Source organism: Winogradskyella sp. (genome assembly GCF_003712105.1).
Lineage (GTDB): Bacteria > Bacteroidota > Bacteroidia > Flavobacteriales > Flavobacteriaceae > Winogradskyella.
On sequence record NZ_RHLG01000003.1, the window covers coordinates 288,357 to 346,027 of the forward strand.

General features: G+C 33.4%; 62 protein-coding genes and 3 tRNA genes (2 of these 65 cut by a window edge). 44 read left to right on the forward strand and 21 right to left on the reverse strand.

The features are described from left to right. Nucleotides 1-550 carry the 3' portion of a cation transporter gene (locus ED556_RS09205; protein WP_296322553.1) on the forward strand. It extends 245 nt beyond the left edge of the window, so only the last 550 of its 795 coding nucleotides appear in the window; its start codon lies off the left edge, out of view; it ends in the stop codon at nucleotides 548-550. 261 nt (nucleotides 551-811) lie between these two features. Here the strand turns inward: ED556_RS09205 and ED556_RS09210 are convergent. Beyond that, a tRNA-Ser gene (locus tag ED556_RS09210) sits at nucleotides 812-896 on the reverse strand. Between the two features lie 171 nt (nucleotides 897-1,067). On the opposite strand from ED556_RS09210, the gene ED556_RS09215 reads away from it, so the two are divergent. The 4 genes from ED556_RS09215 to ED556_RS09230 are packed head-to-tail and all read left to right on the forward strand — an operon-like array spanning nucleotide 1,068 to nucleotide 4,889. Continuing rightward, nucleotides 1,068-1,847 (forward strand): DUF3108 domain-containing protein, encoded by a 780-nt coding sequence (locus ED556_RS09215; protein ID WP_296322556.1) that lies wholly within the window; start codon nucleotides 1,068-1,070, stop codon nucleotides 1,845-1,847. A gap of 4 nt (nucleotides 1,848-1,851) precedes the next feature. Next, nucleotides 1,852-2,178, forward strand: coding sequence for an FUSC family protein (locus ED556_RS09220; RefSeq protein ID WP_296322557.1), 327 nt, complete (start codon nucleotides 1,852-1,854; stop codon nucleotides 2,176-2,178). 56 nt (nucleotides 2,179-2,234) lie between these two features. Next, on the forward strand, nucleotides 2,235-3,266 hold the full coding sequence (locus tag ED556_RS09225) for a M28 family metallopeptidase (protein ID WP_296322559.1): 1,032 nt from the start codon (nucleotides 2,235-2,237) through the stop codon (nucleotides 3,264-3,266). 54 nt (nucleotides 3,267-3,320) lie between these two features. Next, the gene (locus ED556_RS09230; protein ID WP_296322562.1) at nucleotides 3,321-4,889 is read left to right on the forward strand and encodes a M28 family peptidase; all 1,569 of its coding nucleotides are present in this window, start codon (nucleotides 3,321-3,323) and stop codon (nucleotides 4,887-4,889) included. 175 nt (nucleotides 4,890-5,064) lie between these two features. On the opposite strand, the gene ED556_RS09235 is transcribed toward ED556_RS09230, so the two are convergent. Then, nucleotides 5,065-5,140 (reverse strand) — tRNA-His (locus tag ED556_RS09235). A gap of 174 nt (nucleotides 5,141-5,314) precedes the next feature. Here ED556_RS09235 and ED556_RS09240 point away from each other — a divergent pair. Next, a complete protein-coding gene (locus tag ED556_RS09240; protein WP_296322564.1) occupies nucleotides 5,315-8,680 on the forward strand; it encodes a starch-binding protein in 3,366 nt (1,121 codons plus the stop codon). A gap of 48 nt (nucleotides 8,681-8,728) precedes the next feature. Here ED556_RS09240 and bshB1 read toward each other — a convergent pair whose 3' ends face one another. From bshB1 to ED556_RS09290, 10 genes are all read right to left on the reverse strand, one after another. Continuing rightward, nucleotides 8,729-9,445 carry a bacillithiol biosynthesis deacetylase BshB1 gene (gene bshB1 / locus ED556_RS09245; RefSeq protein ID WP_296322567.1) on the reverse strand — a complete coding sequence of 239 codons (717 nt, stop codon included), beginning with the start codon at nucleotides 9,443-9,445 and terminating at the stop codon, nucleotides 8,729-8,731. After that, on the reverse strand, nucleotides 9,442-10,599 hold the full coding sequence (locus ED556_RS09250; protein WP_296322570.1) for a PLP-dependent aspartate aminotransferase family protein: 1,158 nt from the start codon (nucleotides 10,597-10,599) through the stop codon (nucleotides 9,442-9,444). The genes bshB1 and ED556_RS09250 overlap by 4 nt, the downstream gene beginning before the upstream one ends. Before the next feature lie 43 nt (nucleotides 10,600-10,642). Then, nucleotides 10,643-12,052, reverse strand: coding sequence for an MATE family efflux transporter (locus ED556_RS09255; protein ID WP_296322572.1), 1,410 nt, complete (start codon nucleotides 12,050-12,052; stop codon nucleotides 10,643-10,645). 133 nt (nucleotides 12,053-12,185) lie between these two features. Beyond that, nucleotides 12,186-12,602 carry a hypothetical protein gene (locus tag ED556_RS09260; RefSeq protein ID WP_296322575.1) on the reverse strand — a complete coding sequence of 139 codons (417 nt, stop codon included), beginning with the start codon at nucleotides 12,600-12,602 and terminating at the stop codon, nucleotides 12,186-12,188. A gap of 5 nt (nucleotides 12,603-12,607) precedes the next feature. Next, nucleotides 12,608-12,976 carry a hypothetical protein gene (locus tag ED556_RS09265; protein ID WP_296322576.1) on the reverse strand — a complete coding sequence of 123 codons (369 nt, stop codon included), beginning with the start codon at nucleotides 12,974-12,976 and terminating at the stop codon, nucleotides 12,608-12,610. Then, on the reverse strand, nucleotides 12,973-13,356 hold the full coding sequence (locus ED556_RS09270; RefSeq protein WP_296322578.1) for an alkyl hydroperoxide reductase: 384 nt from the start codon (nucleotides 13,354-13,356) through the stop codon (nucleotides 12,973-12,975). Before ED556_RS09270 ends, ED556_RS09265 begins: the two co-directional genes overlap by 4 nt. Nucleotides 13,357-13,485: 129 nt before the next feature. Continuing rightward, a complete protein-coding gene (locus ED556_RS09275) occupies nucleotides 13,486-13,674 on the reverse strand; it encodes a hypothetical protein (RefSeq protein ID WP_296322579.1) in 189 nt (62 codons plus the stop codon). 66 nt (nucleotides 13,675-13,740) lie between these two features. Next, entirely contained in the window at nucleotides 13,741-17,028 is a 3,288-nt protein-coding gene (gene ccsA, locus ED556_RS09280; protein WP_296322582.1) for a cytochrome c biogenesis protein CcsA, read from the reverse strand. A 97-nt stretch (nucleotides 17,029-17,125) separates the two neighbouring features. Further along, entirely contained in the window at nucleotides 17,126-17,575 is a 450-nt protein-coding gene (gene mscL, locus ED556_RS09285) for a large conductance mechanosensitive channel protein MscL (RefSeq protein WP_296322585.1), read from the reverse strand. Nucleotides 17,576-17,630: 55 nt separating this feature from the next. After that, on the reverse strand, nucleotides 17,631-18,020 hold the full coding sequence (locus tag ED556_RS09290) for a group III truncated hemoglobin (RefSeq protein WP_296322588.1): 390 nt from the start codon (nucleotides 18,018-18,020) through the stop codon (nucleotides 17,631-17,633). A gap of 68 nt (nucleotides 18,021-18,088) precedes the next feature. On the opposite strand from ED556_RS09290, the gene ED556_RS09295 reads away from it, so the two are divergent. From ED556_RS09295 to ED556_RS09330, 8 genes are all read left to right on the forward strand, one after another. Beyond that, complete coding sequence (locus ED556_RS09295) at nucleotides 18,089-18,892, forward strand: Rossmann-like and DUF2520 domain-containing protein (RefSeq protein WP_296322591.1); 804 nt, start codon at nucleotides 18,089-18,091, stop codon at nucleotides 18,890-18,892. 31 nt (nucleotides 18,893-18,923) lie between these two features. After that, nucleotides 18,924-19,463: an HAD family hydrolase gene (locus tag ED556_RS09300; protein WP_296322593.1), complete on the forward strand. Its 540-nt coding sequence runs from the start codon at nucleotides 18,924-18,926 to the stop codon at nucleotides 19,461-19,463. 19 nt (nucleotides 19,464-19,482) lie between these two features. Next, nucleotides 19,483-20,412, forward strand: a complete 930-nt coding sequence (locus tag ED556_RS09305) for a geranylgeranylglycerol-phosphate geranylgeranyltransferase (RefSeq protein WP_296322596.1) — start codon at nucleotides 19,483-19,485, stop codon at nucleotides 20,410-20,412. After that, nucleotides 20,412-21,005: a Maf-like protein gene (locus tag ED556_RS09310; RefSeq protein WP_296322599.1), complete on the forward strand. Its 594-nt coding sequence runs from the start codon at nucleotides 20,412-20,414 to the stop codon at nucleotides 21,003-21,005. The genes ED556_RS09305 and ED556_RS09310 overlap by 1 nt, the downstream gene beginning before the upstream one ends. A 28-nt stretch (nucleotides 21,006-21,033) precedes the next feature. Then, nucleotides 21,034-21,984 (forward strand): septum formation inhibitor Maf, encoded by a 951-nt coding sequence (locus tag ED556_RS09315; protein WP_296322602.1) that lies wholly within the window; start codon nucleotides 21,034-21,036, stop codon nucleotides 21,982-21,984. Between the two features lie 97 nt (nucleotides 21,985-22,081). Continuing rightward, entirely contained in the window at nucleotides 22,082-22,603 is a 522-nt protein-coding gene (locus ED556_RS09320; protein ID WP_296322605.1) for a mechanosensitive ion channel domain-containing protein, read from the forward strand. Nucleotides 22,604-22,705: 102 nt separating this feature from the next. Further along, nucleotides 22,706-25,231 (forward strand): PIG-L family deacetylase, encoded by a 2,526-nt coding sequence (locus tag ED556_RS09325; protein WP_296322607.1) that lies wholly within the window; start codon nucleotides 22,706-22,708, stop codon nucleotides 25,229-25,231. 120 nt (nucleotides 25,232-25,351) lie between these two features. Further along, the gene (locus tag ED556_RS09330; protein ID WP_296322610.1) at nucleotides 25,352-27,148 is read left to right on the forward strand and encodes a sodium:solute symporter; all 1,797 of its coding nucleotides are present in this window, start codon (nucleotides 25,352-25,354) and stop codon (nucleotides 27,146-27,148) included. 49 nt (nucleotides 27,149-27,197) lie between these two features. Here ED556_RS09330 and ED556_RS09335 read toward each other — a convergent pair whose 3' ends face one another. Then, nucleotides 27,198-28,046: a DUF2911 domain-containing protein gene (locus tag ED556_RS09335; RefSeq protein WP_296322613.1), complete on the reverse strand. Its 849-nt coding sequence runs from the start codon at nucleotides 28,044-28,046 to the stop codon at nucleotides 27,198-27,200. Between the two features lie 167 nt (nucleotides 28,047-28,213). On the opposite strand from ED556_RS09335, the gene ED556_RS09340 reads away from it, so the two are divergent. From ED556_RS09340 to ED556_RS09450, 23 genes are all read left to right on the forward strand, one after another. Then, nucleotides 28,214-28,540 carry a metalloregulator ArsR/SmtB family transcription factor gene (locus ED556_RS09340; protein WP_296322615.1) on the forward strand — a complete coding sequence of 109 codons (327 nt, stop codon included), beginning with the start codon at nucleotides 28,214-28,216 and terminating at the stop codon, nucleotides 28,538-28,540. A 30-nt stretch (nucleotides 28,541-28,570) separates the two neighbouring features. After that, on the forward strand, nucleotides 28,571-29,044 hold the full coding sequence (locus tag ED556_RS09345; RefSeq protein ID WP_296322618.1) for a DUF6428 family protein: 474 nt from the start codon (nucleotides 28,571-28,573) through the stop codon (nucleotides 29,042-29,044). A 9-nt stretch (nucleotides 29,045-29,053) separates the two neighbouring features. Further along, nucleotides 29,054-29,542, forward strand: a complete 489-nt coding sequence (locus ED556_RS09350; protein ID WP_296322621.1) for a GNAT family N-acetyltransferase — start codon at nucleotides 29,054-29,056, stop codon at nucleotides 29,540-29,542. A gap of 17 nt (nucleotides 29,543-29,559) precedes the next feature. Then, nucleotides 29,560-30,171 (forward strand): protein-tyrosine-phosphatase, encoded by a 612-nt coding sequence (locus ED556_RS09355; protein ID WP_296322624.1) that lies wholly within the window; start codon nucleotides 29,560-29,562, stop codon nucleotides 30,169-30,171. Between the two features lie 33 nt (nucleotides 30,172-30,204). Further along, nucleotides 30,205-30,888 (forward strand): aquaporin, encoded by a 684-nt coding sequence (locus tag ED556_RS09360; protein WP_296322627.1) that lies wholly within the window; start codon nucleotides 30,205-30,207, stop codon nucleotides 30,886-30,888. 175 nt (nucleotides 30,889-31,063) lie between these two features. Further along, nucleotides 31,064-31,723, forward strand: coding sequence for a TetR family transcriptional regulator C-terminal domain-containing protein (locus ED556_RS09365; protein ID WP_296322630.1), 660 nt, complete (start codon nucleotides 31,064-31,066; stop codon nucleotides 31,721-31,723). A gap of 6 nt (nucleotides 31,724-31,729) precedes the next feature. Beyond that, on the forward strand, nucleotides 31,730-33,040 hold the full coding sequence (locus ED556_RS09370; RefSeq protein WP_296322633.1) for an AarF/UbiB family protein: 1,311 nt from the start codon (nucleotides 31,730-31,732) through the stop codon (nucleotides 33,038-33,040). After that, the gene (locus ED556_RS09375) at nucleotides 33,040-33,678 is read left to right on the forward strand and encodes a flavin reductase (RefSeq protein ID WP_296322636.1); all 639 of its coding nucleotides are present in this window, start codon (nucleotides 33,040-33,042) and stop codon (nucleotides 33,676-33,678) included. The genes ED556_RS09370 and ED556_RS09375 overlap by 1 nt, the downstream gene beginning before the upstream one ends. A gap of 19 nt (nucleotides 33,679-33,697) precedes the next feature. Further along, nucleotides 33,698-35,119 (forward strand): SDR family oxidoreductase, encoded by a 1,422-nt coding sequence (locus ED556_RS09380; RefSeq protein WP_296322638.1) that lies wholly within the window; start codon nucleotides 33,698-33,700, stop codon nucleotides 35,117-35,119. A gap of 16 nt (nucleotides 35,120-35,135) precedes the next feature. Beyond that, a complete protein-coding gene (locus ED556_RS09385; RefSeq protein ID WP_296322773.1) occupies nucleotides 35,136-35,273 on the forward strand; it encodes a DUF2256 domain-containing protein in 138 nt (45 codons plus the stop codon). After that, complete coding sequence (locus ED556_RS09390; RefSeq protein ID WP_296322642.1) at nucleotides 35,246-36,550, forward strand: DASH family cryptochrome; 1,305 nt, start codon at nucleotides 35,246-35,248, stop codon at nucleotides 36,548-36,550. Before ED556_RS09385 ends, ED556_RS09390 begins: the two co-directional genes overlap by 28 nt. Nucleotides 36,551-36,553: 3 nt before the next feature. Further along, nucleotides 36,554-38,035, forward strand: coding sequence for a cryptochrome/photolyase family protein (locus ED556_RS09395; RefSeq protein ID WP_296322644.1), 1,482 nt, complete (start codon nucleotides 36,554-36,556; stop codon nucleotides 38,033-38,035). Beyond that, nucleotides 38,025-39,515, forward strand: coding sequence for an FAD-binding domain-containing protein (locus ED556_RS09400; RefSeq protein WP_296322647.1), 1,491 nt, complete (start codon nucleotides 38,025-38,027; stop codon nucleotides 39,513-39,515). Before ED556_RS09395 ends, ED556_RS09400 begins: the two co-directional genes overlap by 11 nt. A gap of 97 nt (nucleotides 39,516-39,612) precedes the next feature. After that, nucleotides 39,613-40,035 carry a hypothetical protein gene (locus ED556_RS09405; protein ID WP_296322650.1) on the forward strand — a complete coding sequence of 141 codons (423 nt, stop codon included), beginning with the start codon at nucleotides 39,613-39,615 and terminating at the stop codon, nucleotides 40,033-40,035. Nucleotides 40,036-40,045: 10 nt separating this feature from the next. After that, nucleotides 40,046-40,312: a TIGR03643 family protein gene (locus tag ED556_RS09410; protein WP_296322653.1), complete on the forward strand. Its 267-nt coding sequence runs from the start codon at nucleotides 40,046-40,048 to the stop codon at nucleotides 40,310-40,312. A 54-nt stretch (nucleotides 40,313-40,366) separates the two neighbouring features. Continuing rightward, the gene (folE, locus tag ED556_RS09415) at nucleotides 40,367-41,059 is read left to right on the forward strand and encodes a GTP cyclohydrolase I FolE (protein WP_296322655.1); all 693 of its coding nucleotides are present in this window, start codon (nucleotides 40,367-40,369) and stop codon (nucleotides 41,057-41,059) included. Between the two features lie 3 nt (nucleotides 41,060-41,062). Next, nucleotides 41,063-41,290, forward strand: coding sequence for a hypothetical protein (locus ED556_RS09420; protein ID WP_296322658.1), 228 nt, complete (start codon nucleotides 41,063-41,065; stop codon nucleotides 41,288-41,290). A 3-nt stretch (nucleotides 41,291-41,293) separates the two neighbouring features. Beyond that, on the forward strand, nucleotides 41,294-41,977 hold the full coding sequence (locus ED556_RS09425) for an SDR family oxidoreductase (RefSeq protein ID WP_296322660.1): 684 nt from the start codon (nucleotides 41,294-41,296) through the stop codon (nucleotides 41,975-41,977). A 5-nt stretch (nucleotides 41,978-41,982) separates the two neighbouring features. After that, complete coding sequence (locus ED556_RS09430; protein ID WP_296322663.1) at nucleotides 41,983-42,522, forward strand: glutathione peroxidase; 540 nt, start codon at nucleotides 41,983-41,985, stop codon at nucleotides 42,520-42,522. 5 nt (nucleotides 42,523-42,527) lie between these two features. Further along, nucleotides 42,528-42,698 carry a Lacal_2735 family protein gene (locus ED556_RS09435; protein WP_296322666.1) on the forward strand — a complete coding sequence of 57 codons (171 nt, stop codon included), beginning with the start codon at nucleotides 42,528-42,530 and terminating at the stop codon, nucleotides 42,696-42,698. 1 nt (nucleotide 42,699) lies between these two features. Next, nucleotides 42,700-43,164, forward strand: coding sequence for a TspO/MBR family protein (locus ED556_RS09440; RefSeq protein ID WP_296322668.1), 465 nt, complete (start codon nucleotides 42,700-42,702; stop codon nucleotides 43,162-43,164). 2 nt (nucleotides 43,165-43,166) lie between these two features. Next, nucleotides 43,167-43,628, forward strand: coding sequence for an SRPBCC family protein (locus ED556_RS09445; RefSeq protein ID WP_296322671.1), 462 nt, complete (start codon nucleotides 43,167-43,169; stop codon nucleotides 43,626-43,628). Between the two features lies 1 nt (nucleotide 43,629). Next, on the forward strand, nucleotides 43,630-44,934 hold the full coding sequence (locus tag ED556_RS09450) for a deoxyribodipyrimidine photo-lyase (RefSeq protein ID WP_296322674.1): 1,305 nt from the start codon (nucleotides 43,630-43,632) through the stop codon (nucleotides 44,932-44,934). 150 nt (nucleotides 44,935-45,084) lie between these two features. On the opposite strand, the gene murA is transcribed toward ED556_RS09450, so the two are convergent. From murA to ED556_RS09465, 3 genes are all read right to left on the reverse strand, one after another. After that, nucleotides 45,085-46,392 (reverse strand): UDP-N-acetylglucosamine 1-carboxyvinyltransferase, encoded by a 1,308-nt coding sequence (gene murA, locus ED556_RS09455; protein WP_296322677.1) that lies wholly within the window; start codon nucleotides 46,390-46,392, stop codon nucleotides 45,085-45,087. 6 nt (nucleotides 46,393-46,398) lie between these two features. After that, nucleotides 46,399-47,040 carry a DUF4290 domain-containing protein gene (locus ED556_RS09460; protein ID WP_296322680.1) on the reverse strand — a complete coding sequence of 214 codons (642 nt, stop codon included), beginning with the start codon at nucleotides 47,038-47,040 and terminating at the stop codon, nucleotides 46,399-46,401. An 88-nt stretch (nucleotides 47,041-47,128) separates the two neighbouring features. Further along, the gene (locus ED556_RS09465; RefSeq protein ID WP_296322684.1) at nucleotides 47,129-47,422 is read right to left on the reverse strand and encodes a DUF493 family protein; all 294 of its coding nucleotides are present in this window, start codon (nucleotides 47,420-47,422) and stop codon (nucleotides 47,129-47,131) included. Between the two features lie 88 nt (nucleotides 47,423-47,510). On the opposite strand from ED556_RS09465, the gene ED556_RS09470 reads away from it, so the two are divergent. The 5 genes from ED556_RS09470 to ED556_RS09490 all read left to right on the forward strand — a co-directional run bounded on the left by ED556_RS09470 (nucleotide 47,511) and on the right by ED556_RS09490 (nucleotide 52,050). Continuing rightward, the gene (locus ED556_RS09470) at nucleotides 47,511-48,050 is read left to right on the forward strand and encodes an ATP-binding protein (RefSeq protein ID WP_296322687.1); all 540 of its coding nucleotides are present in this window, start codon (nucleotides 47,511-47,513) and stop codon (nucleotides 48,048-48,050) included. A 1-nt stretch (nucleotide 48,051) separates the two neighbouring features. Then, on the forward strand, nucleotides 48,052-49,947 hold the full coding sequence (locus ED556_RS09475; protein ID WP_296322690.1) for an ATP-dependent DNA helicase RecQ: 1,896 nt from the start codon (nucleotides 48,052-48,054) through the stop codon (nucleotides 49,945-49,947). Further along, nucleotides 49,940-50,896 carry a methionyl-tRNA formyltransferase gene (gene fmt, locus ED556_RS09480; protein ID WP_296322694.1) on the forward strand — a complete coding sequence of 319 codons (957 nt, stop codon included), beginning with the start codon at nucleotides 49,940-49,942 and terminating at the stop codon, nucleotides 50,894-50,896. The genes ED556_RS09475 and fmt overlap by 8 nt, the downstream gene beginning before the upstream one ends. 195 nt (nucleotides 50,897-51,091) lie before the next feature. Further along, nucleotides 51,092-51,364, forward strand: coding sequence for an HU family DNA-binding protein (locus ED556_RS09485; RefSeq protein WP_296322696.1), 273 nt, complete (start codon nucleotides 51,092-51,094; stop codon nucleotides 51,362-51,364). A gap of 131 nt (nucleotides 51,365-51,495) precedes the next feature. Next, nucleotides 51,496-52,050, forward strand: a complete 555-nt coding sequence (locus ED556_RS09490; protein ID WP_296322699.1) for a YqgE/AlgH family protein — start codon at nucleotides 51,496-51,498, stop codon at nucleotides 52,048-52,050. On the opposite strand, the gene ED556_RS09495 is transcribed toward ED556_RS09490, so the two are convergent. After that, nucleotides 52,047-52,895, reverse strand: coding sequence for an aminotransferase class IV (locus ED556_RS09495; RefSeq protein ID WP_296322702.1), 849 nt, complete (start codon nucleotides 52,893-52,895; stop codon nucleotides 52,047-52,049). The two genes, ED556_RS09490 and ED556_RS09495, sit on opposite strands and share 4 nt — an antisense overlap. Nucleotides 52,896-52,952: 57 nt before the next feature. After that, nucleotides 52,953-53,345: an START-like domain-containing protein gene (locus tag ED556_RS09500; RefSeq protein WP_296322704.1), complete on the reverse strand. Its 393-nt coding sequence runs from the start codon at nucleotides 53,343-53,345 to the stop codon at nucleotides 52,953-52,955. 127 nt (nucleotides 53,346-53,472) lie between these two features. Between ED556_RS09500 and ED556_RS09505 the strand changes: the two genes are divergently transcribed. Then, nucleotides 53,473-53,546: transfer RNA gene (locus ED556_RS09505), tRNA-Met, on the forward strand. A gap of 148 nt (nucleotides 53,547-53,694) precedes the next feature. On the opposite strand, the gene ED556_RS09510 is transcribed toward ED556_RS09505, so the two are convergent. The 3 genes from ED556_RS09510 to ED556_RS09520 are packed head-to-tail and all read right to left on the reverse strand — an operon-like array spanning nucleotide 53,695 to nucleotide 56,373. Beyond that, on the reverse strand, nucleotides 53,695-54,669 hold the full coding sequence (locus tag ED556_RS09510) for a type I phosphomannose isomerase catalytic subunit (protein ID WP_296322707.1): 975 nt from the start codon (nucleotides 54,667-54,669) through the stop codon (nucleotides 53,695-53,697). A 35-nt stretch (nucleotides 54,670-54,704) separates the two neighbouring features. After that, complete coding sequence (locus ED556_RS09515; protein ID WP_296322710.1) at nucleotides 54,705-55,172, reverse strand: glycosyltransferase; 468 nt, start codon at nucleotides 55,170-55,172, stop codon at nucleotides 54,705-54,707. 16 nt (nucleotides 55,173-55,188) lie between these two features. After that, entirely contained in the window at nucleotides 55,189-56,373 is a 1,185-nt protein-coding gene (locus ED556_RS09520; RefSeq protein ID WP_296322712.1) for a glycosyltransferase, read from the reverse strand. 184 nt (nucleotides 56,374-56,557) lie between these two features. On the opposite strand from ED556_RS09520, the gene ED556_RS09525 reads away from it, so the two are divergent. Then, nucleotides 56,558-57,671, forward strand: partial view of a hypothetical protein gene (locus ED556_RS09525; protein ID WP_296322715.1) — the start only. It continues 1,976 nt past the right edge of the window; 1,114 of the gene's 3,090 nt are visible here — the first part of the coding sequence; the start codon lies at nucleotides 56,558-56,560; the stop codon falls past the right edge of the window.

A 57,671-nucleotide genomic window follows, 5' to 3' on the forward strand; every position in this document is an offset into this window, starting at 1 on the left:
TCAACGAAAATTACTTTGGTCTGTCCTAGCAATTAATTTTAGTTTTTTCTTAATTGAAATGACCACTGGTCTTATTTCAAGATCAATGGGATTAGTTGCTGACAGTTTGGATATGCTAGCCGATTCCTTTGTTTATGGCATCAGTCTGTTTGCTGTTGGTAGTACTTTAACCAGGAAAAAACGGATTGCAAAACTTGCTGGATATTTTCAAATCACACTTGCAATAATTGGATTCGTTGAAGTACTTAGACGATTCTTCGGTGCAGAAAAACTTCCTGATTTTTCGACTATGATTGTTGTTTCAATTTTTGCACTTATAGCAAATGGTGTTTGTCTTTACATCTTGCAGAAATCTAAAAGCAAAGAAGAAGCTCATATGAAAGCAAGTATGATTTTTACGTCCAATGATGTAATTATCAATTTTGGCGTTATAGTCGCTGGAGTTCTGGTAAACTGGTTAAATTCGAGTAAACCTGACTTGATTATTGGAACTATCGTATTCATTCTAGTGATCCAAGGTGCATTTAGAATTCTGAAACTAAGTAAGTAAGACACAAACCACAACAACGTGTATAACTCATACCTCTGAATACACTAAAATTTATCTATCTTTAAATTATATAAATTTTGTGTAACGCACTCTTACCTAAAATCGGTACGAGCCATACACGAACACGTTACTTCACTCTAATAATCATTCCTTAGAATTAATAAATCAAGAAAAGAAACTAATAAAAAGACAGTTTCTGTCAACCATATTATCAACTAAAAATAAAAACCCTTAATAATCAATCGATTACAAGGGTTTTTGCGGAGAAAGAGGGATTCGAACCCCCGGAGGTGTGACCCTCGCTGGTTTTCAAGACCAGTGCATTCGACCACTCTGCCATTTCTCCGATTGCGGATGCAAATATAGAATCCTTTTTTGCTTTTGCCAAAGCTTTTTTTATTTATTTGATTGAAAAATTCAGCTTTAATTTATTGTAAAAAGATTCATTATTTAATTATCAATTGTATTTTCGGCACAATAAATGATTAATACTTCGTTATTAAAAAAACGTCAATCAATGAAACAGCTTTTTCTAACACTATTAGTACTTACCAGTCTTAAAGTTTCTGGTCAAAACAAAACCATAGGTTATGGCGAAAAATTAGTATTTACAGCATCTTATAATATGTCTGGCTTACTTACTGATATTGCACAAGTAACTATGGAGACAAGCAAAGTAAGCACTTCAAAAAGTACATTAATGCGCTTAAAATGTTCAGCTGCAACATATAGTAGTTTTGATAGTTTTTTTAAAGTACGTGATCTATACGAAAGCTATGTTGGTCCAGCGAGTTTAACACCATATTTATACAAAAGAGATATTAATGAAGGTGGCTATTACAAATTCATGCAATACAAGTTTAACCACAGAAGCAAGACTGTTAAAAGCCAAATGAAGAAAAGAAGAGGCGATGGTTCTATTTGGGAGGTGAATAAGGATGTAAAAATCGGCAACTCAACAAAAGATTTAGTGTCTACATTATATACCTTAAGAAACTTAGATATAGATAAGGCATCTCCTGGTGATACGTCAAGTTTTAAGGTGTTGTTTGATAATAAAGAAAATACCGTATCTTTTAGATATATTGGTAAAGAGACAATCTCAACCAACATTGGTAGAAAAGAGTGTTACAAAATTGCAATTAGTTTAAGAGGATCTGATGTGCTCAAAGGTAGTAACTCTAATATTATTTGGCTAACAGCTGATGCCAACAAAGTGCCCGTGTATGCTAAGTTTAAAATTGCAGTAGGAAATGGCGAATTAAAAATTAAATCAGCGTCTGGCTTAAAAAATTAATGTAATGAAAAAACTATTAATCATATTGGGTTTTATAGCTTCTATTTTGGCTGTAGTACTTGCTGTGACACCATTATTTAAGCTTTCGGTATTTCCTATAATTATTGCATTTTTATGCGGTATTGCATTACTTTATTTCTCTAAGAAAAAGAAATTTAAGACCAAAGCTATTCAGTACGTATTTCTGTTAACGATAATATCGCTGTCATTTACAGTTTACAAGAGTGTTTTTCAAAAAGCTGAAATTGGTGATATCAAAGAGCTCGAGCAACTCGATGAGACTTCTGAAGAAGACGCCATTAAAGAATTGGAAGATATAGAAATTATGTAATAACCCCTTAAAAACTATTTTTTCTATTATTTTTGAGCTTCAATATTTGATACTAAATGAAGCTATACATATTACCTCTTTTTTTCTTGGTTGGCATGTGTGCTAAACCAAGGCATAGTGAAAAAGTTAAAACACTAAAAGAGTCTATAGCCTACTCCGATATTTCTTCAGTAGAAACTTACATCAGTACAATTACTGAAGAAGATTTAAAAAGCCATGTCTATGAAATTTCTTCTGATAAATATGCAGGTCGAAAAACAGGAGAAGCTGGACATAATGAAGTTTGTGACTACATAAGAGGATATTATAAATCCTTAAATATTAAGGCGCCTGATTCTCATTCTGATTATTTTCAAATAGTTCCAAAAAGTGCCTTACCTGATAACATAAATGCGTCTCAGAACGTCATCGCCTATATTGAAGGCACTGATTATCCTGACCAATATGTATATATTGTAGCACATTCTGATCACGAAGGTGTAATAGATGGACAAATATATCCAGGAGCCGATGACAATGGTTCTGGTACAGCTGCAATATTTGAAATGGCTCAAGCTTTTAAAATGGCATCAAATAGTGGTTATGGTCCAAAGCGAAGTATTGTATTTTTGCATGTAACGGCAGAAGAAATTGGATTACATGGCTCTCTATACTATACGAACAATCCTGTTTTTCCAATTGAAAACACCGTAAGTACGCTAAATATTGATATGATTGGTCGTACTGATAAAAGGCACGAAAATAATCAAGATTACATTTATGTAATCGGTTCTGACAGAGAGAGTACAGAGCTTAATTACATTATTCAAGAAGCAAATTCTAATTTTGTGAACCTTGAATTAGATTACAAATATGATGAGCTTAGAGACTCAAATAGATATTTCTATAGATCGGACCATTATAATTTTGCATTAAAAGGTATTCCGGTGACCTTCTTCTTTAATGGTGAACATGAGGATTATACAAAACCTACTGATACCGCAGACAAAATAAATTACCCTTTATTAGCCAAACGGACCAAACTCATATTTGCTACAGCATGGTATATTGCCAATTCTGAAACAGCTCTTTCTCGCGAAGTTCTTTAATATTTAATTATCTTAGACCTCATAAAATAACAATCTACTAAACTGAATATAACAATGAGAAAAAATATTTGTTTTTTCTGTACAGCACTCATATTAATGGCTTGCGGAAGTTCTAAGGATTCTAAAAAAAATACTAAAGTTGCAGACCCCGTTGAATATGCTAAGACCATTACTCAAGACGAACTTAAAACAATGCTATATGAATACGCGTCTGATAAATATGAAGGTAGAGAAACAGGAGAAAAGGGTCAAAAATTGGCAGTTGAATATATAAAAAATCAGTATTTAGATATTGGTGTAGCCTCAGCATATAAAAGCGAGGATTTTTTTCAAGAAGTATATTTGGAGAGACAAAGTGTTTCTGAAGCAGAACTAGATGTTAATGGAAAGTCGTACACTTCTTTTATAAACCATATTGTATTATCACTGTCTAAAAGCTTAGATATAAACACTTCAGAAATTATATATGTGGGCTATGGCATAGATGATAATAATTACTCTAATTACAAAGGCCTTGATGTTAAGGGTAAAATTGTTCTTGCTAAGTCTGGAGAACCTAAAGATGAAAATGGTAATTATATTACTAACGGTAAACAAGAAGGTACAAAATGGACAAACGGACGTCAAGCATTATCGAGTAAACGAAATGCAGCTAGAGATAATGGCGCAAAGGTGCTGTTGTATTTTGATGAAGGATTATTTTCTAGATATGCACCATTCTATCAAAGACAAGCCGAATCTGGTTTTTCGTCTAGATTATCATTAAAAAATGAAGAGAATGATTTTGCATTCTTAATGATTAATGACAGTTTGGCTAAGGCCTTATTGCCAACTATAGAAAAAGATAGTACAAGTAAAGAAGTTAACATAAATCTAAGCCTAAAGTCGGAGAGAAAAGTTGAGAATGTACTTTCAGAAAATGTTGTGGCTTTTATTGAAGGTTCTGAAAAACCCGATGAAATTCTTGTAATCTCATCACATTTAGATCATATCGGCTATCAAAATGGGGAAATCTGCAATGGTGCAGATGACGACGGATCAGGCACTGTGGCATTAATAGAATTGGCAGAAGCATTTCAAACAGCCGTAAAAGATGGTTTTGCTCCAAAGCGTTCTATTTTGTTTTTGCATGTAACGGGTGAAGAAAAAGGACTTTTAGGTTCTAGATATTACACGGATGTAGATCCTATTTTCCCTTTAGCAAATACTGTGGCTGACCTAAATATCGATATGATTGGTAGAACCGATCCAAAACGTAAAGAAGGTCGTCGTAACTATGTGTACCTTATTGGTAGTGATAAGTTAAGTACCGATTTGCATAATCTTTCGGAAGAAATTAATAAGAAGTTTTGCAATATTGAACTTGACTATACCTTTAATGATGAGAATGACCCAAACCGTTATTACTACAGATCTGATCATTATAACTTTGCTAAAAACAATATTCCCGTTATTTTTTACTTTAATGGTACGCATGATGACTACCATAGACCAAGCGATACTCCTGATAAAATTCAATACGATTTATTAGAAAATAGAGCCAGATTAGTGTTTCATACCGCCTGGGAAATTGTCAATAGAGATAAAAGAATTGCAGTTGATAAAACTGAAGACGAAAAATAACTTTCACGTCTATAAAAATAGATTATAAAAAAGCCTTTCAATGTCTTGAAAGGTTTTTTGCTTTTGAATGCAAGCTGGGTCATAATTCACCTAGGTTTAGCATTAACTTGCCACCTTCATTCTGTTAAATTATTTCTACAAAAAAAGCTTCCCATAAAGAGAAGCTTATAATTTTGGGTGGAAGATGGGACTCGAACCCACGACATCTGGTACCACAAACCAGCGCTCTAACCAACTGAGCTACAACCACCATTTTTGATTAGGATTGCAAATGTAAATTATTTCCAATGTTCTACAAAAATTTTAGTAAATAAATTAGTTGTTAAACTACAACGTTGTAGTGAAATTCAAATTAGTTTTATTAAATAAAATTCAATATTATTCTAGTTCAATCGCTTGAATTACAGGATGAATTTTAGATATATATGAAAAAGAATTACTTTGTTTTTCCCTTTTTTTTAGTGTTCTCTTTTTGGTTTTATGGGCAAGTACACACATCCTATCTATGGCATTTACAACAGCCCATTTATTGGCCAGACAAAAGCGTCTCTAACCCATATGAATATCAAAAAGTATGGGAATCTCAACAACTAAAATTCAATGGGGGAAATATATATGCTGACGGAATAGCTCACCCTTTAAACGATCTAGAAGAAATATTTAGCAAACCTGATCGTGTTAATGTTTACCAATGGGAAGCTCGAAACTCTATAAACAGTATCACTAGTCTTCCTGATGCTGGTGCACAAGTTAATTATGGAGGTTGTCTAATAGAAAATATTCAGTCACTTTCTGACGCAGGAGCTTGGGGTTATGTTCCTAACTGGACAGCTTCAGTGATTGAAGCTCAGGGTTGGCAAACCTCTGGTGGTTTTCCTCGAATGGATGTAACTGGTTTTACTTGGCATCATGCCCTATCACCACTAATAAGTGATCGCGTGTTACGTAAAGAAATTCAAGGTCATAAATACATTGTGCAAAACTATTTTAATGGAAACATATCACCTGGGTATTGGCCTGCTGAGTGTTCTTTTTCAGAGCGAATTATTCAAGTTTTAGTTGAAGAAGGATTTGAATGGTCGATTATTGCCAATAGTCATTTGTCAAGAACATTAAATGATTACCCCGTGACTTTTGGAACATCGGGTGTAAATACAAATCCTCCAAATCTCGCAGATAAAGTAACTACAAATGGAACCAATTGGTGGAGTGGACAAATCGATGGCCGTGGTGGTACATTTGCTGCTCCTTATAGCTATCAAGCTCATAAAGCAAAATATGTAAATCCTGAAACAGGTCAAGAATATAAACTCACAGTAGTCCCAATGGCAGATTTACTAAGCTATCGTGACGGTTTTAGTGAGCAAGGCACAGGAGAATTAGATGCAAATATTGCACCTTACGATGACCCTAATCATCCTTCAATTGTATTATTAGCGCATGATGGTGATAATGCTTGGGGTGGCGGTGCAAGTTATTATCAGCAAGCAGTACAAAATTTTTCTAATGCTGCTGCTAGTCAAGGCTACTCTCCTACTACAATTCAACAGTTTTTAAACGATCATCCTGTATCTGAATCTGATATAGTTAAAGTCGAAGATGGGTCTTGGTTTAATGCAGAAAACGATTGGGGAAGTCCTCAGTTTATTAATTGGCTGTGGCCAATGTATACATCGGAATTTGAGTTTGATCCAAATGGTTGGACTGAAGATGCTCGCAATTGGGCAGTTTTAACTGCAGCTGAAAATTATGTTATAATGGCTGAAGATTTAGAAGGTAACACAGACATAGCAGATATTGTAAATCCTTCTGTTAGTTCTTCAAAAGCAGAATTAGCATGGCATGCACTATTACCAGGTTATACGAGTGGATACATGTATTATGGCAAGTCCATAGACATGGAAATTAAACAAACTATTGCATCTAATAATGCAGTAGACTATGCACAAGATGTTATTGATTCAAATCCTGGCGTTGATGCTACGCCACCATCTGTTTTTATTCCTCAGCGCTATCCTTATAATCCTGGGGAGATAGGATTTGGTCCGACTTATGGATATCAGCAACATCTTAACTCTGCTGATTTTACGGTTTGGACATTTGCTCATGATGTGAATGGTATTGCATCAGCTGAATTAAAATATCGTATCGATAATGACGGCGTTAATCCCTTAAGTAATAACGATAATGAAACTTATGCTGGAGGAAATTCTGTTGGGAACTGGGAAAGTCTAACTATGATTGAGCGCATATTTCCTAAAACTAATATTACAAATGATCCTGAAATAGATTTCTTTGTTTTACCAGAACATATTGCAAATCAGTATCATGCTGAGATTACTGGTTTATCTGAAGTTCTTGTAGATTATTATGTCGAAATCACAGACAACAATGGAAACGTCACAAAATCAAAGATTCAACATGTATGGGTTGGAGAAAATCTAGATGTTAATCCTACTGTAAGTTTTTTACCTGAAAATAATTTCTCTCCTGATCCTTTGGATGTGACGATTTTGGCATCAGATTCAACAGATCCAAACCCAACACTTTATTATACAACTGATGAGTCAGAGCCTACAACTAGCTCTCCGTCTGTTAACCAACAAACAACAATTAATATTACTGAAACAACAACGTTTAAAGCCTTTGCAGTAGATGTAGATAATAACCAGTCTAATATTGTAACAAAGACGTATTTCATTGGAGACGTCGATGGCTTTACCGTTTATTTTAAACCTCCAGATTCTTGGACTTCTGCACCAAAAGTTTACTGGTGGGATATTCTACCTGATGGTGTTTTAGAAGATGCTGCGTGGCCGGGTGTTGATATGATTGAAGCATGTGATGGCTGGTATAGCTATGAGTTTGTTGGTGTTGCATCAACTAATATTATTTTTAATGATGGTCTAGGAACTAATCAAACTGTTGATTTATCTGCTTCTGGTGAAGCCTATTACGAGTGGGATTCTATGAGCTGGATTTCTAACCCAAATATTACTCAACCCTGTTTAACTATAAATCCTCTTGGTGGTACTTTTGCAAATGGATCAACCGTAGATGTTACAGTTACGGCAACAGATTCATCATTTCCGAACCCAACTATTTATTACACAATAGATGGCACTGAACCTACAACGAGTTCATCTTCTGCAACCAATGCTGTTAATATACAGTTGAATTCAACTACAACATTAAAAGCTTTTGCACAAAATTCTAATGGAGATGACTCAAGCGTAAAGACTGAAAATTACACTTTCGAAGATCTTGATAGCTTTACCGTATTTTTTAGACCACCAAGTGACTGGACAACAACTCCAAATGTTTATTGGTGGAACGCCTCTCCTAATGGTGTACTAAGTGATGGTAATTGGCCTGGTATAACAATGGAATTACATGATAGTGAATGGTATAAATATACTTTTACTAACATAGAAAGCATAAATATCATATTTAACAATGGCTCAAGTGGTGTTGGTATAAATCAAACTGATGATATTATTGGTGTAAATGAAGATTTATGGTTTGATTGGTTTAATGGGGTATTAAGTATAAACTCGCCCGAATTAAATAATGATTTCAGAGTTTATCCAAATCCTGTTGAAAGTATAATAAGAGTAGATTCATCTACAACTTTCAATAGGTTTACAATTCATGATATAACAGGAAAATTGATACGTACAGGTAGTATAATTAATAACGCTATCAATGTTGGATATCTTAATAAAGGCGTATATATACTAAATCTTAAAGGAGACAATAATATCAGTAAAACTGTTAGATTTATTAAATAAATATATCGTTTAAAACGCTATAATTTTAAAAACTTAAGCTTAATCCACCTATATTAAATCTAATAAACTGTCTGTTGCTGGGTAACGTTCAACTGTAAAACCTTCAGCATGTTCTACACCTATTAATCTACCTAGATTTCGTGATCTATAAATTATACTATCGGTAAAGTTCTTGCTAGAAATAGGAGTCTCAGGTTCTTTACTATTTGGGTCGTAAAATTGAGTTTTATAAGCAAGAACTGCTTCCATTTTTTTATCTATAAAACCAGTAACATCTATAGCTATATCTGGCTCTAAATCTTTCCATTGTATGTAATGGTACACAAGTCTTGGTCGCCATTGTTCTTGAGGTCTCCCATCAAATTCAGTGTCTATCTTTACCAACCCACTAAGAAAACAGGCATCACTCACAAGCTTACTCCCTTTTCCGTGATCTATATGTCTATCTTCAACAGCATTACATAGTACAATTTCTGGTCGGTAAAGCCTTATCATTTTTATGATCTCTAACTGGTGTGCTTTATCGTTCGTAAAAAAGCCATCTGCAAATCCTAAATTTTCTCGTATTTCAACACCTAGAATTTTTGCAGCAATAGCAGCTTCTTCGTCTCGTGTTTCGGCAGTACCACGAGTTCCTAGTTCGCCACGAGTTAAATCTATAATACCAACTTTTCTGCCTTTGGAAACTTCTTTTGCAATAACAGCACCACAACCAAGTTCTACGTCATCAGGATGTGCACCAAAAGCTAAAATATCTAGTTTCATTTGTTTTCAATTTTTTTAATGGCTTGATTTATATCACGTTTCAGATCTTTAACATCCTCAATACCTACCGAAAAACGAATGAGTTGATCACTTATGCCAACATTTCTCCTTTCTTCAGGAGTTAATAATGCGTGAGATGTTAAGTGAGGAGATATCACTGTACTTTCTATACCTGCTAAACTCATTGAAGACTTTATTAATTTCAGTTTCTTTTGAAACTGATACGAATCTAAATCATCCGAAAGTTCAAAAGATAACATAGCACCAAATCCTTCCATTTGTGACTTTGCTAATTTATACTCAGGATGCGACTTTAGACCTGGATAAAACACCTTAGAGATTTTAGGATGTTTATTAAGCCATTTGGCCATTTTCAAGGCATTTTTGGTTTGAGCTTTGACTCTTAAGCCTAATGTTTTCATACTACGCTCTAGCATCCAAACCGTCATATCGCTTAAACTTCCACCCAAATTTTTAGCCACATTCCATATCTTATCAATATGCTCTTGAGATCCAGTTACTGCACCAGCGCAAATATCACTATGACCGCCAAAATATTTGGTTGCCGAATGCATTACCAAATCTATTCCCAAGTCAATAGGCTTCTGATTAATAGGTGATGCGAATGTATTATCAATAGAAGTTAGTATATGTTTTGACTTACCTAATTCTGCAACAGCTCTTACGTCTGTGATAGTTAATAAAGGATTAGATGGACTCTCTAAATGGATAAGCTTTGTGTTAGTCTTTATTGCATTCTCAAAATCTTCTACTGTATAACCATCAGTAAACGTGTACTCGATACCATACTTAGGGAACTCTTCTTTTATAAAATTTACAGTTCCGCCATATAACGTGTTTTGAACGACTAAATGATCTCCTTTTTGTAAAAAAGCCAAAAACATTGTACTGATTGCAGCCATACCTGAACCAAAAATAATTGCAGCTTCAGCATGCTCTAAAGCTGCAATTTTTTTAGCTAAAAACTCTTGATTAGGCGTATTAAAATATCTCGGGTAACGCTTTACATCAACATCTAAAAATTCGTATGAAGAACTTAAATACATTGGTGATACAGCACCTTTAAATTGTTCGTCTTTTACCTCACCAATGTGAGCACAAATAGTATTAGTTCCTAATTTTTTCTTTGTCATATTTTTTTAATAAAAGCTAAAATTAACGAAAAGAAATATACTATTATACTTTAACTGATTTCCATTTACCTTTTTTAAACCAAATTAAGCCCAAAACCGTTATGAGAACTTCAGCAAGTGTGATTGCCATGAACACACCAAGTGGTCCAAAATCAAAATTTAAAGCCATGATATATGCAAAAGGTAATTGAAAAAGCCAGAAGCAAATAAAATTAATCCAGGTTGGTGTTGTCGTATCACCAGAACCATTAAAAGCATTAATAATTACCATTCCGTAGCCATAAAAGACATAACCTGCTGCGATGATTCTAAGACACAAAGCACCATTTTTAATGACTTCTGCTTCTTGGGTAAACCAAGATATAATCTGTGGAGCAAAAATGAGATAAATAATAGATACAAAACCCATAAATATTGCGCTGTACTTGCCTGTTTTCCATACTGATTGTTCTGCTCTATCTGGTTTTTGAGCACCTAAATTTTGACCTACTAAGGTAGCTGCAGCATTACTCATTCCCCAAGCAGGCATAAGCGTAAACATCATAACCCTAATTGCTATAGTATATCCTGCAAGAACTTCGCTACCAAATTCGCTCATAATACGCATTAAAAATACCCAAGATGATGTCCCTATCAAGAATTGACCAATACCGCCAAGTGATACTTTAATTAAATTCAGCATTACAGAGATTCTTAGCACTAAATCCTTAAAGGCTACTTTTATTTTACTCCAACCATAAAATAGAACTAGTAACTGAAAAACTACTGCTGTTCCTCTGCCTATTGTAGTTGCTATAGCTGCGCCTTCTACTCCATATGCTTGAATTGGTCCAAGACCAAAAATAAAAATAGGGTCTAAAATAATGTTCAATCCATTAGAAACTATTAATACCCACATAGCAATTGAGGCATCACCAGCGCCTCTAAAAATAGCATTGATTAAAAATAGTAACATGATTGTTACATTTCCGCCTAGTAATACCTGAGTATAACCGTAGCCTTCGGCAATTAAATCAGGTTCGCCACCCATTAAAGCCAAAATCTCTTTTGGATACAGGATACCAACTACACTTACGCCTGCGGCAATAATGACACCTAAAAAGATAACTTGCACTGCGGCTTGCGATGCGCCTTCTCTATCCTTCTCACCTATTCTCCGCGCCACAATTGCCGTAGCTGCCATACTTAAGCCGATGGCCAAGGCATATACAAGAGTTATGACCGATTCGGTCAGGCCAATCGTAGCCACTGCATTGACACTAACTCTTGAAACATAGAAAATATCTACAATAGCGAAGATAGATTCCATAAGCATTTCTAGAATCATAGGTATAGAAAGCATAAAAACTGCTCTGCGAATACTTCCTGATGTAAAGTCTTGTTCTTTACCCGTTACTGCTAGTTTTAGGTAATTAAAAAACTGTTTTATTGTAATTTTTTGTGATGATTGCATTTTTAAAATAATATATATTGATGATTGTTGAACATAAAAACTGTTCAACTCTTGTCTTTTGCTTGAAGTGCAAAATTATTTTCCGAATGGTAGACTTATGCAATCATAATGGTACAAATATGCAATTTATTTTTTAATTAGAAATGAAATTAAAAAAACTTAATGCAAATACTATTGTCCATAATAGAGTTCTGTACCAATTATAATTAACCAATTTAACAAGTTCTATTTTAGTAGCAGAATTTTTACTAATACCATTATGAATAGGTACAAAAACTCCAAAGGTTATCGCCCAAATAACAATCAATAAAGCCAAATTTACTATAGTATACAAGTTCTGTGCTATATATACTTGAAAGCCACTAAAAATCAATTGTGCTAGCATTAATGGTAAAACAACTACACTGATTCGCTTTGTATACTTAATATGCCAATGCTTTAAATCTTCCTCTGAATAGAATAAAAAACTGGGATAGATGACTAATTGAACTAACCAGATTAAGACTAAAGTCCCTGTATCGAATACTAATTTACATAAGTCTATACTCATAATGATTAATCATTTCTTATTAACCAAGCCCAAAATATAAATAGTGGATGAACGATTAATAGTCTTACCCAGGCTAACCATTCAGGAACACATAAAGAGTTATCAACACACGATTGCTGTTGAATAAAATATATATGAGAAGGTATAAATGCAATTAACATTAGTATAATACCATAAGTAGACATAAGTCTCGTTTTTGGAAAAATCACACCAACAGCCAACACAATTTCTAATAACCCGCTGACTGAATTGATAATATCATGATATGGTAAGTAATCTGGTATTAATGGATAATAAAAATTAGGATTAATAAAGTGATAACTACCAGCAATAAGGTAAAAAGCTACTAAAACAACACGTAGAATCTTAATCATTTTAGTTTCCAGTTATACTCACGATGAACTTTTCTAAGTATAAGCAAGAAAGGAATCCACCAGATAAAATCATTGGTAATTAATGTATAAATAAACTGAAATGGCACATCTCCATTGATATAATTAAAGATGAAGCCTAGCGGACCAAATATTTTTCCTAAAAATCCAACTGCTACAATTGGCCAATGCCGCATTGGATCGTACGAAGCCCACCAATATCCAATGCCGTATACGCCAATAACCATTCCCATTCCTTGCCAAACCATGGGGTGATTTAACGGTTCCATACCAACTAATTCGAAAAAATGATCTGGAAATAATACAACCCAAGCACCCCAAATTATGTTATAAACTGCTGCTAACTTTAGTACAAGTTTCATTTTTGAGTTAAGAAAATCGATTAGTAAATTATCTATTCTTTTTTACCAATGTTATTGTAGGCTCTGATAACAAAGTAAGCCCAAATGACTACTAGGCCTGAAACCACAATCGAAAACCAAAATACTATTTCATCTGCTTCCATTATCTAGTAGTTTAAGGTAAATCATTACACCTAAAAGCGTTGGTGCCCAAAGCCCAACAAAAATACCGTGTAATTTATCACCAGTTAAAAAAAGATACTCAGCTACGATAATAATAGCCGCACAGAGCAACAACATTAAAAGATTTGCTGTGCCTAACTTCTTGAAGTAATTCATCTAAATGGTTAGTTTGATGACTACAAGTTAAGGAAAATTGTAGAATTACAATGCGTTACAAGATTCTTAGTAGTGCACTTTATACTTACGGTAAGCAAAAACTGAAATTATAGCTATAATAGCAAGTGCAATTACTATAAACTGTAGACTTAATATTTGGTCACCACTAGCGTAGGAGTGTAATCCGGCTAAATAAAAATTCACCCCAAAATAAGTCATCAAAACACTAGCAAATGCCAATACAGACATTAAACTATACAACCACTTACTTCGTAGTCCTGGAATTAATCTCATATGTATAACAAAAGCATATACCATAATACTTATTAATGCCCATGTTTCTTTTGGATCCCAACCCCAATAGCGACCCCAACTTTCATTAGCCCACATACCTCCTAAAAAGTTTCCTATGGTAAGCATTACTAAACCAACAGTAAGCGCCAATTCATTTATAATAGTAAGCTCTTTTATATGGTAGCTCATTCGGTTCTTATTTGATTTTGTAGTAAAAATCATAAGTAATAGCGCTACTAGACCTAGTATCATTCCGAGTGCAAATGGTCCATAACTTGCAACTATTACCGCAACATGAATCATAAGCCAATAACTATTTAAAACAGGTTGTAAATTGGCAATGGCTGGGTCCATCCAATTCCAATGTGCAATCATTAACATCATTGATGTAATAAATGCTGAAGCCGCTAGCGTTAAATGAGATGAGTCTTTTTGAAAAACACCATAAATTGGTATCATAGCCGAAGCTATAGTACTACCCAAACCAGCAGAATTGCTTTTATTCTTACCACGAGATAATAAAATTCCGAAAAGCATTACTGACCACGACACATAAATTATAGATTCGTAAGCATCACTCCAAGGTGCATGACCAGACAAATACCAACGTAGTATTAGGCCGCCAGTATGTAGTATAAACAGCAAAATAATTATAGCAATCAAACCTTTGACTAAATTCGCTATTAGCTTACTATTATATTTAAATATTTGTACAATTAATACAATAAACAATAGCGTTCCGGCATACATATACCAGCTAAATAACTTCTTGAAAATATCATACTTGTTATATGCTATTTCAGCTTTAATCTTTTGGTCTGACAACATTACCTCAGCACCATATTTGGTTTGTGATTTTTTAAACCCTTTAAGTAAAGCTTCAGCTTGAGAAAAATCGCCTGTGCTTTTGCCTTGATTTAAAGTCAACAGATACGCGCTGAAACCGTTATTAATGAAGTTTCCGTAAAGTGAATCCTTTATTTTACTCTTATAATTACCCAATCTATATTCATCAGAAGATATCCAATCGTTGCCTTCGTCATTAGGAACAGGAAACAGTTTTAAAGAATTCCCTTCAATCATACTAAAAAGCAAGCGTACTCTATCGTTGGTTTCTCTAAATTTCTTTTGGTGCGCAGTTGGTATAGTTGCTCTATAGGCTTCTTCTAAATAAGGTTCTAATTTGTAAAACCCACTTTCTGTAAAAAAATCAACAAACCTAGCATGCTTTACAGATTTATCTACACCTATAATACTGCGAATAGAATCCGCTTCCATAGGTCTTAGGTAAATCAATGGTGTGTTACTCCATAACTGTGGACTTTCTTGCATAGAGAGTAATACTTGGGTAGCATCAAACTCCTCATAGGTATCACTTTTACTTAGTTTACGAAGTATCTGAGAAGCAAACGTATGCATTGGCATCATACGTCCGGTGACATCTTGTATCACAACCTCAGCAAATTTATCGGAATGCGACTTAGGTGTAATATTAGCCCTTAAGATTGAGTCTATCTGTGCTTTTGATATTTCTAAGCCATGGTTATGACCATCATTGGCAGAATGTTGTTGCCCAAAAGAAGAAATCGTAAATAAAAGAAGTAAGCTTGTGAGCATTTTAGCCTTTTTCTTTTTAAGCCTTTTAAGTTGTTGTCTTAGCTCATCGAATCGCGTATGTTTGGCAAACATGATAGCTAACAACCCAAAATATAAAAGCATATATCCTGTATAGGTAATATATGTGCCCCACATATCATGATTAACAGATAATATTGTGCCTCTTTCATCTGGGTCAAAACCGGATTGAAAAAAACGATATCCACGATGGTCCAAGATATTATTCATATAAATATGGTAATCAAAGTCTCCTTGCTCTTGATCAACAACTGTAACCTTACTTTCAAAAGATGAATATTGATTTTCGGTGCCTGGATACTTTTCGGCAATGAAATCATTTAACTTTACAGAAAAAGGTAACTCTATAACTTTTGATCCATATTGAACAGAAATGTCTAATCCACCAACATTTACATCTTCAAATCCATTATAACTGCCCTGACCTCCAATTAATCCAACTTCTTTAGTCTCTCCATTTGCCGTAACATCGAGAATAATTCCATCCTCATCATTTTTAAGTAATTGAGATTTTTTAACCACAGCAAACTCACCTTTAACAACTGGCTTTGGGAATACCATTTGAAGGCTTTCTATAATATACCTCGAACGTAATGCTAATCGCTGTAAACTATCTTTAACTAAAGTGCCTTGGCTCATCGTCGCCATAGTTAAATACTCACCATCATAAGGTGAGTTTATAAATAAGCCTTCGTCAGTATCTGTGATATTAATTGCACCTTCTTGGTACTTATTTAGAGTAAATAAAATATTGTGTATACTTTGTGTCTCACCTTCTTTCAAGAAATGATTATGTGGTTTTCCGCCACCAGCTTCAACTATTTTAAGATATTTTTCGCCTGTATCAGATGGTACAATGTCTTTTTCTGCTCCCTGAATAAATTCTTTTAGCGTAAAGGTCACTGGTGTTTCACCATACATGTAGGTTTCGGAAAAATCATTATCAAGGCGTGGCGAGAAATCAACTTCGCGCTCAAAGTTTCTTTGCACGAGCTGTCCATTAATTTCAAAATCACCAATGATTCGCCCTTTGATGTAAGTCTTAAGCGATAACATTTGGCTTTCCGTAGCACCTTCACGGATAGCCATCGCGCCTTCATAACCAATATATCGTGTTATAAATGCGCCAACCAAAATAAAAATGAAAGATAAATGTAATGTTAGAGTGGCCCATTTTTCTTTTCGCCATAAACGAAATCTAAAAATATTACCCACAAAATTTATTACAAAAAATACCATAATAGCTTCAAACCACCATGTATTGTATACGAGTTGTCTTGAATAAGGTGTTGGAGAAGCATCTGTTGGATTACCTGCAAGAGGAGAATCTAAAAAAGTACCAACTGCCATAGAAACAGCAAATACAATAAATAAAACAGCAGTAAGTCTTGTGGAAAATAGAATGTTAGCGATTTTCTTTTGCATGCGAATAGCTCATTTTTAGCTCGTGCAAAGATAATGCTTTTAGCTGATTTTATTTAGGTTTACTAATGCCTAAAAGTTGTTAAAATTCTTTCAAAAATTATGAACCTTTCTGTGCCTTTAAAATGGCATTTTGTTCCTCCATTAAATTATTAAGTTTCGAGAGTAATTCTATGTCTTTTGGAGTTACTACAGTAGTATCCTCGGTATCTTGAGCTTTGCGTTTTAATCTGTTCATAAATTTCACTACCAAGAAAATGGTAAATCCTATGATTAAAAAATCTAGGAACACTTCTAATAATGCACCGTAAGCAATAGCCACTTCGCTTAGAGTTACGCCACCACTAGCATCCAAAACTTCGTCACGTAATATCACTTTTTTATCCTGAAAGCTTAAACCATCAGATAATAATGATAATGGTGGCAATAACACCTGTTTGGCCAAAACATCGATAACCTTATTGAACGCTGCACCTATAATAATACCAACGGCCATATCCATCATGTTACCCTTAACAGCAAACTCTTTAAATTCTTTGATTAGTTTCATTCTATTTTCTTTTAATAATTGTATGAAACGTAAATGTATGAATTAGGTAACTTGGTTATTGATTTCGGGCTTCAAAAATTTTCAAGTACATGAATGTTCCCATTTTTCGAGCTCTTCTCTTTGCCATATCGGCATATTCGCCTTGATATAATTCATCTATTGTCTGATACCACAGATTTAGCCATAAACCAAAATGAAGCTCTGTAATGCTGTTAGAGTTGGCTTTATCTACTTTAATATGTACATCTAATGGATTACCAAAATATTTAGTTTCCAAGAACAAGTTCGATTCCCAGAACGCTGTTAAATGCTCAAAATGTGCATCCCAATCTTTAATTGAGTTATTAAAAAAAGGACCAAGCTCTTTATCATGTCTTACCTTTTTGTAAAATTCTGAAACGAGAAGGTAAATATCCTCAGGTGATTTAATGTCAGGTTTATCCATATGTCAAATTTAATTTTTAATTCAAAACCAACTATGACTACATTTTAAAATCTTAGTATTTTTACAACATGATTTCAGTAGTACTTCTTGGAGCTGGCAATGTAGCTACACACCTATTTAAAGCATTTAAATCTTCGGATACTGTTGTATTGAAGCAGTGGTATAATCGTAATTACGAAGCTATTAAATCGTATAAAAATGATACTGAAGTCATTGACTCACTTTCTAATTTAAAGGAAGCAGACATCTATATTTTTGCAATAAGTGATGATGCCATATCAAATATGTCCAAACAACTACCATTTTCAGATAGGTTTGTAGTACATACTTCTGGCAGTGTTAGTATGCACGATATGGATAAGAAAAATACACGAGGTGTATTTTACCCATTACAGACATTTTCGAAAACTTCGGATATTAGTTTTGAAGATGTACCATTTTGTATTGAAACAGAAGATAAATTAAGGTTACAGTTATTGAAAGATTTAGCATCAGCTATAGGAAGCAAATCGTATAAAATATCGACCGAGCAACGCCAAACTCTACATTTATCTGCTGTATTTGTGAATAATTTTACGAATCAATTATACCGTATTGCACACGAAATTAGTGATGCAAAAAGCATTAATTTTGAGATATTAAAACCACTAATTTTAGAGACTGCTAAGAAAGTTCAGGATATTTCGCCATATATGGCACAAACAGGACCAGCAAAGCGAAATGATAAAAAAACCATAAAGCGGCATTTAAAACAAATAGAATCTGAAGCTCATAAAACGATATACGAACTTTTAACAGCTTCAATACAAAAAACTCATGGTACTTCGACTAGGCTCAGCAACCGAAAAAATTCGAATCATAAAACAGACTAATGAAGCTATTGAATTAGTATAAAGATAAAGTATGGAAGAAACTCAAGATAAAAGCTACAAAGAATATCTAAGTCAAATCACCTCATTCATTTTTGATGTAGATGGCGTATTGACTGATGGTACAATAACCGTTACTACTGATGGTGAAATGTTAAGAACCATGAATATAAAAGACGGATTTGCACTAAAAACAGCTGTGGACGCTGGGTATAATATGTGTATTATTTCTGGAGGCTCTAATGAAGGAGTTCGTAAACGTTTGGCCGGTTTAGGCATTAAAGATATTTACCTTGGAGCGCATAATAAGATTGAACAGTTACAAGAATACCTTACATCAAATACTATTGATACTTCTGAAGTGCTTTATATGGGTGATGATATCCCAGATTATCCAGTAATGAAACTTGCTGGTTTGCCTTGCTGTCCACAAGATGCTGCTCCAGAAATTAAAGCCATATCAAAATATATATCCCATAAAGACGGTGGAAAAGGGGCTGTTAGAGATGTTATTGAACAGGTATTAAAAGTCCAAGGTAAATGGAACGGGAATTTTGATGCGAAGTATGATTAACATTAGTCAAAAGTAAACAATGCTCCATTTTCTTAAACTCATTCGCTGGAAAAATCTTCTGCTTTTAATACTTGCTCAAGTACTATTTAAGTATGCGCTTTTAGAACCTTTGAAGCTTGACTATGGCATTGGTACTTCATTAACTCATTTAGGGTTTTTGCTTTTGGTATTTGCTACAGTTTGCATTGCTGCTGCAGGATATATTATTAATGACATTGAAGATATTGAAGCTGATAATATCAATAAGCCCGAAGCTGTTATCATTGGCAAGCATATTTCAGAAAAAAGTGCCACTCGCCTATTTATTATTCTAAATATGATAGGTGTTATCTGCGGCTTTTTAATTTCTAGAGCTGTTGGCAAACCTAGTTTTTTCGTACTATTCATTATTACATCTGCACTTTTATATATGTATTCTACCTACTTAAAAAAAATACTGTTAGTAGGTAATATTATTATTGCTGGTTTGGTAAGTTTAAGTATTCTTCTGGTGGGCATTTTTGATTTAATTCCCGCCGTTACAGAATCTAACCAAGTATCGCAGTTATTCTTTTTAGACCTTATAAAAGATTATGCAATTTTCGCATTCATGCTCAACCTATTAAGAGAACTCGTAAAAGATATAGAAGATGTGGATGGCGATTATAAAATTGGTGTAAAAAGCTTACCAATACTATTTGGTAGAACTAGAGCCGTAAAAATTGCTTTTGTGTTATCCTTAATTCCATTAGTAATAATCATTCTCTATCTGGTAAACAATTTATATAAGCAACAACTTGCAATTGGTTATGTATTGTTTCTAATTATTGCACCAATGCTTTATGTGTCTATTAAACTATTTTCAGCTGAACATAAAAAAGTATTTAAACATATAAGTACAGTTTTAAAATTGGTTATGCTTACTGGAATCTTATCACTGTTACTGTTTCAATTTATGCTACTCAAATAATGCTAAAAGACGTGCTTAAATCATATCGTATTATTTTAGCTTCTGGTTCTCCGAGACGCCATCAATTTTTCAAAGCGTTGGATTTAGATTTTGAAATACAATTAAAACCAATAGACGAAATCTTTCCTAAGCATCTTAAAGGTGAACAAATATCTGACTATTTAGCAAAACTTAAATCTGAGCCTTTTTTGAATGCGCTTCAACCTAATGATATTTTAATTACAAGTGATACTATTGTCTGGCACAACAACCAAGCACTGGGCAAACCTAAAGATGCTGGTGATGCATTTAAGATGATTAAAAGTCTAAGTAATACACATCACGATGTTATTTCTTCTATATGCTTTACGACTACTGACATGCAAACGATAGTTAATGCAACCACAAAGGTTTATTTTAAGAATTTAACAGAAGATCAGATTTGGTACTATATCAACACCTTTAAACCGTATGATAAAGCAGGTGCTTATGGTATTCAAGAATGGATTGGTGCTATTGGTATTTCAAAAATAGAAGGCTCTTATAATAATGTAGTTGGCTTACCTACTGATTTACTTTACGAAACGTTAATTAACATGGTTAGTGCTAATTAACTTCGTATTTTTAAAACAAAAATTGAAAATGAATAATTCCCTCAAAGGTCTTGCAGTATTCGTGAGCTTTATGTGTGCTTTGGTCATAGCTATTTCATGCAAAGAAGAATTAGCTATAAAAGGAAATGATGCTAATATTGCTAGTGCAGAACCAACACCAATTAAAGTTTCAACCCCAGAATTTAAGCCAAATAAAGACTTTAATGACTATTGGTATGCTGGAGAAGCAGAGATTACGTCTTACAAATTAGAGCAAGCGAGATATGGCGAAATAAGACAAGGTACAGCTGTAATGGTTTTTGTTACTGAAGATTTTTTACCAGAAAAGCAAGTAAAAGCAGATAATTACAGTAAAGACAATGTGTCTATATTAAAACTTAATGCTACCAAAAATTTTAATACCGGGATTTATCCATACTCAATAATGCAGAGTACATTCTTTCCTGTTGCAAATAATCAACATGCTATTAAAGTTTCTGCTTCAATACAAGAATGGTGTGGTCATGCATACACACAGTTGAATAATAGAGATAATTTTGAAGTCACAACGCACTCCTACTTTCAGAGTGAAGCTGATCAAAACTTTAATATCGAAAAAGCAATCACTGAAAACGAAATTTGGACCCAATTACGTATTAATCCTAACGCTTTACCAATGGGAAAAACAATGATGATTCCATCTCTAGAGTTCATAAGACTTAGACATATACCCTTTAAAGCTTATGAAGCCAATACGACTCTAAAAGGTAATGTCTACACGATATACTATCCTGAATTAAACAGAAGATTGAATATTAAATTCAATCTAGAATTTCCCTATGAGATATACGGATGGAATGAAACTTCTCCTAGTGGCTATGGACCAAATGCTAATCTGTTAACCACAAGAGCAGAAAAGCTTAAGACAATAAAATCTGCGTATTGGGGTAAAAACAGTAACGCAGACGAAAGCTTAAGAGAAACTCTCAAGCTCAAATAGTCTTTGAAGCCCATTACCTACTAAATATTCTTCCAAAAGAACCGTAAATCTGGACATTTCGTTTTATCTTACATTTGTTGTAGAAAAACCCCAGTATATGCTTGATTTTTTTCAGAACCATCAAGAAAGAGTTCTTTATTCGCTATTACTTCTTGCGCTATTTATAATTGTAAGAGGTATTATTGTTTTGACTGTAAAACGTATTGGAAGAAAAAGTGGCACCAGTGAAGCTCGTGCAAAGCTTGTAGGTCGTTACATTACATATGCTTTATTATTAATTGCACTGCTGGTAGAAGCCTTTGTTATCGGAATAAATGTTCATGACATCACCTTACTTTTTTCGTCAATATTTGCCGTTTTAGGTATTGCATTATTTGCAATATGGTCAATTCTTAGTAATGTTACTTCTGGTGTGATAATGTTTTTCTCATTTCCGTACAAAGTCGGTGATAAAATTAAAATACACGATAAAGATTATCCTGTAGAAGCTATTATAGAAGACATCAGAGCTTTTCAACTCATACTTAGAGAAGATAATGGCGACTTAGTTACTTATCCCAATAATCTTATTCTTCAAAAGGCAGTAACACTCCTTGAAAAGGATGCATTGAACGATTAAAAACGTATTCAAACTACGTTCAATAACAGTTAAATAATTCTAAAATACTGTAGGTGGTAGTCTTACTTTTTTACCTTTGGAAAGTAACAAACTAACATCAATATGCACCGCATAAAACTTAGTATTATAGCGCTACTGGCGCTGGTCTTTATAGCAAACGCACAGCAACCAAAAAAACTAAACGCTTCAGAAATTTATGATGCCATACAAAAGCTAAATGTTTTAGCATCTGTTATGTATGTTGCTGCGCATCCTGATGATGAAAATACCAGATTAATAGCCTATATGGCTAACAATTTAAAGGCAAGGACTGCATATCTATCTTTAACTCGAGGTGATGGCGGACAAAATTTAATTGGACCTGAGCTAAGAGAACTTTTAGGCATAATGCGTACTCAGGAATTATTAGCTGCAAGACGTGTAGATGGTGGCGAACAATTATTTTCTAGAGCTAATGACTTTGGGTTTTCAAAACATCCAGACGAAACACTTTCTATTTGGGATAAGAATCAAGTACTTGCTGATGTGGTATGGAATATAAGACAGTTTAAGCCAGACATTATTATTAACAGGTTCGACCATAGAACTCCTGGCACTACTCACGGACATCATACAACTTCTGCAATGTTAAGCCTTGAAGCTTTTGATTTAGTAAACGATAACACTGTGTATCCAAAACAACTTGAGTATACCGAAACTTGGCAACCAAAACGTATTTTCTTTAATACTTCTTGGTGGTTTTATGGTAGTAGAGAAAATTTTGAAAAGGCTGATAAAAGTAATATGCTAAACTTTGATATTGGCGTGTATTATGCGAATAGAGGTCTTTCTAATAACGAAATTGCTTCCATCGCTAGTAGTCAACATTTGTGCCAAGGGTTTGGACGCTTAACTCAGCGTGGTACTCAAGATGAATATATAGAGCTATTAAATGGTGAACCTTTAGATGGTACTAATAACCCATTTGCAGGAATAGACATTAGCTGGAACAGAGTTAAAGGCGGAAATGCAATTGGTAGTATTCTAGAAAACGTCGAAGAAAATTTTAATTTCAAAAATCCTTCGGCGCATCTTCCTGAACTAGTTAGAGCTTACCAAATGCTTCAAAATATTGAAGATAACCATTGGAAAACCATTAAGTCTGAAGAATTAAAATCGATTATTCAGGCTAGTGCAGGGTTATACCTTGAAGCTTCAGCAAATACACCTACCACTAGTAAAAATGAAACTGTTCAATTAAGAATGGAACTTCTAAATCGTAGCAACTCTGATATAAAACTGATATCGTACGATTTAACCGCTTTAGATAATACTGTACTTAAAAATATATCGCTTTCAGAGAATAATAGAATTAATTTAACTGAGGAAATTACCATTCCAGAAAGTATAAATTATACCTCTGCATATTGGCTAAATACAAAAAGTAGCTTAGGCATGTACACTGTAGATGATCAGCAATTGATTGGTAAACCAGAGACGCCAAGAGCTATTAATGTGACCTTCAATTTAAATATAGAAAACGTAGTAATACCTATTACAAAACCTATTGTATATCGTTACTCAAAACCGGACAAAGGAGAATTGTATCGACCTTTCGAAATTGTGCCACCGGTGTCCGCAAAACTTAAAGACAAGGTTTTCATTTTTGAAAATGACAAGCAAAAAGATATAGAAGTAACTATTACTGCGGGTGCAAATGACCTTAATGGTTATGTGCAAATGGATTATCCAAATGATTGGAGCATTTATCCAGATAAGCAAAAGATCAACCTCGCTCAAAAAGGAGAATCACAAACCTTAGTTTTTACTGTTATTCCACCTAAAAATCAAAGTGAAGGCATTATTAAACCAAAGGTGTTCATTGCTGATAAAGTATATTCTAAAGAGCTTGTAGAAATAGATTATAGTCATATTCCTTTTCAAACGGTATATCTACCAAGTGAAAGCAAATTGGTACGATTAGATATTCAGAAAAAAGGTACTAACATTGGCTATATCGAAGGTGCCGGTGATGTTGTACCAGAAAGTTTAAGACAAGTTGGTTATAACGTGACTATTATTAAACCTGAACAAATTTCTACCGATAATATTAGAGATTTTGATGCCATCGTTGTTGGGATTAGAGCATATAACATTCTTGATGAGTTAAAGTTTAAGCAAAATGATTTATTCAACTATGTGGAGTCTGGCGGAAATCTTATTGTACAATACAATACTAGCCGAAGAATAAAAGTAGATAATATTGCACCTTATGATTTATCACTATCTAGAGACCGAGTTACAGATGAAAATGCTGAGATAACCATACTAGAACCAGACCATCCACTACTAAACTTTCCAAATAAAATAAGCGAAAGAGATTTTGAAGGTTGGGTTCAAGAACGAGGCCTATATTTTCCAAACAATTGGTCTAAAGAGTTTACACCTTTACTATCTGCAAATGATAAAGGCGAATCTCCTAAAAAGGGAAGTTTACTTATAGCAAAATATGGTAAAGGCAATTATATCTATACAGGTTTAAGCTTCTTTAGAGAATTTCCTGCTGGTGTTTCTGGAGCGTATCGCTTATTTGCCAATCTTTTATCGGCTGGGAAAGAAGATAATCCTAAAACAAAACTTAACGACTAAATCAAACCATGCAAGATCAATCTCCTAAAAAACAACCTTGGCTTAAATCGTATACGTTAGTGCTTGTGGCTAACTTCATTTATATCATTTTGTTTTATCTCATAACTCAAGCATTTTAGTATGGCATTAAGTTGGATAGATTGGACGGTGCTTACAGCTACCCTATTAACTATTGTGGGTTATGGTACATGGGTAACACGAAATAATAAAACTGTTCAAGATTATATTAAAGGTGGTAATTCTACAAAATGGTGGACTATTGGGCTATCTGTAATGGCTACTCAAGCCAGTGCAATTACATTCCTATCAACAACAGGTCAGGCTTTTTCTGACGGAATGGGATTTGTTCAATTTTATTTTGGACTACCTATAGCAATGGTAATAATTTGCTTGGTATTCATTCCACTCTACCATAGATTAAAGGTATTTACTGCATACGAATTCCTTGAAGATAGATTCGATTTAAAGACACGAAGCCTAACAGCAATATTATTTCTTATTCAAAGAGGTTTAGCAGCCGGAATCACGATTTTTGCGCCTGCTATTATACTATCTATTGTATTAGGTATTAAAGTGGTTTACCTCAATATTATTATAGGTGTACTGGTTATTATCTATACTGTTTCTGGTGGTACAAAAGCAGTAACTGTGACGCAAAAACAGCAAATGTTTGTAATATTCGCTGGGATGCTTGCTGCATTATTTATAACGCTTCAGCTTATCCCAGATGAAGTATCATTCACCGATGCTATTGAAATTGCTGGTGCAAATGGTCGTATGGAGGTTTTAGATTTTTCTTTTGATTTAGAAAACAGATATACAGTTTGGTCTGGTTTAATAGGCGGTACGTTTTTGGCCTTATCCTATTTCGGAACAGATCAAAGCCAAGTACAGCGCTATCTTTCTGGTAAAAGCATGAAGGAAATGCAAATGGGATTAATCTTTAACGGTTTGCTTAAAGTACCAATGCAGTTCTTCATCTTGCTAGTAGGTATTATGGTGTTTGTATTTTATCAATTCAACCCAGCACCTCTTAATTTTATAGATGCCTCGACTGAAAAAGTTCTGGCCTCGGAATATGCAAGCGAATACAGAGCGCTTCAAGAAAAGCAAACGATTCTTTTTAATGAAAAGAAAAGTATAAGTCTTCAACTAGCAAAAAACGAAAATACCGACTTAAAACTTCAAGTGTCGAAGCTCGATAGTATTGAAAAAACTTATAGGTTAGAATCTAAGTTCCTGATTAAAAAAGCCATTGATACTGCTTATACATCAAAGTATAATGCTCTTGTATCTGAGGTTGAGTCTTTAAAATCTAACCCAGATAGTGAGTTGTATATTTCAAAATCTGATGAACTAGAAGAGTTGTATAAATCTGCTGCAAAAGATACACGGACAAATGATAGAGATTATATGTTCATCCGATTCATACTAAATCATTTGCCAAAAGGTTTAATTGGTTTACTGTTGGCTGTAATTCTATCAGCTGCTATGTCATCTACCGCATCAGAAATAAATGCGCTTGCTACTATTACATCCATTGATTTGTATGGCAGAAATCTAAAAATAAAGAAGAATGAAGCTGGTATGGTAAAGGTCACTAAATGGTTTACTTTACTTTGGGGAATTGTAGCAATTATTATTGCCTGTTTTGCTAATCTTGCTGAAAACTTAATTCAGCTTGTTAACATCATAGGTTCTATATTTTATGGTAATGTTTTAGGTATATTTCTTTTAGCCTTTTTCTTTAAATATATTAAAGGTAATGCAGTGTTCACTGGTGCAATCATTACGCAAGCGATTATTATAATCGGCTGGTGGTACGATTGGATGCCATATTTATGGCTGAATCTATTTGGTTGCGTCCTAGTGATTATTATTACCCATATAGTGCAAGGCTTTCAATCGAAGAAATAAAAAAGCGACTCAATAGAGTCGCTTTTTGTATAGTATAATTAAAACTCAATTACAAAGCACCCCATTCTTTTAGAGAGTCTGTATTCAATTTTATATAATCAGCATTTCCACTTGCTTTAGCACCTTCTAATGATTTTTTAGCTGCCTCAATAGCACCTTTCTTATCACCATTAGCTGCATGGATAAGAGACTGTTGTCTTAAGTACCAAAATCTTGGTTGCTCGCTTGTCATTTCTACAGCTTTATCAATCCACTTCATTGCTTTTTCTAAATTTTTACCTTCAGATAAATTATAGACTGCAGCTGCGTAATAGTCATTTGGTGCAGGACCAGCCATAACTCTATCGATAGAAGCAGTTACTTTAGTGTCAGTTGGTACTTCGAATTTTACACTTGCGTAAACATTTTCCCATATAAAACCAATATTAGCAGAACTATTAGTTAAGTCATCAAAACCTATTGACCAAGTTTCAACATTCATAGGCATTTTGTAGATCTCAGCTGAAGCTTTAGCAGCAACTTTAGCATCATCCCAATTTTGAGGTGTTCCCCAATTTTCAGTATCAGAGTAAAAAACAACATCCCATGAGTCTTGGTTTGGCGCTATAAAAATAGCATAAGAACCAGCCTTTAATGTAGTACCTCCAATAGTAACATCATCACTAAAAGAAATCGTTGTATTCTTGTTGGCTCCAGCTCTCCACATTGTTCCATATGGCACTAAATCTCCAAATATTTTACGTCCTTTCATACTTGGACGAGAATATTCTAGAGTCACATCTGTTAAACCTACCTTCTGCTCTATTTTAGTAAAAGGGCTTGGTTGTGGCGTTTCAACTTGTGCATTTACAGAGAATAATAGAGTCAATGCAAAGGCAAATAAGGCTAGTTTTTTCATTTTTTATGGTGTTAAAATTTATTAGAGGATAAAATTACGACTTCGTATAGACGAAAAATGTTAAGAAATCCATAAAATGGATCTTTCTCCTACTCAAATAATCACTAAAAGTTTTGATAATAAATTTATTTAATCGTAATATTGCAATAAACAAATTAATAATAAAAATGGGAGTTACTAAATCAGAGATTTTTTCTGATACTCAGAACGAAATTGCAAATCTTGCCAAAGCATTTGCTCACCCTGCTCGTGTGGCCATTTTGCAATACCTTTTTGAGTCAAACACCTGCATTTGTGGTGATTTGGTTGACGAAATTGGTTTAGCTCAAGCCACGATATCTCAGCATTTAAAAGAACTAAAACGTCTTGGATTGATCAAAGGAAATATCGAAGGTACAAGTGTTTGCTACTGCATTAACCAAGACAAATGGAATGAAATGCGAATTTTACTCGACTCATTTTTTAATCAAGAAGTAAAAACAAATTGCTGTTAATTGTCATAACAGTCCTTAAAACTACATTTAATGAAGCTATCAGAAATAAAACAACACCTTAACAATCTAAGCGAAATTGCTTTTCAGTTACCAGACGGTAGTTTAGTGCCAAGACATTTTCATGTCACCGAAATTGGCAAAATCTCTAAAACTTTTATTGATTGCGGCGGAACATTACGACAAGAACGTGTTATTAATTTTCAACTTTGGGAAGCTAATGATTACGATCATAGACTGCATCCTGAAAAATTACTAAACATTATAAATCTCTCTGAAGATAAACTGAACTTAAGGGATACTGAAATCGAAGTTGAGTATCAATCTAATACGATTGGTAAATACGATTTAGGATTTAGTGATGGTAAATTTATGTTATTAGCTAAGCAAACCGATTGCCTTGCAAAAGATAATTGCGGTATTCCATCGCAGAAACCTAAACTAAAGTTATCTGAACTTCAAAGTCAAGCTGCAAGTTGTTGTGCGCCAGATTCGGGATGTTGCTAAAAAATTAGTATGAAGTTTATTGCCATAACAGAAACTAACTATCCAAAAGTGGCAGAGATATATAAACTTGGGCTTGAAACAAAAATAGCAACTTTTGAAACTCAAGTTCTTGACTTTTCAACATGGAACAAAAAATATCTACCTTTTTGCAGAATTGCTTTAGAGCATAATAATGAAATTCTAGGTTGGTCCGCTCTAACAAAGGTTTCTAACAGGCAAGTTTATGCAGGAGTAGCCGAAGTAAGCATTTATATTCATCCCAAATATTGGAACAAAAAAGTCGGAACGAAACTGTTGTTAGAACTTATTGAAAGAAGTGAGCAAAATGGAATTTGGACCTTGCAATGTGGCATTATGTCAGATAATTTGGCAAGTATTAAACTTCATGAGAAATGTGGTTTTAGAATTATCGGTTATAGAGAAAAAATAGGATGCCTCAATGGTATTTGGAAAGATAATGTCTTAATGGAAAGACGAAGTAAACGAATTGGTGTATAACATAACAAATAAAGAAAATGTATCAAGACATTGAACAGGAAATACGTAATTTGAATACAGAAACAATTAGCCAAGAACGAAAAAAAGTACTTGAGCCACTTATAGCTTTCATTCAGAGTAAATTGAACTCTAATAAGGTTATCAATCTTAATTTTATCTGTACGCACAATTCTAGACGTAGTCATTTATCGCAAATATGGGCTCAAGTTATGGCTGCTGAATATGATATTAATAATGTATTCTGTTATTCTGGCGGTACTGAAGCCACAGCAATGTTTCCTGTTGTTGGCGAAACACTAATAACACAAGGATTTGAAATTGATAAGTTATCCGAAACTAATAATCCAGTATACAGTATTAAATATGATAACGAAAGACCTTCAATTGTAGTATTTTCTAAAGTTTTTGATGCGCAGTTTAATCCAAGAACTAATTTTGCTGCTGTGATGACTTGCTCACATGCCGATGAAAACTGCCCATTTATACCAGGTGCAGAACAACGAATTCCTGTTCGGTATGAAGACCCAAAAGCGTTTGACAACACACCTCAACAAGCAGAAAAATACAAAGAGCGTAGCATACAAATAGCTACTGAAATGAAATATGTATTTTCTAAAATCACTAAATAATGAAATCGAAGATTCACGAACACAATGGTACAAATGAAAAAATACGTGAGTAAAAATGAAATAGCTGAATTTATTGGAACCTTTGCCATGGTATTTTGTGGTTGCGGAGCAATGACAATTAATGAAATTACTGGTGGCACTATTTCGCATGTAGGTGTTGCAATCACATGGGGCTTGATTGTTATGGCTATGATTTATGCTTATGGCGAAATTTCTGGTGCTCATTTTAATCCTGCAGTAACTGTAGCGTTCGCCTTTGCAAAAAAATTCAACTGGAAAACTGTACCACGGTATATATTATTTCAAACTGGTGGTGCTTTTTTGGCAATCGCTATACTGTGGTTTCTATTTCCAGAATCAAATAGTTTTGGACACACCTATCCAATTGAAGGATTTGAGCCCTATAAAGCTTTTGTTTTAGAGTTTTTACTGACCTTCTTTTTAATGCTAGTAATTATTAATGTATCTACAGGAAGTAAGGAAATTGGCACTATGGCAGCAATAGCAGTTGGCTCGGTCATTCTACTTGAAGCAATGTTTGCAGGTCCAATGACTAAAGCATCGATGAATCCAGCTAGATCTCTAGCTCCAGCAGTAATATCTGGCAATTTAGAACACTTATGGCTATACCTTACTGCACCATTTGGAGGTGCAATATTAGCAGTGCTATCGTGCAAATGGGTAAAACATGATAAGTGCTGCGATGATGATTGTTAGTCCTACACTATCTTTTTAAAATCTTTATCAGATAATTTTACTTAAAACGTGGTTTTAAGTTCTTGTTATGGGTGTTTATTATTAGCTTTATAGTAATAAACAACGTTGTTAAATATTGTTTAACTTTTTAAATAAAAGATTAAACATTTTGTATCTTTACATAGTATTTTAAAAAATGTCCAGTAAAAAATCAATTGAAAAAATAGACATCATTACTTACTACATGGAGTATGTTGAAAGTAATGGTAAAACACCCAAGTCGATAGAATATTTTATTGAAAAGCATGATATCGAAATTGAAGATTTTGACAAACATTTCAACTCTTTTGAAGACTTAGAGCAAGATGTTTTTAAAATATTTTTTGATAATACAGTCTCATTACTAAATAAAAGTGAAGACTACCATGCATTCGAGGCAAAAGATAAATTGTTGAGTTTCTACTATACGTTTTTTGAAATATTAACTGCGAATAGAGAATATGTGGAGATTTCACTAGATAGATGTGGTCTTTACTTCTCTACTCCTAACGTATTAAAAAAGTTAAAGGCTAACGTTTTAAAGTTTATAGATTTACTAGATATAGATACGATAGACTTTAAACAGCAGAATATTGAGAATATACAAAAAAAAGCCATTAGAGAATCGGCATGGATTCAACTTTATGCAACGTTGAAGTTTTGGTTAGATGATACGTCTGAAGCCTTTGAAAAAACAGATGTTTACATCGAGAAATCCATCAAAGCCAGCTTTGATTTAATAGACACAACAGCCTTGAAAAGTATCATTGATTTTGGAAAATTTATTTACAAAGAACAATTTAAATCATCAGATTAAATATAAATGAAAACCATAGATAACATACCTACATCCAAGATTTCTAGAGCTACAAAGCTCGTTTCCACTGGTGCCAAACTTGGAGTTAACTATATAAAATACTACGGCGATAAACTTGTAAATCCCTCTGATGAAGCCAAGGAGCGTTTGGATAAAAGTAACGCAGAGGACATATACGATAGCCTAAAAAAACTTAAAGGCAGTGCTCTAAAAGTAGCACAAATGCTAAGCATGGAAAAAAGTATTCTTCCTAGAGCTTACGTCGAAAAATTTTCATTATCACAATTCTCAGTGCCACCATTATCACCACCATTGGTGATAAAAACATTTAAAAAATATTTTGGAAAACATCCTGACGAATTGTTCGATACTTTCAATGCGACCTCAGTCAATGCGGCCAGTATTGGCCAAGTCCATCTTGCTGAAAAGGATGGGAAAAAATTTGCTGTGAAAATTCAATATCCTGGGGTTGCCGAAAGTATATCAACCGATTTAGCAATTGTAAAGCCAATTGCGATCAAAATGTTCAACATTAAAGGAAAAGACTCAGATAAGTACTTTAAAGAAGTTGAAGATAAACTCATCGAAGAAACCAATTATATCTTAGAGTTAGAACAGAGTAAAGCTGTTGTCGATGCATGTAAACATTTAGAAAATATTACATTCCCCAATTATTATGAAACGCTTTCATCTGAGCGCATCATAACCATGGATTTCATGGAAGGTGAGCATTTGTCAGAATTTGTAGCGCATAATAAAAATCAGGAGCTGTCAAATAAACTAGGGCAAGCTCTATGGGATTTTTATATGTATCAAATACATGTGCTTAAAAAGGTCCATGCTGATCCGCACCCTGGTAATTTTCTAGTCTCTAAAGATGGTGAGCTAATAGCCTTAGATTTTGGTTGTATGAAAGCTATTCCTGAAAGTTTCTATGTGCCATATTTTGAGTTGTCCAAAAAAGAGAGTCTAGAAAACCCAGATTATTTTAATCAAAAATTATATGAGCTAGAGATACTTAGAGAAGATGATACAGAAGAAGAAGTGGCATTTTTTACAGAAATGTTTCATGAGCTTTTAAGCCTTTTTACTCAGCCCTTTCATAATGATACGTTCGATTTTTCTAATCCTGAATTTTTCAACAAGGTCGGTGAAATGGGACAGCGTTATTCTCAAAATACCGAGCTGCGCAAGATGAATGCTAATAGAGGCTCGAAGCATTTTATATACATAAACAGAACATTCTTTGGCTTATATAATCTAATGTTTGATTTAAAAGCTCAAAACGTTAAAATCAATAATTTCAGTAAGATATAATGAAAGCGTTTAGCCTAGAAGATATTGATAACATGCATCATTTATATCGCATCAACTTAATAAATAGTTGCTCAGGATATAAATCAGCAAATCTTATAGGTACCCAAAACAGTGATGGTAATACCAATCTAGCCGTTTTTAGCTCATTAACTCACATGGGGTCTAATCCAGGGCTTTTAGGAGTTTTTCTAAGACCTACAACAGTTATTAGACATACCTATGACAATATAAAAGCTACAGGAAAATACACTATCAATCATATTCATGAAAATATAATTGAAGACGCGCACCATACTTCAGCTAAATACGATAAATCAATTTCAGAGTTTGATGTTACTAATCTAAACGAAGAATTTAAAGAAGATTTTTTTGCACCATTTGTAAAAGGTTGCCCAATACAAATTGCAATGCAATATGAGGAAGAATATCATATTAAAGCAAACAACACCATTTTACTAGTTGGGAAAATAGAGAAGCTTTATGTTGAAAATACCCTTTTAGAAAAAGATGGCTTCATTAATTTATCTAAAGGAAAGGTTGCAACAATAAATGGTTTAGATGCTTACGCCGTTCCTGAATTAAAAACTAGATTAGAATACCAGCGTCCTAAAGAAGGATTTGCTCATCGTGATGGCTGAATTTTGAAGAACACAAACAATGAAAATCTTACTTACCGGAACAACGGGTTATATAGCTAAGCGATTGGCACTTCAATTGCTCAAGGATAACCATGAATTAGTATGCTGTGTAAGAGACATGGAGCGAATTCCAGACGAAATTGAAGAGCATCCTAGATGCACTTTTATAAAAGTAGATTTTCTTCAACCTGATTTAGCTAGTATTCCAAAAGATATTGATGCCGCTTATTACTTAATTCACTCTATGTCTACATCAGGTTCGGATTTTCAGGAATTGGAGAAAACCTGTGCTGAAAACTTTAAAAATCTGGTTAGCAAAACCCATTGCAAACAGGTTATTTATCTAAGTGGAATTGTAAATGACAATTCATTATCAAAGCACTTAAAATCACGGTTACAAGTCGAAGAAACATTAAAATCTAACAGTTATGCACTAACAACTTTTAGGGCAGGAATTATAGTTGGTAGCGGTAGCGCTTCCTTTGAAATTATTAGAGACATTGTTGAGAAATTACCATTAATGATTACCCCAAAATGGTTGAATACTCAAACACAACCTATTGGTATACGAGATGTACTCACCTATTTGTCTAATGCATTAGAAAAAGAAGAACTATACAATAAATCGTATGACGTCTTTGGACCAGAGATATTGACTTACAAAGAAATGCTACTTCAGTTTGCGGAAGTAAGAGGTTTAAAACGCTATATCTATACATTGCCCGTTTTAACACCAAAGCTATCTTCTTACTGGTTATATTTTGTAACCTCGACATCTTACCAATTGGCTACTGCGCTAGTAGATAGCATGAAGGTTGAAGTCATTGGTAAGCCCAGCGGCATCAACTCTATAATCGCAATTAACCCAATGACCTATAAGACAGCTGTGAATTTGGCATTTCAAAAGATACAGCAAAACTCAGTGATTTCGAGTTGGAAAGACGCCGTAAGCAGCGGTGTATTTAAAGATCAATTATCCAAACATATAGAATTGCCGCATTACGGATGCTTTAAAGACGTAAGGTCGAGAGAAATAGAAGATGAGACCTACACTTTAAATCGTATTTGGAGCATTGGCGGTAGAAATGGCTGGTATAGCTTTAATCGTCTTTGGAAAATGAGAGGTTACGTAGATAAGCTCTTTGGTGGTGTTGGTTTGCGCCGCGGTCGAACGCATGATACTTATTTAGAACCTGGCGATCCACTAGATTTTTGGCGTGTTCTTTTTGCTGATAAAAAAGAAAAACGGCTTCTACTCTTTGCTGAAATGAAATTACCCGGTGAAGCTTGGTTAGAATTCAAAATTGTGAAAAATAAACTCTATCAGCGCGCTGTTTTCAGACCAAAAGGTGTTTGGGGAAGATTGTACTGGTACTCAGTATTACCATTTCATGCCTTCGTTTTCAAGGGTATGATAAATGCTTTAGTCCATAAAAATTAAAGAAGTGCCAAAAGGAATAAAAAAACAACATCTGCCCCAAAAAATATGTGTTGCTTGTGAGCGACCTTTTAGCTGGCGTAAAAAATGGGAAAGAGATTGGGAAAACGTAAAATATTGTAGTGAAAGATGCAAAAGACAGAGACAACTAATTTAGTTTGGTTCAGAAATGATTTACGAGTACAAGATAATGTTGTATTAAATAAAACCTGCAAAAATGGAAGTCGCGTGATAGGTGTGTACTGCTTTGACCCCAAGCATTGCGCAATTGACAAATTTGGCTTTAAAAAAACTGAAAAGTATAGGGCGAGATTTCTATTAGAAACGATTATTGATTTAAAGGAAAATCTCGATAAGTTAAACATAGACTTACTTATTTATAATGCATCACCAGAAGATATTATTCCAAACCTTGTTGAGGATTTTAATGTAGGTAACATCTACCTACAAAAGGAATGGACACAAGAAGAAATAGAAACAGAGAACGCAGTTAAATCCAAATTGCAAAATGTCAATTTTAAAAGTATATACAATCAGTTTTTGTATCATCCGGACGATATTAATTTCGAAGTGTCAAACACGCCACAAGTGTTTACTGTTTTCAGAAAAAAGCTCGAAAAGTATATAGCCATAAGAGAAGAGGTTAAGATTGAAAAATTGCCGTCTTCAAACCGTATTGAGAATAATACTTCTATTCCATCACTTTCAGATTTAGGGTTTCAAGATTTTAAGACCAATGCCCATTCAGCATTTCCATTTAAAGGTGGTGAAACGGAAGCACTTCGTCGGTTAAAAGATTATTTCTTCACTACGAAAAAATTGGGGTTTTATAAAAAAACAAGGAATGGACTCATTGGAGTCGATTACAGCTCAAAATTCTCACCTTGGTTAGCAAATGGCAGCATATCGGCTACAACTATTTATTGGAATGTAAAACAGTTTGAAAAAGAGCTCTTTAAAAATCAATCTACATACTGGCTGATTTTTGAATTGATTTGGCGAGATTATTTCAAATACATCTCTATGAAACATGGCAACCAAATATTCAGATTAGAGGGTATTTTAAAGAAGGATTATGAATGGTCGTCTCATCAAAAATTAATTCAAAAATGGATTAATGGCGAAACATCCTCAGATTTTGTGAATGCCAATATGATTGAGCTTAAAGAAACTGGTTGGATGAGTAATCGTGGAAGGCAAAATGTAGCATCTTACTTCGCTAAAGAACTTGAACTCGATTGGCGCATTGGTGCAGCTTATTTCGAGTCACTATTAATTGATTACGATGTGCATAGTAATTATGGTAATTGGATGTATGTGGCTGGTGTTGGCAATGACCCTAGGGATCGAAAATTCAATGTGCAATTGCAAGCCGAGCGTTACGATACTAATGGTAAATTCAGAAAACTTTGGTTACAGCCAAGTCTATTTTAAAATATGAAAGAGGTAGCCATCATATTTCCGCACCAATTATTCAAGAATTCTCCAATTCTAGGATTAGATTGTGATATATATCTGGTTGAGGAATATCTATTTTTTAAGCAATATAAATTTCATAAACATAAGATAGCCTTTCATCGTGCTTCTATGAAAGCCTACGAGGATTATTTACAAAGCAAAGGCAAAAACGTAATTTACATAGAAGCTAACAATGATATTTCAGATATTAGGGAGTTCATTCCAATTCTAATCGAGAAAGGTATTGAGCTGCTTCATATAATAAATCCAACGGATAATTGGCTTGAAAAAAGAATAAATGTATTCAAATCTAACCTTGATATAATCTCGTACGAAAACCAACTATTTATCAATACAAAAGATGAGTTGAGTTCTTTCTTTAAAGCTTCAAAAAAGAAATTTTTTCAAACCGCTTTTTACAAAGAGCAACGGAAAAAACGAAATATTTTAATGGACGCTGGTACGCCTGTAGGCGGGAAATGGACCTATGACACTGATAACCGAAAAAAATATCCTAAAGGCAAAGTACCGCCAAGTATTCATTTTCCTGACGAAACAGAGTTTCATAAAGAAGCAACACATTATGTCAATGCTAATTTTAGTGATAACTACGGTGAAATTTCAGATTTTGTACGATATCCCATAAACTATGAAAGTGCAAACGATTGGCTGCAACAGTTTTTTAAAATTAGGTTCCATGAGTTTGGCATTTATGAGGATGCTATAGTAAAGGAAGACTGTTTCTTAAATCATAGTGTGCTTTCTCCATTAATCAATGTTGGACTGCTCGAACCCAAATATGTAATTGAAGAAGCCATATCCTATGCTTCAAAACATGACATTCCTTTAAATTCTACCGAAGGCTTTGTACGACAAATTCTTGGTTGGCGAGAATTCATCAGAGGTGTTTATGAAGTAAAAGGCACAGAAGAACGCACCAGAAACTTTTGGGGTTTTAATCGTAAAATTCCTAAATCTTTTTATGACGGTTTTACGGGCATTAAACCCATAGATGATGTTATAAAAAAGGTTTTAAAAACTGGATACTCGCATCATATTGAGCGTTTAATGATACTAGGGAATTTTATGGTGCTTTGTGAGTTTGACCCTGACGAAGTATATAGATGGTTTATGGAGCTTTTTATTGATGCCTACGATTGGGTGATGGTTCCTAATGTATATGGTATGAGTTTATATGCAGATGGTGGCTTAATGTCAACTAAACCTTATATAAGCAGTAGTAATTACATTATGAAAATGAGCAACTATTCTAAAGATGAATGGCAAAAAACTTGGGATGGTTTATTCTGGACATTTATGGATAAGCATCGTGATTTCTTTCTTAGTAATCCAAGGTTAGGAATGTTGATAAGAACATTTGATAAAATGACAATTGAAACAAGAGAAGCTCATTTAGAGAATGCCCGAATCTTTTTTGAAAAATTAGACAATGACAACTAAAGAAACGATAAATGTAGTTTGGTTAAAGCGCGATTTAAGACTTCATGACAATGAAGCAATTACGAATGCATTGAAGTCCAATAAGCGTGTACTCGTACTTTATGTTTTTGAGCATATACTTCTAAATGATAGTCATTATAGTGAGCGCCATTTCAATTTTATTAAAGAATCAATTAGAGATATTAATATTGAGTTAGAAGCTCATAACACAAAAGTGCTTTCAGTAACAAGTGACATCGCTAACGCCTTTAATAGTATCCAAGAAGCTTATAAAATTAATACGGTTTACTCACATGTAGAAACCGGATTACTAGTTACTTACAACAGAGATAAGGAGTTTACAAGATATTGTAGAAACAACTTTATTAATTGGGAAGAAAACAAAAATAATGGTGTCGAACGTGGTTTAGTAAATAGAGACAATTGGTTTGAAAATTGGGAAGACTATATGTGTCAAGATTTAGAGATATTTCAACCAAGTGATAATCAATTCTTAAATCTAGAAGAAATTAAGAGTTTAGAAGGCTTTTTATCAGTTACAGACTTAACTACACCCGTAGATACAAGTTTCCAAAAAGGTGGCTCAACAACTGGATGGAAATATGCTAATTCCTTTTTTGAACATCGTCATAAAGACTACATGTTTAATATTTCAAAACCTGAAAACTCTAGAACAAGTTGTAGTCGCATATCTCCATATATAGCTTGGGGCAATCTTTCTATTCGGCAGGTATTTCAAATAGGTAAAGACGTAAAAGAAAAGAGTAAAGATAAAAGACATATTGCCGCTTTTTTATCACGATTACGTTGGCAAGCTCATTTTATTCAAAAGTTTGAAATGGAACATACTATGGAACATGCTAGTGTTAATAAAGGTTACCATAAACTTAAAAAGAGTATATCTAAAAATTACCAAAAAGCATGGAAAGAAGGTCAATCCGGGTTTCCTCTTGTAGATGCTAGTATGCGTTGCTTAATAGAAACTGGTTATGTTAATTTTAGAATGCGTGCTATGCTTGCCTCATTCTTTACACATATTTTATGGCAACCATGGCAAGCTGCAACCACACACCTATCCCAACAATTTTTGGATTTTGAGCCAGGTATTCATTTTCCGCAATTACAAATGCAAGCAGGAGAAACTGGAATAAACAACCTTAGAATTTACAATCCAACGACAAACGGACTTAACCATGACCCAGAAGCAATATTCATTAGAAAATGGGTTCCAGAACTTGCGCACTTAGATACACCTTTTGTACATGAACCTTATTTAATGACAGAGATGGAACAAACATTTTACGGTTTAAAACTAGGGCAAGATTATCCTTTACCTATAGTAGACATAAAAGAAAACAGAAAACGAGCCAGTGATATTCTTTGGAATTTAAAGAAAGATCCAGAAGTGAAAAAAGAAAGTTTTCGGATTTTAAAACGACATACTATAGCAGATAGAAACCGAATGTTACGCAACGAGTAACTGACTGATTTTCATATAGTTTTTCTTACACTCTTAATTCTCTGTTAATTTTGTTTAACTTTTTTTAATTAATGTTAAACATTTTGTAGATTTGAGTATGATTTTGAACACAACACATCATAGTTCTGACCACAAACAAATGATCAATGACTTAGTTGGCAGTCCTTTTAGTTTGGTACAGAAATTGAAATTAAATGGTGTGGGCTCAAAGCGAATGATTATTGATGAAGTAAGCCCAAATATGCATGGACTAATGAATTCAGTAGCAGATATAAATTATGGTAATATCGAATTACGTCCTCAAGGCATTTTGGTATTTATTAACAAAGGTCTGCAGAATTTTACATGGGTAATACCATATTATCAATTGGTCATTTATAAGACTAATGGTTCTAGCATTCATGCCCAAGGACGATTTGTTCACTTTAGAAATAACAAAACATTTAAAGAGAATAAAAAGTTTTTTGATAAGCTTTTGAATGAAAAGGTGAAGTACGATATGCAATTTGCAATGCCCTAAGCTATCGATTATGGATGATGTAAAAATTGACAGAATTATTGAAATGGCATGGGAAGATAGAACACCCTTTGATGCAATTACATTTCAATTTGGGTTAAAGGAGCAAGAAGTCATTCAATTAATGCGAAAAGAATTAAAGCCAAGTAGCTTTAGATTGTGGAGAGAACGCGTGCAAGGAAGAGCTACAAAACATAGCAAGAAAAGAAACTTTGACAAAGGCAGATTTAAATGCTCAAGACAAAGAACAATAACAAATAACTCTATATCAAAACGTTAACCGTGCTTTGATTTAAGATTGGAGTCCTTAAAGACAGCACATAAAAAAGAACAGATGGAAACAAAAACAATTCCTAATCAAAACGGTCACTCCTTAAATGGTCTTACCATTGATGACATTGGCAATGACCATTTATTTACAAGTTTAGACACACCAATGAAGCCTAATGCTTTTGACATGTCTGACCAAGAGAAGAAAGAACGTATTTCAATTTTATTTGGCGAAATAATGGACGTTTTAGGTTTAGACCTTGCTGACGATTCATTAAAAGGTACACCTGATAGAGTTGCCAAAATGTATATCGAAGAAATTTTCTCAGGATTAAACCCAAAGAACAAACCAAAAGTTGCATTGTTTGATAATAAATATCAATACAACCAGATGCTAGTGGAAAAGAATATTACATTTTATTCTAACTGCGAGCATCACTTTGTTCCGATAATTGGAAAAGCACATGTGGCTTATATCTCTTCAGGTAAAGTCATTGGCTTATCAAAGTTAAATAGAATTGTTCAGTACTATGCTAAGCGACCACAAGTGCAAGAACGCCTAACGGAGCAAATAGCTAATGAATTAAAAACAGTTTTAGAAACAGAAGATGTAGCAGTAATTATAGATGCGAAACACTTATGTGTGTCTTCTAGAGGTGTTAAGGATGACACTTCATCTACTGTGACAACATATTACGGTGGAAAGTTCAACACACCGCAAAAAATAGTTGAATTACAAAATTACATAAACAATTAGACCATGGACATACTAGAAAGAGCAAATGAGTTTGAAAACAGAAAGTTTTCATTTAAAACTACAAGTGATAGGATCTTAGCAGCTAGAGAAGCAAAAGAAATTATCCTAGGTGTTAATGAAGTTTACAAAAAACAGAAAGATATTAAGTTAATGGACTTAATGAAGCGCCTAACAGTAATAAAACAAAAAATAGAAAAACGACTTAAAGGTCGTCCACTAACTGCTGCTTAGTATATGAAGACATATGTAATTGTTGGTGGAAGTAAAGGTATTGGCAATGCCATTTTATCTGCTTTACTTCCATCTAACAAGGTTATAAATATTAGTAGGACTGCTCCTACTCAATCTCACACTAATTTAACACACTACAGTTGTGATATTATCAATGATAATTTACCTGATATTCAAGAAGCGGACACTTTAATTTATTGTCCAGGAAGTATTAATCTTAAGCCTATAAATAGGTTGAGTCTTGAAGACTTTAAAAATGATTTTGAAATTAACGTCCTTGGAGCAGTAAAAACTATTCACAAGTATTTACCACTTCTTAAAAATGGAAATAATCCTTCTATTTTACTTTTTAGTACAGTAGCAACAAAACTAGGCATGCCATTTCATGCTAGCGTGGCTGCTTCAAAATCTGCAATAGATGGATTAACCAAATCTTTAGGTGCAGAATTAGCGCCTACTATTCGTGTTAATGCCATTGCTCCTACTGTTACTGATACAGATTTAGCTTCAAAATTATTAAGAAATGAAAGGATGATAGAAAACATGAATGAACGTCATCCGCTCAAAAAATATTTACAACCACAAGAAGTTGCAGATATGGCAACGTTCCTCACATCAGAAAAAGCGGCATCAATTTCAGGGCAGATATTTGAAATGGACTGTGGTATAGTAAACTTTAAAATTTAATTACAATGAATCCCCTAAAAGTACTAGTTAATACCATTTCAGGAGCAGAAGTTGATACTTCAGTTAAAGCAAACGCTTCCATATATAATATCGAAATCAATAATTTACAAGGTCAACCTGTAGATTTAAATGACTATAGAGGTAAATACATATTGTTTGTAAATGTTGCTTCCAAATGTGGATTTACGCCTCAATATAAAGAGTTACAAGAGTTACAAGATATGTATCCCAACGAATTGGCTATTATTGGTGTACCATGTAATCAATTTGGCGCTCAAGAACCAGGAAGTCCTGAAGATATTCAAAAATTTTGTGAGGTTAATTACGGCGTGAAATTCCTAATCACTGAAAAAATTGATGTCAAAGGATTTAACCAGCATCCATTATATGCTTGGTTAACAAACAAAGACTTGAATGGTAAACTGAACACATCTGTTAAATGGAATTTTCAGAAATATCTTGTTAGTGAAAAAGGAGAATTAATAGACTTCTATTTCTCCATTACAAAACCTACAAATTCAAGAATAACAAAACATATAAAATAAAAGCTATGTTAGGATTATTTAAAAAAGTATCTGAAGCTGAAAAACTTCAAAAAAAGTATGAAAAGTTAATGTCTGATTGGCATAAGCTCTCAACTACTAATCGAGCAGAAAGTGATAAAAAATATGGTGAAGCGCAAAAGGTTCTAGATCAAATAACTGCTTTAAAATCTAGTTAAATTGAAAAAGCTCTACTATTTTTTAATCTTTTTGATTATAAATTTTGGTGGACTTGCTCTGGGAATTTGGCTCATGAATGGCGAAACTACTGGACAATGGTATATTAACCTTAATAAAGCACCTTGGGAACCACCAGGGCTAGTTTTTGGATACGCATGGACACTAATAATGATTTGTTTCTCGTGGTATTTGGCAGAGCTATTTTACGATAGAGGATCAAAATTTTTATGGTCACTTTACACGTTTCAAGTCATACTAAATGTAAGCTGGAATTGGATATTCTTCAACCAGCACTTTACTAAATTTGGCTTAATTGTAATAATAATGCTATTACTGGTAATTATATATTACTTCATTACCTTTAGAAACGACCGATTAAAACACGCTAAATATCTATTACTACCATATATTATTTGGCTTTGTATTGCTACATCGCTAAATGGATATATAGTTTTTAATAATTAGTAATGAAAATATATACACTTCACAAAAAACAAAACTTACCCATAACTGTTGACCAAGCTTGGGAGTTTCTATCTAGCCCTAAAAATCTTAAAACCATAACACCAGATTATATGGGTTTTAATATACTATCTGGAGCAGATAGACCTATGTTTCCTGGTCAAATCATCCAATATATAGTAACACCCGTTATGGGCATAAAAACGAAATGGGTTACAGAAATTACACATGTTAAAGACAAGGAATATTTTGTAGATGAGCAACGTTTTGGTCCATATGCATTATGGCATCATAAACACTTTATAAAAGAGATTAATGGTGGTGTTGAAATGGAAGACATTATAGATTATAAAATTCCTTTAGGTATACTTGGGCAATTAGTTCACCCATTTTTAGTTAAACCTAAACTAGAGGAAATATTCAACTACAGAACTAAGAAATTAGAAGAACTCTTCGGAAAATACTAATATGAAATCTCCAATAAATATATTTTGGTTTAGAAGAGATTTGCGATTACAAGATAATACCGGTTTATTTAATGCTTTAGATGGCGACTTACCGGTATTACCTATCTTTATATTCGATTCTAAAATTTTAGACAAACTTCCAAGGCAAGATGCACGAGTATCATTCATTCATGATACTTTGCAAGCCTTAAATAAGCAACTACAAGATGAGCATAACAGTGGTATTGGGATGTTTCATGGTAAACCAATTGATGTCTTTACCAAACTAACAGAAAGATTCGAAATACAAAATGTTTATACCAATCATGACTACGAACCTTATGCCACTAAACGCGATATTGAAATTGAAGCCTTATTAACTAAAAATGGCATCAGGTTTCATACATATAAAGACCAAGTTATTTTTGAAAAAAATGAGATTGTTAAAAAAGATGGTAATCCATATGTAGTATATACACCATACATGCGGGTTTGGAAAGAAACATTTAAAAACTCAGAATTAAAGTTTTTTCCATCAGAAAATAATCTACATCATACTCTAAAGCAAGTCAATTTCCCAAATCTTACCTTAAACGACATAGGATTTGAAGAAACCGAACAAAAGATTGCACCATATGAAGTGACTCCGGAGCTCATTCAAAATTACGAAGCTACGCGGAACTTTCCGAGCAAAGATGCAACATCACGACTAGGACCTCATCTTAGGTTTGGTACAGTCAGTGTAAGACGAATGATCGAAAAAGCTATAGCCGAAGAAAACGAAATCTTTTGGCAAGAGTTGATATGGCGAGAATTTTTTATGCAAATTTTATGGCATTTTCCGCATACTCATAATAAAGCTTTTAAATCTAAATACGATAGAATAGAGTGGAGAAACAATGCCCATGAATTTAAGAAATGGTGCGAAGGCAAAACAGGTTATCCATTAGTAGATGCTGGTATGCGACAACTTAATGAAACAGGTTTTATGCACAATCGTGTGAGAATGTTAGTAGGAAGTTTTCTGTGTAAACATTTGCTTATAGATTGGCGTTGGGGCGAAGCTTATTTTGCCGAAAAATTGCATGACTATGATATGGCTAGTAACGTAGGTAACTGGCAATGGGTTGCTGGTTCAGGAGTTGACGCATCACCATATTTTAGAATCTTTAATCCTACATCTCAAATTCAAAAATTTGATAAAGAGCTAAACTATATTAAGAAATGGGTGCCAGATTTTGAAGAATTGACATATCCACATCCTATTGTAGACCATAAATTTGCTAGAGAACGTTGTCTTGAAGTGTATAAAACAGCTTTAAACTAATTTTTTAAGAATTTACACAATAAAACAAAAAGTCTGCCGTTACAAAATTAAGACATGCATGTCTTAGACGGAATAACCATTTCAAAAAACAATTAAAAAAGCTCTGATTATCAGAGCTTTTTTTATTCATTTTAATATAAAACTAGAATTTTATAGTCGTTCTATTTTTGCTCCTATAGCACGTAATCTACCATCAATATTCTCATAACCACGGTCTATTTGCTCAATATTATGAATCGTAGACGTGCCTTTAGCAGAGAGTGCTGCAATTAAAAGGGAAACACCGGCTCTAATATCTGGCGATGTCATAGTTGTTGCCTTTAACTGAGATTTAAAGTCATGTCCAATAATGGTTGCTCTGTGTGGATCACACAAAATAATTTTAGCTCCCATATCAATTAATTTATCGACAAAAAATAATCGACTTTCAAACATCTTCTGATGCACAATTGCACTTCCTCGGGCTTGTATTAGTACCGTTAAGACTATACTCAACAAATCTGGCGTAAAACCTGGCCACGGTGCATCTGCAATAGTTAATATTGAATCATCAATATAACTTTGTATTTCATAACCATCTTTATGCTCAGGTATATAGATGTCATCACCATTTCGTTCAACTGTAATTCCAATCTTTCTAAATACGTTTGGTATAACACCCAAATCGTCCCAGCTTACATTTTTAATAGTCAATTCACTCTTAGTCATTGCAGCAAGACCTATCCAACTTCCTATTTCAATCATATCTGGAAGCATTCTATGGTCTGTACCACTAAGAGCTTTAACACCTTCAATAGTTAGTAAATTAGAGCCGACACCAGATATTTTTGCTCCCATTCTGTTAAGCATCTTACAGAGTTGCTGTAAATATGGTTCGCAAGCTGCATTGTAAATGGTTGTTTTACCTTTTGCTAGTACGGCTGCCATGACAATGTTAGCAGTTCCAGTAACAGATGCTTCGTCGAGAAGCATATAGGTACCTTTTAATTCTTTGGCTTCGACACCATAGAAGTAATCTTCTCTATTGTATCTAAATGAAGCACCAAGTTTAATAAAACCTTCAAAATGGGTGTCTAATCGACGTCTACCTATTTTGTCACCACCAGGCTTTGGTATATAGCCTTTTCCAAATCTTGCTAATAATGGTCCAACAATCATGATAGAACCTCTTAAACCACGTCCTTCAACTTTAAAAGCTTCAGATTCTAGATAGTTAAGGTTAATATTCTCTGCCTTGAATGAATACTTATTTGGCGCAAGTTTTTTAACTTCAACACCGAGATTACTTAATAACTTTATAAGCTTATTTACATCTACGATGTCTGGGATATTGTCAATAGTAACTGTTTCTGGTGTTAATAAAACTGCGCATAATATTTGCAATGCTTCATTTTTAGCACCTTGTGGTGTAATATCACCTTTTAGCTGATGACCACCTTCTATTTTAAATGTTCCCATTGATTATTAATAGCGTTTTCTATTATTGGAATATTTCTTTTTATTCTTTTTACCGCCTTTATTACCATACTTAGATTTAGTGCGTAAGAGACTACTAGAATCGCTTAAATCTTCAGTGCTATTCTTAAGGTTAAGTTTTCCTTCAGACAGTTCGAAAAGATGGTCGTAAATAACGCTGTCTTCAACTGTATCTTTATTCCAGTTTAAGAAGCATTTTTTCATATGGTTAGCTATGGTATAAACCAGAGCATCTTTCATTTCGCCATCTTCCCAAGTTATCGCTACATCTATCATTGTTTTTATATTATTTCCATAAAAACGATACTTTGGATGATTTTGAGGGTATTTTAATGGCTCGGGTCTCGCCTGAAGCACTTCCTTAATAGGCTTGTCGTAAGGAGAATCTACATCAATATCAAAATCAGCCATGATAAATAACTGATCCCAAAGCTTGTGCTGAAAGTCAGGCACATCTCGCAAATGAGGTTGTAAATTTCCCATGACAGAGATAATTGCTTTTGCCAATCTATTTCGTTCTTCCTTTGTTTCGCGAGTTTTAGCATGATTAATCATTTTCTGTAAATGACGGCCATACTCCGGAATAATTAAATGCTCACGTTCTGTATTGTATTCTAAATCGTCTATCAAAATTGTAAAAATGTGTAGTAATAAAATAACGAACCTGCAGTCACTGGTTCTGTCGCAAAGTACAAAATTTTGTATTGGTAAACTAAAATTATAACGAAATTACACCTTCTATTTTCTCGGCAACTTCTTTATACTTGGCAATAACTTGATCTGGGTTCTTCATACGTAGGTTTATAGATACGCTTGTATAATTACCATTTTTAGATTCAGTAGTATTAATAACAGCGCCAAGATTATCAAATAAATTTTCAAGTTTTTTAATTTTATCAGGGTCTGTTTTTACAATAAACTTGTACAAATACTCTGTAGGCCAAAGTGCAGTATCTTGCAACTGAGTCTTGAGTTTTTTATAGAATGCTTCCGATTTTTGTGATGAATCCATATACAAATTTTGAAACGCAAAGATACACTTAACTTTATAGTATTTTTTAATTTTAATTGCGATTTTTGTAATTAAAATACGTCAATATTTGAATCCAATAAAAATAGCTATAACTGGTGGTCCAGGTTCAGGCAAAACTTCTATAGTAAATGCGCTTAAAGAACAAGGCTATTTATGTTATGATGAAATCTCCAGACAAGTTACCTTAGAAGCTAGAAAAGAAGGCATTGAGCAATTGTTTTTAACTAAACCATTATTGTTTAGTGAAAAACTTCTTGAGGGTCGAAAACATCAATTTTTGCAAGCTGCAACTGAAAATACAGAGGTTGTGTTTTTAGATCGAGGCTTGCCAGATATACTTGCTTATATGGATTATATTGGGGATACCTATCCTGAGGAATTTATACAGACGTGCAAAAACTACAAATACGACACTACATTTATTCTTGGACCATGGGAAGATATTTTTGTGTCGGACAGTGAACGTTACGAAAATTTTGAACAGGCCGTTTTAATTCATAACCATTTGGTTAACACTTATGAGAAATTTGGTTACCAATTAATCGAAGTTCCTTTCGGAACAATTGAAGAACGCACGAGTTTTATCATAGAGGCATTACCTTTGTAATATGCATCCTATTCAAGTATTAGAGCGGTATTGGAATTACACATCCTTTAGACCATTACAGGAAGATATCATAAATGCTGTATTGGATAATAATGATACGTTTGCTCTTTTACCTACAGGTGGCGGAAAATCTATTTGTTTTCAAATTCCTGCACTAATAAAACCTGGTCTTTGTATTGTTATTTCTCCACTTGTTGCATTAATGCAAGACCAAGTCAACACCCTAAAACAAAAAGGAATAAAAGCAATTGCTATTACTTCTGGCCTATCCTATAATGACTTAGACACACAATTAGACAATTGCATCTATGGTAATTACAAATTTTTGTATTTATCTCCTGAACGACTTCAACAACCAATTGTACAAGAGCGAATTCAGCAAATGGATGTTAATCTTATAGCAGTAGATGAAGCACATTGTATAAGCCAATGGGGAAATGATTTTAGACCAGCTTACAGAGAAATAAATGTGTTAAGACAACTTAAGCCAAGTGTTAATTGTATTGCACTGACAGCCACTGCAAAAGAAAATGTTATTGTAGATACCATATCTGCATTAGATTTTTTTGATCTAAAACTGTTTAAAGCATCTTTCTATAGAGAAAATATTAGTTATCAAGTAACACATACAGAAGACAAAAATTTTCAACTCAAACTGCTTTTAAATGAAAATAAGGGTGCTTCAATTATTTATGTGAGAAGCAGAAAAGCGACTTTGGAATTAAGTAACTACTTAAAACGTAATGGCTTTGAAGCAACTAATTATCACGGTGGATTATCAACATCAGAAAAAAAAGAACGTCTTAATGATTGGACCACTAATAAAACACCTATAATGGTTGCGACTACTGCTTTTGGTATGGGTATTGACAAAGCAGATGTAAGATCTGTAATACATTATAATCTGCCAGAAAGCCTAGAGAGTTATTATCAAGAAGCAGGCAGAGCTGGGCGTGATGGTAAAAAATCTATTGCAGTAATTCTGAAAAAAAACATAGATGAAGACAAGCTTAAATCACAATTTTTAAGTGTTTTACCAACTGTAGATGTCTTAAAGCATGTTTATAAAAAGTTGTGTAACTATTTTCAGATTTCATATGGTGAAGGTGAATACACGTCTCACCTACTCAACTTTAAAGATTTTTGCAAAACCTACAATTTAAAAACGGCTTTAACTTATAATGCATTAAAAGCTCTTGACACTAATAGCATTATTTCTTTGGAACAGCAGTTTAATTATAGAACTACCATCCAATTCAAAATATCTAATCATGAGCTTACAAATTATCTAATAGCAAACAAAAATCAGAATGTGGTTATTAAATCCATTTTAAGAACGTATGGTGGCGTATTTGACTTTATTACAAAGATTAATTTAGATATTATAGCTAGTAAATCTGAACAAGACGTTAATACGGTTATTGCAATACTTAAAGACCTTCAAAACCAAAACATCATAGAATTAAAGATTGCTAATACGGATTCTGAAATAACATTTATAAAACCTCGTGAAGACGAAAAAACAATCAACCCAATTGTAAAAAACATACAGCAGCAGCAAAAACTCAAGCAAGAACAAATAGATGCTGTAATTGCGTACACAAATAATACTGAAACATGTAAAAGCATACAATTATTAGACTATTTTGGTGAAAAGACACCAGATAATTGCAATATTTGCTCTGTGTGTTTATCAAAACAACCTGAGCCAAAATCTACTAAAGAAGACATAAAAATTGCTGTTTTAGAACTCCTTAAGCAGAAAGATGTCTCATCAAGAGATTTGCTCGCTAAACTAAATTGTAATCAAAACTTACTTTTAGAGGTAATTGGTACACTTGTTGAGGACGAAAAAATTAAAATTACAAGTACAAATACTTATCGCATAAATGACTAAGAAAAGAGATATAAGAATAGTATTCATGGGCACTCCAGATTTTGCAGTTGCAACTTTAAAAGTGCTTTTAGAAAACAATTATAATGTAGTTGGTGTAATTACTGCTCCTGATAGACCTGCAGGTAGAGGACGAAAATTAAAAGCCTCAGCTGTAAAAGAATTTGCTGTAGAACATAATTTGAATGTGCTACAGCCTACAAACTTAAAATCCGAGGAATTTGTTGAAACCTTAAAATCTTTAAAGGCCAACCTTCAGGTTGTGGTTGCCTTTAGAATGTTACCGGAAGTCGTATGGAGAATGCCAGAATATGGCACTTTTAATCTTCATGCGTCATTATTACCGCAATATAGAGGTGCAGCACCCATACATTGGGCAATTATTAACGGAGAAACTAAAACAGGCGTAACAACATTCTTTATAGATGAGAAGATTGACACTGGTGCAATTATAGATTCAGATGAAATAAATATTAGTGAAGAAGAAACTGTTGGTTCACTTCATGATAAACTCATGAATCTAGGAAGTAATCTTGTTATTAAAACTGTAAATCAAATTGAATCCAATACTGTTACGACTAAAGTACAGCCTAAAATAGAGAATCTTAAAACAGCATATAAACTAAATAAGGAAAACTGTAAGATAGACTGGAATGATTCTTTAGACAATATATATAATAAGATTAGAGGATTAAACCCTTTTCCATCCGCATGGTGTTTCTTAGACAATAATGACAAAAACGTTGCTATTAAAATCTTTAATATTGCTAAAACATATTCAAAACATAATTATAATACCGGCGCTATAATAATTATGGATAATGAAATGAAAGTAGCTTGTAAAAATGGCTTTGTTAGAATTCATGAATTACAACTTCCTGGGAAACGAAAAATGGAAATAAAATCGCTATTAAATGGTTATAATTTTGAAAAAAACGCAAAACTGCTCTAAACCCTTATGAGCATTGCGTTTAGGAAAAAATCCGATAAAACGCACTCCGTTATTAACAAATGACTCAAGTTATTAACAAAACCCCGTATTTACTGGGCTAATTCTTGTAAGAACCGATTATCCGTATAAATTTGTTACAGATTTTAACATTTATGTTTAAAGTCTTCTAATTAATAATTTAAAATTTAAACTTTTATGAACAAAACAGATTTAATCAACAGTATGGCTGAAAACGCAGGTATCACTAAAGCTGCTGCTAAAAAAGCGTTAGACGGTTTATTAATTGATATCGAAGGAGCATTACAAAAAGGTAATAGAGTATCTTTAGTAGGTTTTGGATCTTGGTCAGTATCTAGAAGAGCTGCAAGAGATGGAAGAAATCCTCAAACTGGTAAGACAATTAAGATTAAAGCTAAAAATGTAGTAAAGTTTAAGGCAGGTTCTGACTTAAGCAGCGCAGTAAACTAAGCTTTATCATTTACAATATTTAAAAAGCTTGCTTTTATAGCAGGCTTTTTTTATTGCCAAAATGTTGCATTTACAATTGTATATATAAAATATATTTGTAAATTGTAGGTAACAACCCAACCTAATTACCTGTGGAAAAGCCAGAAAAAGGAAGTTTATTAATAGCCGAACCTTCTATTATAGGAGACCTGTCTTTTAATAGAGCTGTTATACTTTTGGCAGACCATAACCAGTTAGGTTCTGTAGGATTTATATTAAATAAAAAATTAGACTTTAACTTAAAAGACTTAATCGAAGGTACAGATTCTGACTTACCTATTTTTAATGGTGGACCTGTGGAGCAAGATAATTTGTATTTTATTCATAAGTCTCCTGAGTTAATCCCAAATAGTGTGGAAATTTCGGAAGGTATCTTTTGGGGTGGTGACTTTTCTACAGTATTAGAATTGATAAATACGCAAAGAATTACATCTAGAGATATAAAGTTCTTTTTAGGATATTCTGGATGGGAAGAAAATCAGTTAGTTTCAGAACTTAAATCACAAGCTTGGTTGGTTTCAGAAAACACCCTTAAAAATAATATCATTTCTAAAAGCAGCTCAGAATTTTGGAAAGAGAAAATGTTGGAATTAGGTGGTGAATATTTGATTTGGTCTAATGCTCCTGAAAATCCAAGCTATAACTAAGCCAATCGTAATTTTACATTTAGTAATTTAATGATCTCTTTTGCCGTAGTATTTGAAAATGCTTTTTTTCGATATTTACCAACTGATTGTATACCTATAATAGTATTAGTAATAAATAATTCGTCAGCTTTTTGTAGTTCAAAAGGAGAAATCGAAGCTTCTTCTAAAACATAGTTAGGATTATTTTGCAATACGCTTAGTATCTGCTTTCGCATTACACCCTTTAGACATCCATCTTCTAAAGGCGGCGTTTTAATGGTATCACCTTTGACTAAAAAAAGGTTCCCGTTAAGCGCTTCAATGACATTTTTATTAGTGTTTAAAACTAAGCAATTATCTAAGTCATTTTCCTCGGCATAAATGCTTCCTATTATTTGTATGGCTTTATTATTAGACTTTAATCCTGATAATAGTCCTGGAGCAACATAATAGTCTTTATATAAATCCACTAGGTAATCCTCAAACGGATTAATATTATAAAAAACATTATCTAGTTCTTCGGTAACAATATTATAACCAACACTAGTATTTTTGGATGGTAGATATTTACCGCCTTGTCCTCTATCTACTGTTAGCCTTACTCTAGCTGATTTAGTATTATGATTAGCCTCAACAGTTTTTAAAATCTCCTCTTCAAAAAATTCCATAGTAAAATGCATAGGAATATCCATTCTCATTATGCGCATTGAAGACATTAATCTAAAATAATGGTCTTCAAGAAAAAACACTTTAGAGTTTACTACACGTAATGTTTCAAATAAAGCATCACCATATTTATAACCTCTATTTTCTAAGGATATATTTGCTTTAGAAGAATCGACTAAACTTCCATTTTTGTTTACCATAAAAAAAGTCCCAAATATATTTTGGGACAAAGATAATGCTTGTGTGTTATAATTGATTTAAGCTGAGCCTAAAACTTGTTTTAAACTACCAATCATGTTCTCCCATAGCATTTTAGATTCTTCAATTTCATCTTCATCTGAAAAATCGGTAACAATAAGAGATACATCTTTAGTTATTTCATCAACTTGTATGCGTATTTCAAAATAATAGGTATTTCCATCTTCTTCATCCTCTAACCATCTAAATTTCACACGCTCGGCACTCTTTTTTAATAAAAGTTTTGCTTGTTCTTCACTTCCATCCCAAATAAATGTAAATAGTTCTCCTCTACTATTAACGTTATCTGCATACCATTCTGACAATCCAGAAGGTGTTGATATATACTGAAATAACAATGATGGGGAAGCATGTATAGGAAACTCTAATTCATACTTAATTTTATCGTCCATATAAGAAAAATTATATGCTCAATATATACAATTATGCCTCAATTCAAAACTTTAATTAAAATATTTTTTTTTAGAACCATCTGTTTGTTGTCTTTGAATTTGTTTTTATATTTGCAGCCGCAATAATGGCGAGGTAGCTCAGTTGGTTAGAGCGTCGGATTCATAACCCGGAGGTCTCGAGTTCAAATCTCGATCTCGCTACAGCAGTAAAGGCTTGATGTATTCATCAAGCTTTTTTTATGAGCAATATTCAAGCTTGCTGCAATATGCATGGGAATAAAAACAATTGAGGTGGTAAATCACGAAAGCCTTTACTATTGCCAAGGCCAATTATTAACGATATCAATAGTTATAAATTGTTAACATAGATTTCCAAAAATTTAGCGCTGAATCCATTGAATTGTACACTTTTACAGGTTGCTGGTATTAATACAGTTTCGCCTTTCGAGACAAATTCACCGATACCATCAATGGTAACTTTGGCTTTTCCATCAACACACATAAATATTTTAAATGAATCAATATTATCATAGTTTCGTTTATCTGACTCTATTACCTCAAAAATATTTGTGGTAAAAAAATCACAGTCTACTAAATTGCTAGTTTGATTATGTTTTAAGTGGTATTTAACCTTACTGTTAGATTTAAATACCTTAGTTGCTTTTATTGCTAATTCGGTATGTAATTCTCTTTTATTGCCAACTTTATCAATTCTATCCCAATCATATACTCTATACGTCACATCACTAGTTTGTTGAATCTCAGCTGCCAAAACACCAGCGCCGATGGCATGCACCTTTCCGGCAGGAATGAAATAGCTATCACCTTCTTTTACTTTATTAGTATTGAAAAATTTTTCAACGTTTTTAGCGCTAATTTCATTCAAAACATCTTTCGATATTTTATTGTTTTTTAGTCCCAATATTATTTCCGCATCTTTTTCACTTTCCATTATATACCACATCTCAGTTTTGCCAAAAGTGTCGTGATATGTCATCGCCATTTTATCATCAGGATGTACCTGCACAGATAAGTCTGACTTAGCATCCAAAAACTTAATCAATAAAGGAAATTTGTAACCATAGACTGATATATTATGTGCTCCGAGGAAATCACCTCCGAAGTTTCTTATTAAATCATTTAATGACTTTCCTTTATAAAGACCGTTAGATACAACTGAAACATTCCCATCAACACCAGATATTTCCCAGCTTTCCCCGATATTTTTTGACATTGTATTTTTATTTAAAACCTTAGACAGTTTTTCACCTCCCCAAATTTTTTCTTTTAATATTGGTCTGAATTTAATTGGATATGCTTCCATACTATAAATTTTAAAGTTTTGAGTGTTCTTTGTTACTAATTGTACTTTAAATCTTGAGATTGAAAATAATCGAGAATTGAAAAAACACTTTTTAGTAATGTTGATTTAACGCGTTGTATTTGGTTAATTTTTCTCTCGAAATTGATGATTTCATCCCTTTCTAAATTGATTGATTTAATAATATCATTGAGATCATAATTGAGTCTTTTAATTTCATTGACATCAATAAAACCTATATGTTTTAAATCGAAACTATTGGACATAAATCTAGCACCTGCACGTTTTGCAGATTCTATACTCACTTTCTTTTTTATTTGTACTACTGATACTAAATGTTCGCAATTTTTCTTCACTTCCAAGATTTTTTCTAGAGTGTCGTCCTTACTATTATTATCTACAAGACAAATTTTAGCATCAATTATTGATGCAATATTCTTTACAACAATCTTAGGTTTTATATCATCAGAATTGTTATGAAATATGATAATTATTCCTATACTCATTATTAATCTAGTATTGTTAAACTATTCCTAACTGATCTGTAAGTGTATTGTTTTTCCTATTTTTATTTCTATACACCCAAGCAATTTGAGCTAATTGCATTACAATTTTTATAGAATCTTTCATAGATAGTTTAGAACCATCTGCGTGTATCCAACGCTTAAGAGGTTTTTCGCAAAGCATTGTTTTAGCTTTTTTAAGACCGAAGTGAATCGTAATCCTTTTAAAAATCTCTACATCAAATATCCACCGCGTTACAAACTTTCTACTAAAAGCAACATCAATAACATCTTTGTGGAAAATTTTGGCCCCACATTGAGTGTCTTTGAAGTTCATCGAAAGAATTTTTCTTATAATATAATTTATAGTTAGGCTTATTACTTTTCTTGCAGACTCTTTAGTGATATTTGCTCCCATTCTAGAAATACGAGACCCACTGACAATTTTATACTCCGATTCCTCCATTGTTTTTACTAAATCATCAAAATCTGATAAATCTGTAGATAAATCTGCATCCAAAAATCCGATATAATCCAAATCACTCTTCTTTGCCATATGCAATATACCTAACCTTACAGCTTCTGCCTTTCCACCATTCTTCTCGCAATTATAAACTGAAATAAAATCTTCTCTACCCTTCTGTAAATCGTTCAAAACTTCAAGAGTTTTGTCTTTACTACCGTCATTAACGAAACATAAATGGTATCCTGAATTTTGATTTACAAAACTCAAAAATTCATTGCTTAACAATCGTTCTTCTTCATTATAACATGGGATGACCACACCAACACATCGTTTTTGAATTATTATATTATTTTCTTCGTTTATACTCTTATTTAAACCCGGCGCCCCGATTAATCGCTTTACTCTGGCACAAATTTCAGCTAGACTTAAAGGTTTTTTCATATAATCGTTAATACCAAGTTCAAACGCTTTTGTTATAGCATCATTTTTTGTATTACCAGATAATATCATTATTGGCGTTTCAGACGCCCTTGTAATTCTTATATGAGTTACGACATCAAAACCAGAAACACCTGGCATATTAATATCTACAATTACTAAATCTGGTTTGAATTCATCATATAATACTAAACCTTTAGTAGCATCTGTCTCAATTACCACTTCGTAGCCCAATTCCATTAATCGTTTTGCCAACGGAAGTAGCACTAATTGTTGATCGTCTATGGCTAAAACCTTCATATTTCTTTGTTTTTGTGTTTAAATTTCAGTCTAAAAGTACTTTTATTGACCTCCAGAACTTCTTAAATTAGTTAGATATGCGTTTTAGTATAGACGAATGGTAGTTTGCTGTAGATGATTATAAATGGATTGACATTTTTAATTATATATATTTACAGTATTGATAACATTATCAATGATTTAAATGAAAAACGCCTCAAATAAATATCTAATTTCAGCATTACTCATTGCAGTTGCATTTCATGGTACTTCTATATTCTTTACTTTAGAATCGACATATGATGCACTTATTCACTTATTCTTTGCCGATCATTATACGAATAGCTGGTTTGAACCATGGAATTATAAATGGTATACTGGTTTTACAGTAATGAGCTATCCACCATTAGTACATCAATCTATAGCTGCACTTTCTTTCATAGGTGGGCTTAAATTTGGGTTGTTTAGTGTGGCACTTATAGGAATTGTTCTATTTATTACAGGTGTTTATAGATTCTCGCTATTAATATCATCCAGTAGAACAATCGCAGGTTATGCCTCAATACTTGCTGTATTTTCGTCATCATTTATCGAAACATTACATTTATTTGGACAACTTCCGAGTATTATTGGCATATCTATCTTGATGCATGCCTTACCTGAAATCTACCTATGGTTAAAGACAGGTAGATGGCGTTATCTGGCAACATCTCTTTCTTTAATAGCAGTCACTGTCACTTCGCATCACGTTACTCCAATCTTTGGGATGGTATTCTTTATTTTTCCTTTAATAGGAATGGTAATTATAGATAATGCCCGAGAAAGCACACAGTCATTTAAGGCTGTTACTTTGAAGTTATTTATAAGGAGTTTTGTTAAACTATTTACACGCATTGTCGGGTTTGGCGTTCTATCGTTATTGGTTATAATAATATGCATACTACCATATTGGATAAACTCAAAAAATAACCCTATTAACCAAGTTCCTATTCCTCATGGATCAAGAGACAACTTCTTAGAAGTCACCTCATCTGGACTTGTGTTCTTTTTAATACCATGGGGAATTTTATTGATTTTAATACCTTATATCGTCTATAGATTTTATAGTAAGCGTTATTTATTTTTTGGCTTATCAATAACTATATTGTTTATACTTGGAACTGGTGGAACTACTCCCATTCCTAAGTTAATATTAGGTGAGACTGCCTTTAACATTTTGACCTTAGATCGTTTTACGCTATGGGCTTCGATAATGTCTTTACCAATGTTTGGAGAATTTACGTATCGCTTTGTAGAAGGTGATTTAAAAGCGCTAATAC

Excerpts from the sequence above, each read along its gene's own strand:
- ED556_RS09485 (WP_296322696.1), top strand. The coding sequence starts at position 51,092 with ATGAACAAAACAGATTTAATCAACAGTATGGCTGAAAACGCAGGTATC.
- ED556_RS09520 (WP_296322712.1), bottom strand. The coding sequence starts at position 56,373 with ATGAAGGTTTTAGCCATAGACGATCAACAATTAGTGCTACTTCCGTTG.
- ED556_RS09345 (WP_296322618.1), top strand. The coding sequence starts at position 28,571 with ATGAAGCTATCAGAAATAAAACAACACCTTAACAATCTAAGCGAAATT.
- ED556_RS09270 (WP_296322578.1), bottom strand. The coding sequence starts at position 13,356 with ATGAAACTTGTACTAAAGTTAGCAGCAGTTTATAACATAATTTGGGGT.
- ED556_RS09495 (WP_296322702.1), bottom strand. The coding sequence starts at position 52,895 with ATGGTAAACAAAAATGGAAGTTTAGTCGATTCTTCTAAAGCAAATATA.
- ED556_RS09230 (WP_296322562.1), top strand. The coding sequence starts at position 3,321 with ATGAGAAAAAATATTTGTTTTTTCTGTACAGCACTCATATTAATGGCT.
- ED556_RS09330 (WP_296322610.1), top strand. The coding sequence starts at position 25,352 with ATGGCATTAAGTTGGATAGATTGGACGGTGCTTACAGCTACCCTATTA.
- ccsA (WP_296322582.1), bottom strand. The coding sequence starts at position 17,028 with ATGCAAAAGAAAATCGCTAACATTCTATTTTCCACAAGACTTACTGCT.
- bshB1 (WP_296322567.1), bottom strand. The coding sequence starts at position 9,445 with ATGAAACTAGATATTTTAGCTTTTGGTGCACATCCTGATGACGTAGAA.
- ED556_RS09255 (WP_296322572.1), bottom strand. The coding sequence starts at position 12,052 with ATGCAATCATCACAAAAAATTACAATAAAACAGTTTTTTAATTACCTA.
- ED556_RS09300 (WP_296322593.1), top strand. The coding sequence starts at position 18,924 with ATGGAAGAAACTCAAGATAAAAGCTACAAAGAATATCTAAGTCAAATC.
- murA (WP_296322677.1), bottom strand. The coding sequence starts at position 46,392 with ATGGGAACATTTAAAATAGAAGGTGGTCATCAGCTAAAAGGTGATATT.
- ED556_RS09325 (WP_296322607.1), top strand. The coding sequence starts at position 22,706 with ATGCACCGCATAAAACTTAGTATTATAGCGCTACTGGCGCTGGTCTTT.
- ED556_RS09400 (WP_296322647.1), top strand. The coding sequence starts at position 38,025 with ATGACAACTAAAGAAACGATAAATGTAGTTTGGTTAAAGCGCGATTTA.
- ED556_RS09335 (WP_296322613.1), bottom strand. The coding sequence starts at position 28,046 with ATGAAAAAACTAGCCTTATTTGCCTTTGCATTGACTCTATTATTCTCT.
- ED556_RS09265 (WP_296322576.1), bottom strand. The coding sequence starts at position 12,976 with ATGATTAAGATTCTACGTGTTGTTTTAGTAGCTTTTTACCTTATTGCT.
- ED556_RS09420 (WP_296322658.1), top strand. The coding sequence starts at position 41,063 with ATGGACATACTAGAAAGAGCAAATGAGTTTGAAAACAGAAAGTTTTCA.
- ED556_RS09220 (WP_296322557.1), top strand. The coding sequence starts at position 1,852 with ATGAAAAAACTATTAATCATATTGGGTTTTATAGCTTCTATTTTGGCT.
- ED556_RS09340 (WP_296322615.1), top strand. The coding sequence starts at position 28,214 with ATGGGAGTTACTAAATCAGAGATTTTTTCTGATACTCAGAACGAAATT.
- ED556_RS09295 (WP_296322591.1), top strand. The coding sequence starts at position 18,089 with ATGATTTCAGTAGTACTTCTTGGAGCTGGCAATGTAGCTACACACCTA.
- ED556_RS09350 (WP_296322621.1), top strand. The coding sequence starts at position 29,054 with ATGAAGTTTATTGCCATAACAGAAACTAACTATCCAAAAGTGGCAGAG.
- ED556_RS09410 (WP_296322653.1), top strand. The coding sequence starts at position 40,046 with ATGGATGATGTAAAAATTGACAGAATTATTGAAATGGCATGGGAAGAT.
- ED556_RS09275 (WP_296322579.1), bottom strand. The coding sequence starts at position 13,674 with ATGAATTACTTCAAGAAGTTAGGCACAGCAAATCTTTTAATGTTGTTG.
- ED556_RS09215 (WP_296322556.1), top strand. The coding sequence starts at position 1,068 with ATGAAACAGCTTTTTCTAACACTATTAGTACTTACCAGTCTTAAAGTT.
- ED556_RS09375 (WP_296322636.1), top strand. The coding sequence starts at position 33,040 with ATGAAAGCGTTTAGCCTAGAAGATATTGATAACATGCATCATTTATAT.
- ED556_RS09395 (WP_296322644.1), top strand. The coding sequence starts at position 36,554 with ATGAAAGAGGTAGCCATCATATTTCCGCACCAATTATTCAAGAATTCT.
- ED556_RS09435 (WP_296322666.1), top strand. The coding sequence starts at position 42,528 with ATGTTAGGATTATTTAAAAAAGTATCTGAAGCTGAAAAACTTCAAAAA.
- ED556_RS09465 (WP_296322684.1), bottom strand. The coding sequence starts at position 47,422 with ATGGATTCATCACAAAAATCGGAAGCATTCTATAAAAAACTCAAGACT.
- ED556_RS09500 (WP_296322704.1), bottom strand. The coding sequence starts at position 53,345 with ATGGACGATAAAATTAAGTATGAATTAGAGTTTCCTATACATGCTTCC.
- ED556_RS09320 (WP_296322605.1), top strand. The coding sequence starts at position 22,082 with ATGCTTGATTTTTTTCAGAACCATCAAGAAAGAGTTCTTTATTCGCTA.
- ED556_RS09425 (WP_296322660.1), top strand. The coding sequence starts at position 41,294 with ATGAAGACATATGTAATTGTTGGTGGAAGTAAAGGTATTGGCAATGCC.
- ED556_RS09260 (WP_296322575.1), bottom strand. The coding sequence starts at position 12,602 with ATGAGTATAGACTTATGTAAATTAGTATTCGATACAGGGACTTTAGTC.
- mscL (WP_296322585.1), bottom strand. The coding sequence starts at position 17,575 with ATGAAACTAATCAAAGAATTTAAAGAGTTTGCTGTTAAGGGTAACATG.
- ED556_RS09305 (WP_296322596.1), top strand. The coding sequence starts at position 19,483 with ATGCTCCATTTTCTTAAACTCATTCGCTGGAAAAATCTTCTGCTTTTA.
- ED556_RS09365 (WP_296322630.1), top strand. The coding sequence starts at position 31,064 with ATGTCCAGTAAAAAATCAATTGAAAAAATAGACATCATTACTTACTAC.
- ED556_RS09405 (WP_296322650.1), top strand. The coding sequence starts at position 39,613 with ATGATTTTGAACACAACACATCATAGTTCTGACCACAAACAAATGATC.
- ED556_RS09445 (WP_296322671.1), top strand. The coding sequence starts at position 43,167 with ATGAAAATATATACACTTCACAAAAAACAAAACTTACCCATAACTGTT.
- ED556_RS09240 (WP_296322564.1), top strand. The coding sequence starts at position 5,315 with ATGAAAAAGAATTACTTTGTTTTTCCCTTTTTTTTAGTGTTCTCTTTT.
- ED556_RS09515 (WP_296322710.1), bottom strand. The coding sequence starts at position 55,172 with ATGAGTATAGGAATAATTATCATATTTCATAACAATTCTGATGATATA.
- folE (WP_296322655.1), top strand. The coding sequence starts at position 40,367 with ATGGAAACAAAAACAATTCCTAATCAAAACGGTCACTCCTTAAATGGT.
- ED556_RS09370 (WP_296322633.1), top strand. The coding sequence starts at position 31,730 with ATGAAAACCATAGATAACATACCTACATCCAAGATTTCTAGAGCTACA.
- ED556_RS09290 (WP_296322588.1), bottom strand. The coding sequence starts at position 18,020 with ATGGATAAACCTGACATTAAATCACCTGAGGATATTTACCTTCTCGTT.
- ED556_RS09430 (WP_296322663.1), top strand. The coding sequence starts at position 41,983 with ATGAATCCCCTAAAAGTACTAGTTAATACCATTTCAGGAGCAGAAGTT.
- fmt (WP_296322694.1), top strand. The coding sequence starts at position 49,940 with ATGACTAAGAAAAGAGATATAAGAATAGTATTCATGGGCACTCCAGAT.
- ED556_RS09475 (WP_296322690.1), top strand. The coding sequence starts at position 48,052 with ATGCATCCTATTCAAGTATTAGAGCGGTATTGGAATTACACATCCTTT.
- ED556_RS09315 (WP_296322602.1), top strand. The coding sequence starts at position 21,034 with ATGAATAATTCCCTCAAAGGTCTTGCAGTATTCGTGAGCTTTATGTGT.
- ED556_RS09355 (WP_296322624.1), top strand. The coding sequence starts at position 29,560 with ATGTATCAAGACATTGAACAGGAAATACGTAATTTGAATACAGAAACA.
- ED556_RS09450 (WP_296322674.1), top strand. The coding sequence starts at position 43,630 with ATGAAATCTCCAATAAATATATTTTGGTTTAGAAGAGATTTGCGATTA.
- ED556_RS09250 (WP_296322570.1), bottom strand. The coding sequence starts at position 10,599 with ATGACAAAGAAAAAATTAGGAACTAATACTATTTGTGCTCACATTGGT.
- ED556_RS09390 (WP_296322642.1), top strand. The coding sequence starts at position 35,246 with ATGCAAAAGACAGAGACAACTAATTTAGTTTGGTTCAGAAATGATTTA.
- ED556_RS09225 (WP_296322559.1), top strand. The coding sequence starts at position 2,235 with ATGAAGCTATACATATTACCTCTTTTTTTCTTGGTTGGCATGTGTGCT.
- ED556_RS09510 (WP_296322707.1), bottom strand. The coding sequence starts at position 54,669 with ATGGAAGCATATCCAATTAAATTCAGACCAATATTAAAAGAAAAAATT.
- ED556_RS09310 (WP_296322599.1), top strand. The coding sequence starts at position 20,412 with ATGCTAAAAGACGTGCTTAAATCATATCGTATTATTTTAGCTTCTGGT.
- ED556_RS09360 (WP_296322627.1), top strand. The coding sequence starts at position 30,205 with ATGAAAAAATACGTGAGTAAAAATGAAATAGCTGAATTTATTGGAACC.
- ED556_RS09380 (WP_296322638.1), top strand. The coding sequence starts at position 33,698 with ATGAAAATCTTACTTACCGGAACAACGGGTTATATAGCTAAGCGATTG.